The 57,671-nt window shown below is 64.0% G+C and carries 50 protein-coding genes, 1 tRNA gene and 1 pseudogene; 19 read left to right on the top strand and 33 right to left on the bottom strand.

Going from position 1 to position 57,671, the window contains the following annotated elements; genetic code table 11:
* Positions 1-299: 299 nt before the first annotated feature.
* The 3 genes from OXU42_14435 to OXU42_14445 all read right to left on the bottom strand — a co-directional run bounded on the left by OXU42_14435 (position 300) and on the right by OXU42_14445 (position 3,019).
* Positions 300-1,712, bottom strand: a complete 1,413-nt coding sequence (locus tag OXU42_14435) for a putative DNA binding domain-containing protein (GenBank protein ID MDE0030589.1) — start codon at positions 1,710-1,712, stop codon at positions 300-302.
* Positions 1,713-1,952: 240 nt separating this feature from the next.
* On the bottom strand, positions 1,953-2,735 hold the full coding sequence (locus tag OXU42_14440) for a serine protease (GenBank protein MDE0030590.1): 783 nt from the start codon (positions 2,733-2,735) through the stop codon (positions 1,953-1,955).
* A gap of 152 nt (positions 2,736-2,887) precedes the next feature.
* Positions 2,888-3,019 (bottom strand): hypothetical protein, encoded by a 132-nt coding sequence (locus OXU42_14445; GenBank protein ID MDE0030591.1) that lies wholly within the window; start codon positions 3,017-3,019, stop codon positions 2,888-2,890.
* Between the two features lie 162 nt (positions 3,020-3,181).
* Between OXU42_14445 and OXU42_14450 the strand changes: the two genes are divergently transcribed.
* The 4 genes from OXU42_14450 (at position 3,182) to OXU42_14465 (ending at position 6,069) form a co-directional block, all read left to right on the top strand.
* The gene (locus tag OXU42_14450) at positions 3,182-4,486 is read left to right on the top strand and encodes a Rieske 2Fe-2S domain-containing protein (protein MDE0030592.1); all 1,305 of its coding nucleotides are present in this window, start codon (positions 3,182-3,184) and stop codon (positions 4,484-4,486) included.
* A 68-nt stretch (positions 4,487-4,554) separates the two neighbouring features.
* Positions 4,555-4,827, top strand: a complete 273-nt coding sequence (locus OXU42_14455; GenBank protein MDE0030593.1) for a hypothetical protein — start codon at positions 4,555-4,557, stop codon at positions 4,825-4,827.
* Complete coding sequence (locus OXU42_14460; protein ID MDE0030594.1) at positions 4,824-5,282, top strand: heme-binding protein; 459 nt, start codon at positions 4,824-4,826, stop codon at positions 5,280-5,282. Before OXU42_14455 ends, OXU42_14460 begins: the two co-directional genes overlap by 4 nt.
* A 7-nt stretch (positions 5,283-5,289) precedes the next feature.
* Positions 5,290-6,069, top strand: coding sequence for an SDR family NAD(P)-dependent oxidoreductase (locus OXU42_14465; GenBank protein ID MDE0030595.1), 780 nt, complete (start codon positions 5,290-5,292; stop codon positions 6,067-6,069).
* A gap of 17 nt (positions 6,070-6,086) precedes the next feature.
* On the opposite strand, the gene OXU42_14470 is transcribed toward OXU42_14465, so the two are convergent.
* The 4 genes from OXU42_14470 to OXU42_14485 all read right to left on the bottom strand — a co-directional run bounded on the left by OXU42_14470 (position 6,087) and on the right by OXU42_14485 (position 9,531).
* Positions 6,087-6,437, bottom strand: a complete 351-nt coding sequence (locus OXU42_14470; protein MDE0030596.1) for a hypothetical protein — start codon at positions 6,435-6,437, stop codon at positions 6,087-6,089.
* 161 nt (positions 6,438-6,598) lie between these two features.
* Complete coding sequence (locus OXU42_14475) at positions 6,599-7,591, bottom strand: tripartite tricarboxylate transporter substrate binding protein (protein MDE0030597.1); 993 nt, start codon at positions 7,589-7,591, stop codon at positions 6,599-6,601.
* Positions 7,592-7,797: 206 nt separating this feature from the next.
* Positions 7,798-8,421 carry an L-threonylcarbamoyladenylate synthase gene (locus OXU42_14480; protein MDE0030598.1) on the bottom strand — a complete coding sequence of 208 codons (624 nt, stop codon included), beginning with the start codon at positions 8,419-8,421 and terminating at the stop codon, positions 7,798-7,800.
* A gap of 30 nt (positions 8,422-8,451) precedes the next feature.
* The gene (locus tag OXU42_14485; protein ID MDE0030599.1) at positions 8,452-9,531 is read right to left on the bottom strand and encodes an ornithine cyclodeaminase family protein; all 1,080 of its coding nucleotides are present in this window, start codon (positions 9,529-9,531) and stop codon (positions 8,452-8,454) included.
* Positions 9,532-9,847: 316 nt separating this feature from the next.
* Between OXU42_14485 and OXU42_14490 the strand changes: the two genes are divergently transcribed.
* Genes OXU42_14490 through OXU42_14500 form a run of 3 tightly spaced genes read left to right on the top strand, consistent with a single transcriptional unit; the run spans position 9,848 to position 14,719 of the window.
* A complete protein-coding gene (locus tag OXU42_14490) occupies positions 9,848-11,632 on the top strand; it encodes an ABC transporter substrate-binding protein (GenBank protein MDE0030600.1) in 1,785 nt (594 codons plus the stop codon).
* A gap of 55 nt (positions 11,633-11,687) precedes the next feature.
* The gene (locus OXU42_14495; GenBank protein ID MDE0030601.1) at positions 11,688-13,556 is read left to right on the top strand and encodes an ABC transporter permease subunit; all 1,869 of its coding nucleotides are present in this window, start codon (positions 11,688-11,690) and stop codon (positions 13,554-13,556) included.
* Between the two features lie 5 nt (positions 13,557-13,561).
* Complete coding sequence (locus OXU42_14500; GenBank protein MDE0030602.1) at positions 13,562-14,719, top strand: ABC transporter permease; 1,158 nt, start codon at positions 13,562-13,564, stop codon at positions 14,717-14,719.
* Positions 14,720-14,806: 87 nt separating this feature from the next.
* Here OXU42_14500 and OXU42_14505 read toward each other — a convergent pair whose 3' ends face one another.
* The 9 genes from OXU42_14505 to OXU42_14545 form a co-directional block, all read right to left on the bottom strand.
* Entirely contained in the window at positions 14,807-16,174 is a 1,368-nt protein-coding gene (locus OXU42_14505; GenBank protein ID MDE0030603.1) for a DUF1329 domain-containing protein, read from the bottom strand.
* Positions 16,175-16,193: 19 nt separating this feature from the next.
* Complete coding sequence (locus OXU42_14510) at positions 16,194-18,074, bottom strand: DUF1302 domain-containing protein (protein ID MDE0030604.1); 1,881 nt, start codon at positions 18,072-18,074, stop codon at positions 16,194-16,196.
* Positions 18,075-18,094: 20 nt separating this feature from the next.
* Entirely contained in the window at positions 18,095-18,406 is a 312-nt protein-coding gene (locus OXU42_14515; GenBank protein ID MDE0030605.1) for a hypothetical protein, read from the bottom strand.
* Entirely contained in the window at positions 18,390-19,823 is a 1,434-nt protein-coding gene (locus OXU42_14520; protein ID MDE0030606.1) for a UbiD family decarboxylase, read from the bottom strand. The genes OXU42_14515 and OXU42_14520 overlap by 17 nt, the downstream gene beginning before the upstream one ends.
* A gap of 107 nt (positions 19,824-19,930) precedes the next feature.
* Positions 19,931-21,064 carry a hypothetical protein gene (locus OXU42_14525; protein MDE0030607.1) on the bottom strand — a complete coding sequence of 378 codons (1,134 nt, stop codon included), beginning with the start codon at positions 21,062-21,064 and terminating at the stop codon, positions 19,931-19,933.
* A 74-nt stretch (positions 21,065-21,138) separates the two neighbouring features.
* Positions 21,139-22,479 (bottom strand): AMP-binding protein, encoded by a 1,341-nt coding sequence (locus OXU42_14530; protein MDE0030608.1) that lies wholly within the window; start codon positions 22,477-22,479, stop codon positions 21,139-21,141.
* Between the two features lie 39 nt (positions 22,480-22,518).
* Complete coding sequence (locus OXU42_14535) at positions 22,519-22,815, bottom strand: hypothetical protein (protein MDE0030609.1); 297 nt, start codon at positions 22,813-22,815, stop codon at positions 22,519-22,521.
* A 54-nt stretch (positions 22,816-22,869) separates the two neighbouring features.
* Positions 22,870-23,217, bottom strand: a complete 348-nt coding sequence (locus OXU42_14540; protein ID MDE0030610.1) for an STAS domain-containing protein — start codon at positions 23,215-23,217, stop codon at positions 22,870-22,872.
* Positions 23,218-23,340: 123 nt separating this feature from the next.
* Positions 23,341-23,907, bottom strand: coding sequence for a hypothetical protein (locus tag OXU42_14545; protein ID MDE0030611.1), 567 nt, complete (start codon positions 23,905-23,907; stop codon positions 23,341-23,343).
* A gap of 294 nt (positions 23,908-24,201) precedes the next feature.
* On the opposite strand from OXU42_14545, the gene OXU42_14550 reads away from it, so the two are divergent.
* On the top strand, positions 24,202-25,317 hold the full coding sequence (locus OXU42_14550) for an ornithine cyclodeaminase family protein (GenBank protein ID MDE0030612.1): 1,116 nt from the start codon (positions 24,202-24,204) through the stop codon (positions 25,315-25,317).
* 33 nt (positions 25,318-25,350) lie between these two features.
* Here OXU42_14550 and OXU42_14555 read toward each other — a convergent pair whose 3' ends face one another.
* The 10 genes and pseudogenes from OXU42_14555 to OXU42_14600 form a co-directional block, all read right to left on the bottom strand.
* Positions 25,351-27,045: an FAD-binding protein gene (locus tag OXU42_14555; protein MDE0030613.1), complete on the bottom strand. Its 1,695-nt coding sequence runs from the start codon at positions 27,043-27,045 to the stop codon at positions 25,351-25,353.
* A 75-nt stretch (positions 27,046-27,120) separates the two neighbouring features.
* Positions 27,121-27,339, bottom strand: a complete 219-nt coding sequence (locus tag OXU42_14560) for a 4Fe-4S dicluster domain-containing protein (protein MDE0030614.1) — start codon at positions 27,337-27,339, stop codon at positions 27,121-27,123.
* Between the two features lie 45 nt (positions 27,340-27,384).
* Positions 27,385-28,359, bottom strand: coding sequence for an amidohydrolase family protein (locus tag OXU42_14565; protein ID MDE0030615.1), 975 nt, complete (start codon positions 28,357-28,359; stop codon positions 27,385-27,387).
* 99 nt (positions 28,360-28,458) lie between these two features.
* The gene (locus tag OXU42_14570; protein MDE0030616.1) at positions 28,459-29,547 is read right to left on the bottom strand and encodes an ornithine cyclodeaminase family protein; all 1,089 of its coding nucleotides are present in this window, start codon (positions 29,545-29,547) and stop codon (positions 28,459-28,461) included.
* Positions 29,548-29,766: 219 nt separating this feature from the next.
* On the bottom strand, positions 29,767-30,687 hold the full coding sequence (locus OXU42_14575) for a flippase-like domain-containing protein (protein MDE0030617.1): 921 nt from the start codon (positions 30,685-30,687) through the stop codon (positions 29,767-29,769).
* A gap of 82 nt (positions 30,688-30,769) precedes the next feature.
* A complete protein-coding gene (locus tag OXU42_14580) occupies positions 30,770-31,861 on the bottom strand; it encodes a hypothetical protein (protein MDE0030618.1) in 1,092 nt (363 codons plus the stop codon).
* Positions 31,843-32,625 (bottom strand): glycosyltransferase, encoded by a 783-nt coding sequence (locus OXU42_14585; protein MDE0030619.1) that lies wholly within the window; start codon positions 32,623-32,625, stop codon positions 31,843-31,845. Before OXU42_14585 ends, OXU42_14580 begins: the two co-directional genes overlap by 19 nt.
* Positions 32,618-33,575, bottom strand: a pseudogene (locus OXU42_14590) (NAD-dependent epimerase/dehydratase family protein). The gene OXU42_14585 and the pseudogene OXU42_14590 overlap by 8 nt, the downstream one beginning before the upstream one ends.
* Positions 33,576-33,763: 188 nt before the next feature.
* Positions 33,764-35,455 (bottom strand): glycosyltransferase family 39 protein, encoded by a 1,692-nt coding sequence (locus OXU42_14595; GenBank protein MDE0030620.1) that lies wholly within the window; start codon positions 35,453-35,455, stop codon positions 33,764-33,766.
* A 142-nt stretch (positions 35,456-35,597) separates the two neighbouring features.
* Positions 35,598-37,388: a hypothetical protein gene (locus tag OXU42_14600; protein MDE0030621.1), complete on the bottom strand. Its 1,791-nt coding sequence runs from the start codon at positions 37,386-37,388 to the stop codon at positions 35,598-35,600.
* A 242-nt stretch (positions 37,389-37,630) separates the two neighbouring features.
* On the opposite strand from OXU42_14600, the gene OXU42_14605 reads away from it, so the two are divergent.
* Together OXU42_14605 and OXU42_14610 are read left to right on the top strand one after the other, a co-directional pair.
* A tRNA-Lys gene (locus tag OXU42_14605) sits at positions 37,631-37,706 on the top strand.
* A 205-nt stretch (positions 37,707-37,911) separates the two neighbouring features.
* Positions 37,912-38,370 (top strand): hypothetical protein, encoded by a 459-nt coding sequence (locus tag OXU42_14610; protein MDE0030622.1) that lies wholly within the window; start codon positions 37,912-37,914, stop codon positions 38,368-38,370.
* Between the two features lie 1,459 nt (positions 38,371-39,829).
* Here OXU42_14610 and OXU42_14615 read toward each other — a convergent pair.
* The 6 genes from OXU42_14615 to OXU42_14640 form a co-directional block, all read right to left on the bottom strand.
* Positions 39,830-40,261 carry a hypothetical protein gene (locus OXU42_14615; protein ID MDE0030623.1) on the bottom strand — a complete coding sequence of 144 codons (432 nt, stop codon included), beginning with the start codon at positions 40,259-40,261 and terminating at the stop codon, positions 39,830-39,832.
* Positions 40,249-41,115: an HK97 family phage prohead protease gene (locus OXU42_14620; GenBank protein ID MDE0030624.1), complete on the bottom strand. Its 867-nt coding sequence runs from the start codon at positions 41,113-41,115 to the stop codon at positions 40,249-40,251. Before OXU42_14620 ends, OXU42_14615 begins: the two co-directional genes overlap by 13 nt.
* Positions 41,115-42,326 carry a hypothetical protein gene (locus tag OXU42_14625; protein ID MDE0030625.1) on the bottom strand — a complete coding sequence of 404 codons (1,212 nt, stop codon included), beginning with the start codon at positions 42,324-42,326 and terminating at the stop codon, positions 41,115-41,117. Before OXU42_14625 ends, OXU42_14620 begins: the two co-directional genes overlap by 1 nt.
* Before the next feature lie 2,384 nt (positions 42,327-44,710).
* Positions 44,711-44,875: a hypothetical protein gene (locus tag OXU42_14630; protein ID MDE0030626.1), complete on the bottom strand. Its 165-nt coding sequence runs from the start codon at positions 44,873-44,875 to the stop codon at positions 44,711-44,713.
* A gap of 425 nt (positions 44,876-45,300) precedes the next feature.
* A complete protein-coding gene (locus OXU42_14635; GenBank protein ID MDE0030627.1) occupies positions 45,301-45,531 on the bottom strand; it encodes a hypothetical protein in 231 nt (76 codons plus the stop codon).
* 376 nt (positions 45,532-45,907) lie between these two features.
* A complete protein-coding gene (locus OXU42_14640) occupies positions 45,908-47,053 on the bottom strand; it encodes a tyrosine-type recombinase/integrase (protein MDE0030628.1) in 1,146 nt (381 codons plus the stop codon).
* A 318-nt stretch (positions 47,054-47,371) separates the two neighbouring features.
* Here OXU42_14640 and OXU42_14645 point away from each other — a divergent pair, with 318 nt between their 5' ends.
* On the top strand, positions 47,372-48,535 hold the full coding sequence (locus tag OXU42_14645; protein ID MDE0030629.1) for an ATP-binding protein: 1,164 nt from the start codon (positions 47,372-47,374) through the stop codon (positions 48,533-48,535).
* A gap of 188 nt (positions 48,536-48,723) precedes the next feature.
* Here the strand turns inward: OXU42_14645 and OXU42_14650 are convergent, their stop codons facing one another.
* Positions 48,724-49,161, bottom strand: coding sequence for a cupin domain-containing protein (locus tag OXU42_14650; GenBank protein MDE0030630.1), 438 nt, complete (start codon positions 49,159-49,161; stop codon positions 48,724-48,726).
* Positions 49,162-49,271: 110 nt separating this feature from the next.
* On the opposite strand from OXU42_14650, the gene OXU42_14655 reads away from it, so the two are divergent.
* The 8 genes from OXU42_14655 to OXU42_14690 all read left to right on the top strand — a co-directional run bounded on the left by OXU42_14655 (position 49,272) and on the right by OXU42_14690 (position 57,640).
* On the top strand, positions 49,272-49,913 hold the full coding sequence (locus tag OXU42_14655; protein ID MDE0030631.1) for a histidine phosphatase family protein: 642 nt from the start codon (positions 49,272-49,274) through the stop codon (positions 49,911-49,913).
* Between the two features lie 32 nt (positions 49,914-49,945).
* Entirely contained in the window at positions 49,946-50,827 is an 882-nt protein-coding gene (gene prpB / locus OXU42_14660) for a methylisocitrate lyase (protein MDE0030632.1), read from the top strand.
* Positions 50,828-50,855: 28 nt separating this feature from the next.
* On the top strand, positions 50,856-52,310 hold the full coding sequence (locus OXU42_14665) for a bifunctional 2-methylcitrate dehydratase/aconitate hydratase (protein MDE0030633.1): 1,455 nt from the start codon (positions 50,856-50,858) through the stop codon (positions 52,308-52,310).
* Between the two features lie 14 nt (positions 52,311-52,324).
* A complete protein-coding gene (locus OXU42_14670; protein ID MDE0030634.1) occupies positions 52,325-53,125 on the top strand; it encodes a fumarylacetoacetate hydrolase family protein in 801 nt (266 codons plus the stop codon).
* Between the two features lie 18 nt (positions 53,126-53,143).
* Positions 53,144-53,857, top strand: coding sequence for a sulfite exporter TauE/SafE family protein (locus OXU42_14675; protein ID MDE0030635.1), 714 nt, complete (start codon positions 53,144-53,146; stop codon positions 53,855-53,857).
* A 42-nt stretch (positions 53,858-53,899) separates the two neighbouring features.
* Positions 53,900-55,288, top strand: coding sequence for an asparagine--tRNA ligase (asnS, locus tag OXU42_14680; GenBank protein MDE0030636.1), 1,389 nt, complete (start codon positions 53,900-53,902; stop codon positions 55,286-55,288).
* Positions 55,289-55,366: 78 nt separating this feature from the next.
* A complete protein-coding gene (locus OXU42_14685) occupies positions 55,367-56,500 on the top strand; it encodes a Xaa-Pro peptidase family protein (protein MDE0030637.1) in 1,134 nt (377 codons plus the stop codon).
* Between the two features lie 153 nt (positions 56,501-56,653).
* The gene (locus tag OXU42_14690) at positions 56,654-57,640 is read left to right on the top strand and encodes an ornithine cyclodeaminase family protein (GenBank protein MDE0030638.1); all 987 of its coding nucleotides are present in this window, start codon (positions 56,654-56,656) and stop codon (positions 57,638-57,640) included.
* The last annotated feature ends 31 nt before the right edge of the window (positions 57,641-57,671 follow it).

Below are 57,671 nucleotides of genomic sequence, written 5' to 3' on the forward strand. Positions count from 1 at the left end.
TCTATCCCAAAGGCGTCGCCCGTTGATCCCGTTCCACACGAAAGCCGGAAGCGCCCGGATTTCTCCAAACACGTACAACCTGTTGGTTTATATGTGTTTTCTTCAGATAATCTCAGGCTGTCGTCGTCACCGTAAGCGAATCGCAAGCGGATTGAATACAACAACGGCGTCAATCAGCGCGTGCCCGTCTGCCCGCCAAAGTAGAGCCCCCGTCGAGTGAACGAACGAACCTGCCCCTAATAAGACCCCTATTGGACCCTTATTGGACCCCCATTAGACCCCAATCGCAGCAAGGAGCCCTACTGGCTTTCTCCCGACCGGATTCGTCTCCATCGGGCGGCTGGTCCATGACCAGTTGACTCCGCCAAACCACGATCACGCAACCCCGCTAAGGCTCGCTTGATCTGCCGTTCGCTGGCATCAGATACCAAACCAGCGGCGATTTCGCGCAACGCCATGCCATCCTCCGTGTCTTCCAGCAGCGCCAGAATCGCCTCCTGCCGCTTGATAAGTTCGTTCCCGCCGCGCCTCGACGGCACGGAGCGGGAACGCCGGAAGCGTACCGTCACGCAGTCGCCGCGTTCCTCGATCTCGGGTCGGGGCAAACCGGCGGCCGTAGCCAACTCAGCCATCCTGAGCGTACCGCGGCCCCATTCCTCGATGATGCCACGCCGATAGAACGTGCGTGCGATGAGCGGATTCCAGGGCCTCGACTCGTGCGGCCCGAACAGATCATCCGGAGTCAACCCGAAGTGCAGCGAGCCCGGCGACGTCACCTCCAGGCGGTCGTCGTACACTGCCAGTCCAATGGAGCCGCCGCCCATCGCGTAGTCGCGATGACATAGCGCGTTCGCGAGCGCTTCCCGTGTAGCCAAGGGCGGGTAAAGAGGTTCGTCGATGCGCTGGATGCGGCCCGACTCGAACCGGCTGGCGATGGGAAGGGTATCACGCAGGAAGCGTTCCGCACTTGCCAAGAGCGTGAAGGCGTTGCCATTGAATTGGCGATTGTCCAGGAACTCGGATCGATCGAGCCCTCGGAAGCGAGCCACACGGAGCAGGCACTGCGGGATCTCGCTTTCCAGCCGCTCGGCATTCCCAAAGAGCGCTACTGCTGCCCGAAAGAGGACGCCTTCGCGAATCAGACCCAAACCGCGCAGCAGCTCCTCCGGCTCCCGACTGCCAGGTTCGTTCAACCGACCAATCCGCACTCCCTCCGCCACAGTATTGCGGATTTCCACCGTGTCCAAATCGTCGACAGTCCATCCGGTGGCGGGCTGGTTTTCCCAGCGCTGCTCGTTGTGCATGCGCTCGAAGAGCATCCGGTTGTATTCGTCGACCGACATGGTCCGTGTCGTGTTCCCCACGCGCCGATAGGAGGCTCCCCGGTATTGATACGGCGGCGAGGCACCCCGACTCACGCGAATCGCGACCACCTCCAAGTCCCCGGATACTCGGACTCTCTCGATCTCTGGAAACGTCGGCGGATCTATTCGTTGTATCTCGGCGCTTACCTCCTCCAGCGTCCGTTCGCTCACCTGCTGACCCACGATGCTGCCTTCCGGCGTGACGCCGAACAAAACGTACCCGCCGCGCCGATTGAGCATGGCGCACACGGTCGCTGCAGCCTCGCGTCGCGTTCTCGTCGTGGCCTTCAACTCCAGCGTCTCGGATTCGCCGGATGCAACGAGCGCCGAAATCTGTTCAGGAGTCATGCGTGCATCTCCGCCACCAGCCGTCGAACCTTCACTCTTGACCCTGGTCGTCGTCGACTAGGCCGAGTTCCCTTAGCGGGACGTTGAAGAAAGACTCCCTTGCCCGTGCCCGGCGACATCTTCAAACGAGCCCTTCTGACCACTTCGCGAGAAACAGGGCCTGATACCTCGGTTCAGGGTAAAAGCAGCACCGCCGCGAAGAATCTTGCCAGCGGAGCGCCCCTAGACAAAACCAGGGAGTCATTCGTAATTCTCAATCGGCAGTTGAATGCCTAAGTCAAGGTCCGCCACGGCCTTGACAACCACCTGGGCTGGGATTCCGGCATAGTGCGGAGAGAACGCATCGTTCTGTTGATACTGACCCGTAGCATCCACAATAGAGAGGCCCGCGATGTACCCGTCGTCGGACATGACGGGGCCGCCACTGTTCCCCGGTCTAGAGACTGCGGAATAAAGGAACAAGCTGTCCCCGTTCAATGAAGTGACCGACTGGTTCGTCACCGCTCCTTGCTGCATCGTCACGGACGCTTCCCTGAGCCCTGGGAGCTTCGGATATCCAAGCGTATAAACGGTCTGTGCCACGACTGGAGCTTGAAAGATCGCTCCCTTTAACGGAGACAATGGCGGCCCATTCACTCGCATCACTGCCACGTCAACCTTGGGATGCGCATGGACAGATTCGTTGTTGACCGTGTACGCTTGGCCCTGAAACGTCTGCTGCTCGTCAACTTCCTTCATGTCGGAAAGCACGTGCCGGCAGGTAAGTACGAAGCATGGGTGGACGACGAGCCCTGTCCCAGCAACCGCAGCGCCATCCCGGTTGGTCCCGGTGATGTGGAAGTCGTGTCCGGTGAGCGGTTCCGCATTTCCCCCGTTCGGCTGCTCCTTGCCAAGGGCCTTGTGGTTGGACGCTGGGTTCGTAGCACTGAAGAAACTGCAAGCCAACAGCACGAGCTTCAGTCTGGACGCCAATCCCCACGGCGCATTCATGGTGTCTTTGCCAAATAACTGATTCGGTTCCATCGGCGTCGATGCCTACCAGGTCCTCTTTAGCCAGCATTGTACGGCCCCAAGCAAGGCGAATCAATTATGGGCATTACATTGGAGTCACATGAGCCTCAACTGGAGATCGTTTTGCTGTTCAGCCTCGCCATGGTCCGCTTCCCTTCACTGCTCTACTCCTGCAGGATGTTCGCCCCGATGCTCTCCGCCACCCTGGCCGTCGACTCCTGCACGGAGTCTCGCGCCAAATAAGCGTACCGTGCCGTCGTCCGCACCTTCTGGTGCCCCAGGACCTCTCCGATCATGGATAGACCCTCTCCCAGCACGTCCTCTCAGCGAAGCCCCAGGACCGCTCGTGGTGCTTCTCCACCTTGTAGCCGCGAACAAACTGGCAGGGGTTTGACACAAGCGGAATGCCGGTTGTAGTTCTTTAGGCTCCGCGCACGAGACTGCCATCGAGGACGAGCATGCTGACCAGGGAAGACAACGACATCTTGACACAGGTAGGCCCGGGCACTCCCATGGGCACGCTGATGCGGCGCTACTGGGTGCCGGTGGTCCTTTCGAGCGAGCTGGAGGCGGGGGGCCGGACCAAGCGGGTACGCATCCTGGGCGAGAGCATGGTGGCGTTTCGCACCAGTCGGGGCGAGGCCGGCCTGCTGGGCGAACTGTGCTCGCACCGGCGCGTGTCGCTCTACTACGGACGCGTGGAGCCGGACGGGCTGCGCTGCTGTTACCACGGCTGGAAGTACGGACTCGACGGACGTTGCCTGGAGATGCCCAACGAGTCACCGGAGACGGACTTCAAGCACGCGGTGCGGCATCCCGCCTACCCCTGCCGCGAGCGCGGCGGGGTGGTGTGGGCGTTCATGGGTGATCCCGCGCATGTGACCGACCTGCCGGACTTCGAGTGGCTGGGGCTGGCGGACAACCAGCGCTTCATCTCCAAGTACTACCAGAGCAACAACTACTTTCAGGCCTTGGAGGGCGGCATCGACTCCAGCCACATCTCGTTCCTGCACGCGCCGCTGGACACCACGGACCGGAGATCGCTGGAGAGCCTGGAGAAAGCCGGCTTCGGCGTGGACACCGCGGTGGGGACCACGGACCGGAGCCCGCGCTTCGAGGTGGTGGACACGGACTACGGCGTCATGATCGGAGCCCGGCGCAATGCCGCTGACGACCAGTACTACTGGCGCATCACGCAATTCCTCATGCCCTTCTACACCATGCCGCCGCCCCAGGACGAGGATCCGATCCTGCACTCGCACGCGTGGGTGCCGGCGGACGACGAGCACCTCATCAACTGGACCATCACATGGCACCCCACGCGCCCGTTGCGGGAAGAAGAGCTGGCTTCCCTGGCGGACGGCTTCAGTTCCCACATCACGCGGTTCGGGCCGCCCGTCAACGGCCCCTACGGCGATGTCCGCCCCGAGGCGACTCCGGACAACGACTACGGCATGGACTGGGAGGCGCACCGCACGCGCATGTTCTGCGGCATTCCCGGTTTCGGCATGCAGGACCGCGCCATGACCGAAAGCCAGGGCCCCATCTTCGACCGCACACTGGAGCGCCTGGGCACCAGCGACACCGCCATCATCAAGGTACGCAAGTGCCTCATCGACTCCGCCAGGATGCTGCGGCAGGGACAGGCGGACCCGCCGGGGCTGAACCCGAAGCTGCACCATGTCCGCGCCACCTCGGTGCGGCTGCCCAGGGACGCGGTGTGGGTGGAGGCGGTGCAGGACCGCGTGAACATTGCCTCGTAGGCCGCGGCATTCGTTGCCAACACGTACGCGGGGTCCAGTCGGCAGCCGGGAATCAGTGACGTTCGACCGTGACGTTTGAAGAGTACATGGCCGTGCCCTACGTGCTGCGCGTGGCGGCGGTCCGCGGGCCCGACGGCCGGTGGCTGCGGCGCGCCGAGTATCCGGAGTTCCCGGGTTGCTTCGGCGAGGGGCTCTCACCGGAAGAAGCCCTGGACGACCTCGACCGCAACCGCGAACGCATGGTGCGCGAGCTTCTCGCGGCGGGCGCGGACATCCCGGTGCCGCGCCCGCCGCTGGAACGGCTCATGAGGACCGGGAAACAGAGAGGAGACTTGCATTGAGCTTTGGAATGAAACAGGCGCGGGCGCTGGTGGATGCAGGCATTCGCGCGGCCGAGGAGAAGGGTTACCTGGTGACGGTGACCGTGGTGGACGCCGGCGGCAACTTCATGTGGGCCGGGCGCATGGACGGGACCAAGTTCGTGGCGCCGGACATCGCCCGCGGGAAGGCTTTCGCTGCCGCGGCCTTCCGGCAGAGCACCGGGGGTCTGGAGGAGAAGGCCAACCCCAAACCGGTGTTCTACGCCGGCGTCCAGATCATACACGACGGCCGCATGGCCATCGGCCAGGGCGGCTTGCCCATCTGGATGGACGGCGAGGTGGTGGGCGGCATCGGCGTGAGCGGCGCCGCGCCACACGAAGACGAGGAAGTGGCCGCCGCGGCCCTCGAGGTCGAGGGCTTCGCGTTCCCGGAGGCCGACGTGGCCATGCGCGCGGCCCTGGGCCACTCACGGTAGCCGGCGCGTGGATCGCCTCCAGAACAAGGCCGCGTTCATCACCGGCGGCGGAGGGGGCATCGGCGGCGCCACCGCCATGCTGTTCGCCGAGGAAGGCGCCGGGCTGGCCGTCGTCGACCGTGACGGCGCCGCGGTCGAGGCCACGGCCGCGGATATACGCGCGCGGGTGCCTTCCGCGGATGTCCTTCCCCTCGCGGCGGACCTGAGCGACGAAGCCGAGGCGCGCCGGACCATGGCCGCAGCGGGCGCGCACTTCGGCGGACTGGACATCCTCGTCAATGTCGCCGGCATCCGGGTCTACGGGGCCTTGGCCGATGCCGAAAAGGACACTTGGGAGTCCATCCTGTCCGTCAACCTGATGGCAACGGTCCATTGCTGCAAGGCAGCCGTGCCCCTGCTGCGCGCCCGGAGCGGCGGCAGCATCGTCAACGTCTCTTCGGTGTTCGGGGTGACCGGGCGTGGGGGAATGGGACAGTACGACGTCACCAAGGCCGCGGTGGTGAGCCTCAGCCGCACCTTGGCAATCGAGGAAGTGGGGCACGGCATTCGTGTAAACACCGTGTGCCCCGGCCCCACCATCACGCCCTTTCACATCGCGCGCGCGGAGGCTCGCGGCGTCAGCGAGGAGGAACTGCGCCGAACCGGCGCGCAGCACACGTTGATGAAGCGCTGGGGCGAGCCGCGGGAAGTGGCCAGCACCATCCTGTTCCTGGCCTCGGACGAATCGTCATTCGTCACCGGCACCACCCTGGTGGTGGACGGCGGCGCCTCCGCCGCCAGCGCGTAGAACCGGACGACGGGCCGTCAGTCCGCCAGGGGCACCACCGCGAACACGTGGGGGTCATCGCCGATGACGCGGCTCCGATGCCCACGACCGGTCAGGTCATCCGCGAGCATGATGTCCCCGGCCTGGAAGCGCCGCACCTCTCCGCCGCCACACTCGATATCCCAAGCACCCGAAAGGGTGAACAGGTACTGTCGCCGCGGCGCCGGATGCCAGTCCAGCAGCACGCCCGGCGGCACGCGACGCACGTTGACGCTCTTGGCGGCCCCAAGGGCCGTGCTCTCCATCTGGCGATCGGGTTCGAACTTGAGGTCGATGTCCTCGAAATGGGATTCGCCGTCATCCCCGGTGTAGAGTCTCACTGCCTGCATGTTACCCCCCGCCTTGTTCTCGAAAGAGGCCCCTTTTCGCCGGCCCGATTCTTTCCGGAACACCAAGCCGAAACGTGCCACCGGCCGGGCCGCGCGCATGGAAGCCATGCGCCAGCGCGTCCCGGCCGGTGGAGTGTTCACGGTGACTCGGGAAAGCTCTGCTACTTCTTCTTCAGGGCCTCTTCGAAGATATCCGAGTACTGGTTGATCAAGCCGTAGAAGCCGTCGAGCATTTGGTTCCAGTCGTCGCCCACGACCGCGGTTATCGTGGCCTTCATCCTCTTGAACCTTTCAAGGACCTCCGGATCCTTCAGCGCCGTTTCGAACGCCTTCTGCAGGATCTCCTGCCGGTCCTTGGGCATGCCCGGCGGTGCCGTCACCACGCGGTGAGAGGCGAGGACCCTGAGCTGCGGGAAGCCCAACTCCCCCACCGTCGGGACATCCGGGTACCTGGGATCGCGCTCGTCCAGGTAGACCCACATGGCCCTCATGTCGCCGTCCTCCACGAAACGCATCTGGCCCGGGGAATCCAGGCCCAGGGCCCTGGCGTGACCCTCCCCCTGAACGATGCCCTGGTTGGCCGCCGGAGCGCCCGGATAGCCCAGGATGAACCTCGGATTGAAGCCCATGACCTTGGCGGTCAGGAGGTTCGTGATCCATCCGGTGGCGCCTACTCCCGTACCGGTGAGAAGCACCTCCTTGGCGTCCTGGAAGTCCTTGAGATTCTGGAAATGAGTCTTGGCGCCCACCGCCCATACGTAGGGGCCCGAGGAGATCCGTCCGAGCCAGGAGAACTCCTTCAACTTGTAGACCGGCTTGGGACTCGCGAACAACTCGGAGACGATGGCGCCGGGTATGTTGACGGTCCCGATGGTGTAGCCGTCGGGCTTGGATTTCCAGAGGATGTTCCAGGCGATGCTTCCGCCGGCGCCCGGCCGGTTCCTGAGAATGACATTGACGCCGAGGGCCTTCTTCAAGCCGACGCTCACGGCCCGGCTATGGAGATCGAACCCGCCCGCCGGGGCGTAGGGGATCAACCACGTGATGGTCTTGCCCTTTTCCGGCCATGTCCCTTGAGCTGATGCATCCTGTGCCGGTACGGTCATCGCAAGGACGACCAACAAAAAGCCCACGCCCATCAGGTTACGCCACATCGGAAACCTCCTTGCCGGTTTGCTGCCTGTGCTCCCTTATGTCCGGATGGTCCGTTCTCTTCCGCCATTTCCGTCGCACCCGTATGCCACACGCTCGACGCAACTGTCAACGAAAACACATGTGAATACACACGTCGGGAAGACGACTTCGGGCAAGCTGACACAGCCACAAGGCGTTGCCCGGTGCAACCGCTGAACGGTCGCAGTCAGGCGAGGCCCTTGAAGTAGCTCAGATCCCCCTGGCCTTCGCGCAGGATCGTGACGGTGTCGTCGACGAGCGAGATGACGCTGGACGCCAGCACCGGAAGCGTGCCGCACTCCATGATGAGGTCCACCCGATGTCCGAAGATGGTCTCGAGGTCGGCGGGGTTGGTCACCACCTCCTCGTTGCTCTCGTTGGCGCTGGTGCTGACCACGGGGTTGCCGAGCTGCTCCACCAGCGCCAGCGGCACCGGGTGGTCGGGAATGCGGATGCCCACGGTCTTCTGCTTGGACTGGAGCACCTTGGGGGTCTCCTTGGTGGCGGTGAGCACGAAGGTATAGGGCCCCGGAAGGAACCGTTTGAGGACGCGGTGCACGAAGTTGGACACGTGGCCGTAGCGGCTCACCTGCACCAGGTCGGAACACACGAACGACATGGGCTTGTCGGCGTCGCGCCCCTTGATGCGACGGATGCGCTCCACCCCGGCCTTGCTGGTGACGTCGCAGCCCAGGCCGTAGATGGTGTCCGTCGGGTAAACGATGACGCCGTCGCGCTTGAGCACCTCGACGGCTCGGTCCACGTGCCGTCCCTTGAGGTGCTGGGGGTCGATGCTGAGAGTCGTCGCCATTGGAGTCTCCGGTTGGGTTGCCGTCCGGGTTCAGGGAGAGGACACGTCGGTCCGCCGCGTCATGAACAGGTCCGCCGGCAAGCGCGTGCCGAGGTCGCGCTTCTTCGCCTCTTCCAGCACCAGGTGGCCGATGGCGGCGAACTGGATGCCCATGCCGCAGTTGTTGTTGTGGTGGGTGATCTCCGAGGCGGTGGTGCGGCCGGCGATGTTGCCGATGACCAGGTCGCCCAGCTCGTGGATCTGCTCCCAACCGATGATGCCCTTCCTTATCGGCGACATCAGCTCGGGCTGCTCGTCGATCTCCACCTGCTCCTTGGAGTTCACCACGATGAGGTCGCAGTTCTCGATGGCGGCGTCGTCCAGCTCCCGGCGCTTGTCGAACCAGTCCGGGCCGATCATGGACACCAGATGCGTGCCCGGCTCCAGCAGGTCGCCGTCGAACACGGGATCGCCGGAGTTGGTGGCGGTGACGACGATGTCCGAGTCATGCACCACGTCCTCGGGGCGCCGCACCGCCCGCGCCTTCACGCCGTAGCGCTCGGTCACTTCCCGGGCGAAGCGCTTACGGTTTTCCTCGTGCAGGGAGAACACCTTGACCTCCTGGATGTCCCGCACCGCGCACAGGGCGTCCACCTGTCCGTGGGCCTGGGTGCCGCTGCCGAAGATTCCCAGCACCGACGCGTCGGGCCGCGCCAGGTACTTGGCCGCCACGCCGCTGGTGGCACCCACGCGCAGCGCCGACAGGTAGTGGTCGTGGACGATGCCCTTGAGAGCGCGTTCCTTGATGCTGAAGAGCAGGACGAAGCCCGAGAAGTCGCCGGGGAACTCCATGCGGCTGCCGCCGCCGACGTTGCGGAAGCGTATCTGCGACGAATCGAGACGGACCGCGGCCGTATCGAACGCCGGCACCGCGCCGGGGATGACGTTCAGCCAGTACCAGGTGCGTTCCTCCCCCTCCAAGGGCATGTGCAGCCGGCGCCGCGGCATCCCCTCCGCGATCTTCCGGCCCAGCTCGACGTAGGCCGTTTCCACGGCCTCGACGATCTCCTCCATGTCGAGGAGGCCCTCCATGTCGTCGTTGGTCAGAACCCTTACGTCGTCGTCAGGCATGCTGCGGTTCCCCACGGACAGCCCCTCGGCCGTCCCTCGATTCGCTTCTTCCATCGCGCGGTCCGCCCCCGCTTGCAACGGCCGCGCGCCATGGTGCTCAACGTAGACCGACCGGCGGCGGACCGTCAACCGACGCCGGGGATTCCAACCAGCGCTGGCGTGGTGTCCGGTGATTTCGCCAGTACATCGGCATGAATGCGCAAAAAATTGATGATAGAGTCACAAGTTGTGGCGCATTTGAAACACGGCCGACACTCCGGCTCGATCATGGCCTGAAAGGACACGACCCTTGAAGAACACAGGTTTCCGGGCAACGATGGCGGTCCTTGTTTGGGCTCTCGGCACCGTTTTCATCCCGGCCGTTCATGCGGTTGCCCAGCAAACGGCCCCGCGGGACACCGGCCTGATCGCGCGACTCAAGGAGAACGCGGCCCGGTTCGAGTACTCCACCGGCAAGCCGGGCGGAACCTTGACCCTGTCGACGATCTCCGGACCCAAGACGTTCAACCTCGCCATCTCGACCGAAACGTCCTCCACTCAGATTCTCGACTACGTGTTCGAGGGCTTGGTCGACACCTCCTGGCTTACCGCCGAGGTGGAGCCGAGCCTGGCCGAACGCTGGGAATCATCGGAGGACGGTCTCGTCTGGACGTTTTTCCTGCGCAAGGACGTGGAATGGGCCGACGGGGCTCCCTTTTCGGCCGACGACGTCGTTTTCACATTCTCCAAGATCATCTACAACGACGCCGTCCCGGCATCGGCCCGGCCGGGCCTCACCATCCGCTACCGCGATGACGCCACCCAGACGTGGAGAAAAGGCCAGGCCAAGGTCGAGAAAGTCGACGCGCACACGGTCAGGTTCACCCTGCCGGCGCCCTTCGCGCCTTTCCTGCGGGCTATGGGTACGCCCATCTATCCCGCACATATCCTGGAGAAGCACGTGGACGACGGGACCTTCACGTCCACGTGGGATGTCGGCACGAAGCCGGGTGACATCATCGGCACCGGACCCTTCGTCATCCAGCGCTACGACGCGGGGGAGCGCATCGTCCTCAAGCGGAACCCGCGGTACTGGCAACGGGACGCGGCCGGAAACCCCCTGCCGTACCTGGACCGCGTCGTCTACCTGGTGGTGCCCAACCTGGCCACCGCGCTGTTGAAATTTCAGGCGGGTGAAACCGACCTCCTGGAAGTGTCGGGCGAGCACTATCCGATCCTGAAACCGCAGGAAGCGGCGAAGAACTTCACCCTGTACAAGCGGGGACCGAACTTCGGCACCACCTTCCTCGCCCTGAACATGAACGCCGGAAAGAACCCCAACAACGACGCTCCGTTCGTCGATCCCGTCAAGCTGAAGTGGTTCCGGGCACTGGACTTCAGGAAGGCGCTGGCGCACAGCATCGACAAGGACAGCATCATCGACAACGTCATGAACGGACTCGGCTATCCGCAGTGGGCGGCGGTGAGCCCCGCGGCCGGCGACTTTCACAATCCGAACGTGACCCGGTACCCGTACGACATACGCAAGGCCAATGCGCTGCTCGACGGCCTGGGCTGGTTCGACGTCGACGGCGACGGCATCCGGGAAGACGCCGAAGGCAACAGCCTCGTCTTCAACCTCGCCACCAACTCCGGAAATACCGTGCGGGAACGTGTATGCACGCTCATGAAGCAGGACCTGGAGAGGATCGGCATCCGCGTCAACCTCAGGTTCCTGGAGTTCAACAAGCTCGTATCCCAGCTCACCAGCACCTACGATTGGGAGGCCATCGTCATAGGCTTCACGGGGGGCGTGGAGCCTCACCACGGCATCAATTTCTGGCATTCCAGCGAACGGCTTCACTTGTGGTTCCCAAACCAGGAAGAACCGGCCACGGAGTGGGAGAAACGGATCGACGAGCTCTTCGTCCGCGGAAGCCGCGAGCTGGAGCACCGAAAGCGGGTCGCGCTCTACCGGGAGTTCCAGCAGATCGCTTCCGATCACGTCCCGGTGGTCTATACCGCGCTCGCCGAGCGTATCACGGCGCTCCGAAACCGCTTCGGCAATGCGACGCCGACCCTGTTCGACCTGTTCGACCCACGCAGACTTCACTTGAAGTGACCGGCATTGCGGCGCCGGTCCGGGCACGGGTCACGGAGAACCGGACGATCCGAACATGACCGCATACATCGCACGGCGGCTGCTGATCACGATTCCGTCGCTCTTCGCCCTGACCTTCGTGATCTTCATGATCATCCAGATCGCTCCCGGCGATTTCTTCCACCAGTGGGCTCTCCAGCCCGACCTCGATCAGCGGCAACTGCGCCAGTGGAAACGCGAGTTCGGCGCGGACAAGGGCTGGGGCACCCAGTACCTGCGATGGCTGCGCGGCGTGTTGTTCGACATTCGTTTCTCGAGCGAGCGCGTGCGCATCGCCGACTTCGAGTACAGGGATCTCGCGACCAACCGGAGCGCCTACGCAATCTCCGGCAGCGCCACGCCCATCCTGGTCCCGCTGCCCGAGGACGGCACCTTCGGCCTCGGCTTCAACTTCGACGCGCCCGGAGAGACCGGCGTGCTGGGCAGGACGGACAACCCCAACACGGCCAGTCGACGGCCCGGCAATCACTGGTCCGGCGATGACTTCCAGTCCATCGAGATGGAACTCCGCAACGACCGGGTGAGGGGCGCCGACGTTTTCCTGCGCATCCAGGACGGCAACGGCAAAGCCTTCCAGGAGCGGCGCTCCATCGATACGGACGAACCCGCATCCGTCGCGCTGACCGACGCGGACTACGCCCGTTTCGGCGTGGACCGGAACAACCTCAAGGGGCTGTTCCTGTTCGCGCGGCAGCGCGGCGGCCGGCCCGCGGTGCTGGAAGTCTCCTGCGGGACGGGGGATACGGTGGCGGGCGCCGTGCATCATGCGCTGGACCCCCTGCGCCGTCTGGCCCTGGTCCGCAATGCCCTCCCGCCGGAACTCGGAGAGTTGAGCCGCTGTGACCGCGTCGCCTTCAGGATCATCCCGGCGCCGGCGCCGCCCATGACGGCGACCGTGACGTTCCGGGACATGGACGCCAACACCTACGCGACGGACGTACGCCTGCGCCCCGGGGTCACCACCTCCCTCTCCGTCGACTTCGCGGAATTTCACGCCGCGGGTCTGGATACCACGCGCATGGGGCCCATCTCGTTCCGCGGCGACGTTCCGGGGTCGCTCTTCGTGGATGAGATCCGCCTCGAGAAGGCCGGCACCGGCTTCCACGTGGGCGCGCCGGACTTCGGCAAGTCCATCGCCAACCGCCAGCCCGTCTGGACCACCATGTGGCCCTTCCTCAAGAACACCATGCTGTTGAACGTGCTGGCCATTCTCTTCACCTGGCTGCTGTCGCTGCCCATCGGCATCTACTCCGCCACCCATCCCTACTCCTGGAGCGACAAGGCCTTCGGCTTCATGGCCTACATGGGCATGGCCCTGCCCTCGTTCTTCCTGGCGCTGCTGCTGCTCTACGGCGCGTCCCTGACCTACGATCTGGACCCGGCCAATCCGTTCTACGAACTTCTTCCCATCGGAGGACTCACGTCCGCGAACTACCACGACCTCGGCACGTGGGGACGGATGACGGACCTGGCGCGTCACTTGGTTCTGCCGGTGCTGGTGCTGGGAACCGGCTCCATGGCGGCGCTGGTGCGGGTGCTGCGGGCGGAGTTCCTCGACAAGAGCCACATGCAGTTCGTAGTCACGGCGCGGGCCAAGGGCCTGTCCAATGCCATGGTGAACTACAAGCACATCCTGAGGAACGCCGTGACCCCGTTCGTGGCGGGCTTCGGCTCGCTCCTGCCCACCCTCATCGGCGGTTCGGCCCTGGTGGAGATCGTTTTCGGCTACCCCGGGATCGGGCAACTGATGCTGACCGCCGTACGCTCCTACGACATCTACGTGGTCATGGCCAGCTCGCTGGCGGGAGGACTGCTGCTGATCATCGGCAACCTCCTTGCCGATATCCTGCTGGCATGGGTGGACCCGCGCATCAGCTACAGGTAGCGCCCATGCCGCCCGAACCCGACAACGCCATCCGCGAACGGCGCGGCGCACCCGGTTCCCGCTCTCCGCTCCGCCGCGCGGTTTCGCGTCTGAGGCGCAACCGCCTGGCCATGCTGGGATTCTGGCTCCTCGTGTTTCTCTACGGCACGGCCCTGTTCGCGGATTTCCTCTCGCCCCATCACTATGCCGCCAGCGCCCGCAAGAAGGCCTATCATCCGCCGATGATTACCTGGATCCACATCTCCGACGAGAACGGCCTCACGTGGCCGTACGTGCGCAACAGCGTTTTCGAGTTCGACAAGAACCAGCGCAAGGTCTATCGGGAGGTGCCGGGCACCGCCTACCCCATCGGAATCTTCGTCACCGGAGACCCCTACCGTTTCCTGGGACTGGTGGAGACGCGGACCCACCTGTTCGGCCTGCGCGGCGTGGAGAACTATTCCCACACCGACCCCGACCGGCCCATGCTGTTCCTGCTCGGCTCGGACAACTTCGGCCGCGACGTCCTTTCCCGCCTGCTGCACGGCGGGCGTGTCTCACTGTCCGTGGGGCTGGTGGGAGTGGCCATCACGTTCGTGCTGGGAATGCTCATCGGCGGCGCCTCCGGCTATTTCGGCGGCCGCACCGACATGCTGATTCAGCGGCTGTGCGAAATGCTGATGATGGTGCCGGGCTTCTATCTGCTGCTGGCCCTGCGCGCGGCGATTCCCGCGGACTGGACGTCGTTCCAGACCTACCTGGCCATCGTCGTCATCCTGAGCTTCATCGGTTGGGCCAGCCTTGCGCGCATCATTCGCGGCCTCGTGCTGTCCATCAAGGAAATGGAATACGTCACCAGCGCCCGGGCCATGGGCCTTCCCCACGGGCGCATCATCGTCCGCCACGTGCTCCCCAACACGTTCTCGTACGCCATCGTCGCCGCCACCATGTCCATCCCGGGCTACATCCTCGGGGAATCGGGCCTGAGCCTCATCGGCCTGGGCATCCAGGACCCGGAGGCATCCTGGGGCAACATGCTGGCCCTGGCCATGGACATCGCGCAGATCCGCTTCCACCCGTGGGTGCTGATCCCCGGCGTCCTGATCTTCGTCACGGTAATGGCGTTCAACTACATTGGCGACGGTCTTCGCGACGCGCTCGACCCGCACGGCGTCCGGGAATGAGACGCTAGCGGCCTGTGGCGCGGAAAGAGGCGCCGGCGGCGACGCAGTCCTGGGGTCTGTCGGGATGGGTTCGGCGCGACCGTTCCGTCAACGCCGGCCCCGGCGCCGAAGCGCCCGGGGCGTAAACTGGTTCCGGTTCAGCTCCAGATCGAAACGCGCCGGCTCGTACTCGTTGCTCAGCCCCCTGACCAGATAGCGTCCGTTCTGGAGGTCGTAGATCGACATGCCCATGCTCCACAGCACCGGCACCTGGTAGTGGTTGACGATATAGGCCTGGCTCACCCGCCATATCTCGCCGCGGGCATCGTACTGGTCCACCACCGCGATCTGCCAACTGTCCTCGTCGAGGTAGAAGGTGCGCCGCGGGAAGATATGCCGGGTTCCTTGCTTCAACCGCGCCTCCACCACCCAGACCCGGTGGAGCTCATAGCGGGTCAGGTCGGGGTTGATGTGGCCCGGCTTCAGGATCTCGTCGAAGCGAGAGCGGTCGCTCGCGAACTCGTAGCTGTTGTACGGGATATAGATCTCCCGTTTCCCCAACAGCGTCCAGTCGTAGCGGTCCGGCGCGCCGTTGTACATGTCGGCCTGGTCGTTGGTGCGCTGGCCGTCGGAGCCCGTACCGGGATTGTCATAGCCGACGTTGGCCGCGCGCCGGACGCGGCGCTGGCCGGGGTTGTAGACCCACGTCTTGCGCGGTTCCGCCGCCTGGTTCAGGGTCTCGTGGACAAGGATCAGCGCGCCCGCCAACCTCGGCGGGGACAGCACCTCCTGGAGGAAGTAGGCGAGCTTGTTGTCGATGCTCTCCGTGGTCGCCCCGGGTTGCTGATAACCCCACAACACCTGCTCGCGGATCTGCACCACCACGTAGGCGCCGTCGGCGGTGGGCGCGGCCTGGCCGCTGGTGACGCGCACGGATTTCCCGCGGTAGCGCAGCAGGTGGTTCCAGATGGCCTCGAGCCCGTTCTTGGGAATCGGAAACGGGATGCCCTCGGCGGCGTGCACCACGCCGTTGCCGTCGTCGGTGAGCGCCGCCGTGGCGGCGTTGGCGATGGTGCGCTCGTAGATGCGCGGCGGCAGCGACGCCGTGCGCCTGGTCTGGTAGACAGGCATCCGGTAGGTTTCGGGATAGCGTTGGAGCACCGCGATCTGGCCCGGAGTGAGATTCGCCTCGTAGCGCTTGTAGTTTTCCGCGGTGATGGTGAAGAGCGGCTTGTCGTCCGGAAACGGATCAACCAGGCGCCCTCCGGGCCGGTAGCCGGCCGGCGGTTCGGTGATGCCGCCCTCCCATGCGGGAATGGCGCCGGACGCGTTGCCCGCCTTTTCCGCGCCCAAAGGCGTCAGATCCGCTCCCAGCCGGGCGGCTTCGCCCGCCGTCACCTTCGCCCCCGCCGGCGCCGACGCCGCCATAAGCGCCCATGCCAACACGATCGCCGAAATCGTCCGTCGCACAGTCATGTGATCCTGTCCCCGTCGGTCAGAAGGAATAGCTCACCGTAAACGAAACAAAGTCGCGATCGCCCAGCATGTTGTGCTGGCCGGCGCCGAAGAAGAGGGTGTAAGCGAGCTGCGCCCGCCACGACAGCAGGTAGTCCGCGCCCACCGACAGCGTTACCGTCTTGCGCCCCTCCACGAAGTTGGCGATGGGTCTCGGCGCGGTGCCGTTGACGTCGTGCGCGAAAGCGACCTGCGGCGCCAGGTTCACCGCTCCCAGGGCGTTGCTGTAGCCGCCCCGCAGCACCGCCCGGTAGCCCCAGGAGAACGGGTCGGCGAAGCCGGTCTTCTGGGTCCCGGGTTGGATCCCGTTCGCTTCGAAGATCGGATTGCCGCTCATCGACGTGCCCGGGCCGTCGTAACGGAGCTCGGACTTGCCCTCCATGTCCCGGATCTGGGTGAAGCCGGCCTCGGCCAGGACGATCCATCCGTCGGAGCCGAGCATGGGGGCCAACGCCTTGGACACCGCCATGGTGCCCTGCACCACGTCCTTGCGGCGAAAGCCCTGAATCTCCTGGCCCGGGGCCGCCGGACCGGTCTGGCTCCTGCTGAACAAGCGCCCGGCGTTCGCCAGAGCCGGCACGTTCCGAAGCGGACTGAGCGCGGAGAAGAACAGCTCCGCGTTGTCGATCTGGAGCGGCTGGTCCCGGCGATAGGCGACCTCCGCCTGGACGGTGAAGCCGCTGGAACCCAGCTCGCCGTTGAAGCTGACGCCCATGAGGTCGATGTCCTCGGGAAATTCCCTGAAGTACCGGATCGAGCCGGCGAAGCCGCCGGGAGCCCTCAGTTGCCTCGGGTCGCCCGCGTAGAGGGATACCAACGACAGACGGCTGTGGATGCGCGCGTAGTAAAATCCGAACTCGGAATCGTTCAGGGCCGCCGCGAAGTAGCGCAGGGCCACGCCGAACTGCCCGTCATGGCCGGCGTCGCGGTCGGCGGCGCGCGGCACCCGGGAGCAAAGCCCCGCGGGATTCCTTCGGCTGGGGCAGGCCGGATCGGGTGCGTTGGGACTGTCGTCTCCCCTTCCCGGACGGCCGAGGCCGAGGTGGACGGTATCCCCCCCGGGCCCCACGATGTCGCTGGTGGAGAAGAACGTGCCTTGCGCTTCGATCTCGGTGTGGTCCCAGCGGAACTGGTAGAAGCCTTCCAGGGAGAAGCTGTCGCCGATGCCCACCTTCACGTTGGCCGCGGGGACCGGCACCAGCACGTCCCGCAACTCCGCTCCGGCCACCCGCAACCTGGAGACGTCGGCCGGGTTGATGGAGTTGATGCCGCCCCGGAGGAAGACACTCTCGCCCCAGCTCATGACCTGGTTGCCCAATCGAACCGAGACCGGTACGGCACCCGCGTCGAAGTCGCCGGCCACGTAGGCGTCCAGCAGCGTGAAGTCACGCCCGGCGTGCCGCCTGGCGGCCTTGGACAAGGGCGTGCGCTCGGTGTCGCCGTCGGCCACCACGTGATCGTAGAAGTACAGCACCCGCCCGAACAGGCTCAACTCCGCGCCCGGGTTCTCCAGGTTGAGCTGCAGCTCATGGTTCACCTTGGTGTTGAGGGAAACGAGATCGCCGCGGTCGAAGTTGAGGTTGCCGTCGTCGGTGTTGAAAGAGAAGGCCGTGCCGCCGCTGGCGCGGCTGAACAGCAGGTCGTCCCGTCCGGACACCCGCATGGCCGCGCCCATGGAAACGGTGGTGTCGAAGTACCCGGTGATGCCGCTGTCATTGGCGGGCAACGGCAACGCGGCGGCGGACCGAGGGGCAGCGGCACCGGCCGCCGTCAGCAAGCCCGCGAGCACCCACGCCGCCCAAGTCCGCGTCCGAACGCCGTGGTTGCGGGAACCCATGAAAGACGCCAATGCCGGTCTCATCCAGCCATCTCCTCTGCTCACTACTGCTCCGCCGCCTGCTGCAGCGCCGCATAGAAGTCCCGGTACGGGGTCCCGGCGATTTCCTGGGGCAAGTCACGCAAGATCTCCACGGTATAGGCCACGGGCAGCGCGACGCCCACCACCGTACGAACCAGGAGCTTGTCGCCCAGGCCGCCGTCCTCATGAACGACGCCCACCACGTGTCTGAGCCCGTATTTGCCCCGGCCCGGTCTCAAGTCCCTCAGCACCATCGGCGCCTCCACGCCGCACCGGACATCGCCCGGCCGCCGCACGAAGGTGTCCCAGACCGGCGGCTCACTGCTTGAAGCCATACTCGCTCCAGTTCTTCAGCACCTTCTCCCGCACCTCTTCGGAGAAGATCGAGTCCAAGGTCGCCTTCACCGGCGTCTCCCACTCCCGCGACCACTCCCCGGGCCAGGTGCAGTCGTACAGCACCGTGGCGCCCTTCTGCGCCGCGCGCTCCGCCTGGCTGTAGCAGGGAGTGAGCGTGTTGGCCCGGCCCTCGTACTCGATCACGTGGATACCGTTGGCCGGGTGGCACTTGGTGGAGAAGGCGTGCAGCACCTTGCCCATGTCGAACACGTCGGTGTCGGTGTCCACCAGGAAAAGCTTCGAGAGCAGCGCGCGGCGCGAGGTCAGCACCTGCAGCACCTTGCGGGCCACCTCCTGGCCGCCGTAGTCCACGCTCATGACCGCCAAGTGCACGGCGCCCTCCGGCGGCACGTACACGTCCCGGACCGGCACGCCGTGGCGCGCGAGCCGGCGCTTGATGGCCAGGGCCCCGGACAGCGCGGTCACCGTGGAGCTGTCGTCCTTGTAACCGGTGGCGTCCACGGTGAGCACGGGGTTTTTCCGATGGGTGATGGCGGTGGCGCGGAACAGGATGCCGTTGCCCATCTCACCGGTACGGTAGCCCGGGTACTCGCCGTAGGGACCCTCCAGCCCCACCCGATCGGGCAGCACCTCCCCCTCGATGACGATCTCGGAGTGGGCCGGCACCAGCAGGTCGCTGGTCTCGCAGCGGATCATCTCCACCGGACGGCCCCGCAGTCCGCCGGCCAGACTGGCCTCGTCGCCCCCCAGGGCGTAAGTGGCGGCCGCGGCGAAGTGCGACAAAGGGTCGGTGCCGATGGCGATGGCCAGGGGCATGGGCCTCCCCTTGGCGACGTAGTGGTCCTGAAAGACCTTGCCCAAGTGGCTCGTGGGACGCGGGAAGCCGGTCAAGTGGTGCGCGTCGTACACCATGAACCGGTACATGCCCCAGTTGACCCAATCGCTGTCCGCGTCCCTGGAGATGACCAGATCCCAGGTGCCCAGGTAGCGTCCGCCGTCGCCCTCGTGGAGCATGGGCGTGGGCAAGTCGAAGAGGTTGGCGTCCGCTCCCTTGCGGATCACCTGCTTGCACGGCGCCTCCGTGACCTCCACCGGATCGATGGGGTTGGCCTCGCCCTTCTCGTAGGCGTCGTATATCTCCCGTACCGTCGCGGTGGGAGGGAGACCGAGCGCGATGGCGATGCGCCGCCAGGTGGCCACCGGGTTGACGAAGACGGAAACCTCGTCCACGTAGTCCGTCACGCGCTTGAACCACACCGCCGGGCCGTCCTTCTCGCAGGCCAAGCGGCTGATGGCGCCCAGCTCCAGGTCCCAGCTCACCTCCTTCTCCACCTCCACCAGGTCGCCGGACTGCCGCAGCGCTTCCACGAAGGCGCGGTTGTCGTCGAAGATCATCCGCTCAAACGTAAGTGGCCGGAGTGATGATTGCAAGTGAATGAAACGTCCTTACAAGTGAATTGACGCCCCCACGGACTTCAGCGGGCGCGCCCGCCCGCTTCATGCTAACGACGGCCTTCCTCGAGCGCGATCAGGGTGAAGACCTTCTTCATCTCCTGCTTCTTGAACTTGCCGGAGAGGCGGCGCATGACCTCGCCCTTGTCCTCGGACAGCTTGATGCCCACCTGCCGGTATTCGTCCAGCACCCGGCTCTTGAACTCCATCTCTTCACACACAGCGGCGATGCACTCGTCGATGCAGGTCCTGAAGGCTTTGATCTCGTCGTCCGCGTATTCTTCCGCCAGCAGCGGATAGAGGGTCTCCCAGGTCAGCACGTCCTGACTCTCGAACAGGTTCCAGCAGGTGGCGATGACCGCGGCCTTGTTGATGCCGCCGACCCAGTGCACCTCTTCCACGGACTCGGGCTTGCACTTGAACAGGACGGTGGCGCCGTCCCGCGTGCGCACGTACCACACGGCGCCCTCGACCCCGGCGATCTTGCCGTCGTCCACGGCGCGATTCTCGCGCTCCAGCCGCTCGCGGATCGCGCCGTACTCCGCCACCGGGTCCCTGCCCGCCGCCAGCGTGCCGTAAAGAGTTGCCACCGGCACGCCCCGGCCGTCCAGCCCGGAAGGCGACCGGGGGCTGCCGTCCCCGGTGACGCCGAAGAGCAGGACGCAGTCCAGGGGCTCGTCGTACAGGATGAGATGCGTGTTGCGCCGGCCGTAAAGCTCGAAGCTCAGGGAGCATCCGTTGATGTCCGCCAACTCGGGAATGACCGGATAGCGCGCCAGCATCTCCCGCCACAGGTCCAGGAAATCGCCGAAACGGCCGTTCCTCAGGACCGGAGACAGCCGCAGCTTGTAGGTGAGCCGACGGCGCCCTTGCGCGTCGCGATAGACGTAGGCGAGCACATTGGTGCCGTCGTACTTCTCGAAGACCTCGATCTCCCGCACCGGCGGGAAGTTGAACTTGCCCTGGCGGTCGAAGGGGTAGTGCAGCTTGGGTGTGGCGAAGACCACCTGCGGTGCGGGCGCTTGGTTCACGTGCGTGACGGCCAGCGCCCCGTAGCGGTGATCCGGCCTGCGGGAAAGGAAGCCGCGCAGGGCCACGTCGTTAAAGGGATCGACGACGTCGAACTCCTGGAGCCACTTGGCGTCCAGGGACAAGGTTTGGGCGGCGGCTTCGATGTCTTCCATGGCTGGAACGGTACCCATAGATAGAACCGTACCGGAAAAGCTCGGCCCCGCAACACCCCGCGCCCGCACCCATGTCACGCGGGCCGTTTGTCCCGAATGCGCCGCACCTTGATCCGGTTCTCGACTCCGAGAGAGCGGCCCAACTCGCCGGGCGAGAGCAGCACGGCCTCCATGGTGAGGTTGGTCGCGACCTTCAGCTCCCGCTCTAGTTGCCGCTTGATCCCGTCGCCGGCCTCGGCGCCGGGACGCATCTCCACTTCCACCGTCAGCGTGTCCTGCTGTCCCACCCGGTCCACGGTGACCCGGTACTCGCGGGTGAGCTGCGGCAGCCGCTCCAGGGCGGTCTCCACCGAGGTGGGGTAGAACGGGATGCCGCTCACCTTGACCATGTCGCTCAGGCGGCCCCGGAGCTTGGAGATGCGCCGGAAGGTGCGGCCACAACTGCATTCACCCTCGATGAACGTGCACAAGTCCTCGATGTTGTAGCGTATCACCGGCGCCGCCTCCTTGAAGAGGCAGGTGACGACGAGCACGCCCTCCTGTCCCGGCGGCACCGGCTCGTGGGTGGCCGGGTCGAGCACCTCGAAGATATAGGCGTCCTCGTTCACGTGGTAGCCGTTTCGTTCCTCGCACTCGAAGGTCGGGGAGCCGGTCTCCACGCTGCCGAAGTTGTCGTACGCGGATACGCCCCAGCGAGCTTCGATGGCCCGCCGCGCGGCCTCGGTCATGGTCTCGGAGGTATGGATCGTGCGCCGCAGGCGGAAGTCCTTCCGGAGGTCGAAACCCTGCGCCTCGGCCACGTCCGCCAGATGGAGCACGTAGGACGGTGTCCCCGCCAGCACGGTCACGCCCCAGTCCCGGGCGATCTTCACCTGCCGCTCGCTCGGAGTGACGCTGCCGCTGCCCGTGGGCACCACGAGCGCACCCAGGCGCATGGCGCCCTCGGAAGCCGTGAACCCGACGATGAAGAGCGTATAGGCGAAGACGACCTGAAGGATGTCTCCTTCCCTCACCCCCTGGGCATGGAAACGCCGGCTCCACAGCCGGGCGATTATGTCCCAGTCGTTGCGCGTGAAAAAGAACGGCTTGGGGTTGCCCGAGGTTCCCGAGCTGGCCTGGACCCGCACCGCCGGGAAGTCGCCCTGGTAGTCGCCGAAAGGCGGATGGAGCCTGAGGCTGTCCTCGAAGTCGCTCTTACGGATGACCGGGAGCTTCAGGATGTCGTCGGCGGTGCGGATGTCGCCGGGCGCGATGCCTGATGCCTTCCAGCGGTGGCGGTAGAAGGGAATGCGGTCCCAGGACCGCCGCACCAGGGCCGCCAGGCGCTCACCCTGGAGTTGCCGGATGACGTCGGGCGGCGCGGTCTCGATCTCCCGGCTCTCCGGCGCGCCGGGATAGCGTACGGCCGCGGCCATCACCAACGGCCTTGTCGAAACGAAGACCCGAACGGCACGCTACTTCCGCTGCGATACAACATCGTTCAACGTCGCCTCGGCCGCATTGAACATGTCCGCAAGAACCTGCTGCCGCCGCGCCCTCAACTGTTCAACCCGCTGCCACAGCACCTCCGTAATCTCGGCAAGAGCTCGCTCGCGTGTCTCGGCGGAAAGGGTCGTGCCGTTCCTGAACTCGTACTTCTCCACCGTGAACTCGGCGATGTCGACGATGTTGTCACCGGCAACGTTGAAATCCGCGGAGTTTCGAATCTTGCTGAACTTGGTTTCCATTTTCTTTGCGGCGTCAGCCATCATTTCCTCCCCTGAGAGTTGCCTCCGCTTCTTGGGCTGCTCCATCGGACGAACGGACTAGCCGCTCTCCAAGGCCTCCACCGCCGAAACCTGCGAATCGTAGACCTGTATGACCTTGTCAAAGCCGCTCACTTCGACAATCCCGCGAACTCCCTCCTGCAGCGCGCAAATGGCAAACTTCTTCCCCGGTCCGGTGAACTTCCTGGCGATGGTCAAAGCGACTCTCAGGCCGGCGCTGCTGAGAAACGTCACATGCTCGAAGTCCAGGATCAGGGCGTCGTCGGACGAGTCGACGCCGTTTTCCAACAGGTGCTCGAAGAGGGACGCGTTGGCGCTGCTGAAGCGACCGGCCAGCATGGCGATGACGATCTCGCCCTTCCTGCCCCATTTGACATCAACGTCCATGCGTTCCAACTCCTTTCGGCTCGGACGGAGACCCGGCCTACACACGCGCGTGGATCAGTCCCACGTCCGCTTCGGCCGCCGGCGCGTCCGGCGGCCGGGAGTTCTGGATTCGGAAGGAAACCGTTACGACTGCGGCTCGATGAGCGACACCTCGCCGGTCTCCAGGTTGTAGCGCCGGCGCAGAATCCGGGTAAGGTCCGCGCTGAGGAACCGGAAGACCACGGCGGGCGGTTGCGCCACCTTCGTCGAGTGGATCTGGCCCGTCAGGTACGGATAGACGACGCCGGGCCCCAGCCTGTGGACCTCCTTGATGCGCAGATCGGCCCTGTCGGCGTTCCTGCCGTCATCGGTGCGCTCGTAGAGCGGTATTTCAGTGAGTCCCGTGTAGGCGCCGTAGACGACCCAGCAAGGCCCGTGGTCGTGGGGCGTGTTGCCGTGTCCTTCCGGATGGACGTGACCCATCTGGACGAACCCGTAGTCCGGATCCCGGTAGAGCTCTCGCGACGGGTCGGCGTCTCGGATGATCTCCGCTATCCAGGGATCATCCGGACTTGTGGACGCGATCATCCGCTCCATCGCCGCCTTCACCTTGAAGGGAAGATTCGCGTCGTTGCTGTCCTTCCAAAGCGCTCGGAGTTCCTCGATGTAACGGTCGAACGTGCTGCTGGTGGTTGCCGGATCGAGTGCCATTTTATACCTCCTCGTGTGAGTGCCTGCGACACCTGTTGCCAGCCGCAACGGCAAGGCGGACCGATTATACATAAACGTACCGGAGAATCATAGAGTCATCGCGAGCCAACTCGCAATCACAAATATCGACGCCATTATGTGTCATTGCCTTTTGGGCATTATTAGAAACGCCATCAGGAACAAGAAACCCGTGGCCACACCACCACCTTGACAACTCGAAACCATTCCAGGATCATCGGCGCTTCCGCGGCCCGGGTCCAGCGTGCCGGGAAATCGTTTTCAGAAGGAGTGCGAATGATACTGGCCATCGACAACACCGAAGCACAGGGACTACTGGATATGCGCACCACGTTGGACGCTCTCGATGAGGTCTATCGCGACCTCGGCACGGGAGCGGTCATCACCAGCCCGCGCATCGACCTCCTCACTCCCGATTCCTACGCGGACGACGACGGTAACACCCTACCGGGCGCCCATAACCTGAAGACCATGTCCGCGTCCACACAGAAGTACGCCATGATCCGTTTCCTTACGGACAAGCTGTTCTGGGAGGAGCGCCATGGCAACTATCGCCGGAACCGGACCCCCGGCACGCAACGGGCCCACAGCGTGACGCGCGGATTGCTGTTTCTGTTCAGCGTGGAGACGGGCGACCTCCTGGCCCTCGTCAGCGAGGGACACATACGCAACCTGCGGGTGGGCGCGGCCGCGGGGCTGGCGGCAAGGTATCTGGCGAAGCCCGGCGCCTCCAGCGTCGCCGTGCTGGGCACCGGCTTCATGGCGGGCGCCCATGTGGACGCCATGCTGAACGCGGTTGACGGCATCAAGTCGATTCGTGTCTTCAGTCCCAACCCCGAGCATCGAGAACGTTTCGTCGAGGACCCTCGGTGGGAGAACTGCCCCGACGTGGCCGCGGCGGACAGCGCCGAGGAGGCCGTACGCGGCAGCGATATCGTCGTCATTGCCACCAATGCCCTGACGCCCGTCATCCAGACCGGCTGGCTGGAGCCCGGCATGTACGTCTGTACCGTGCGGCACTGCGAGCTCGCGCCGGAGACCTTCGGCCGCTTCGACGTCCTCGCCGTCAACTCCAAGGAGAACCTGAGGCCGACGGCCTTTATCGCCAAGAATGCCAGCGGCCCGCTGCCGCAACAGGTCATGCTGGATATCGATACCGGGTATCCTCCCGGCAACGCGACGGAGATCGACTGGGGGCGGCTTCCGGACGTGCCTGACCTTCTGCTCGGGCGTCACCCGGGGCGAACGAGCCCCGATCAGATCACCTGCTTCAACAACAGCGTCGGCTTCGGGCTGCAGTTCGCCGCCCTTGCGGGCAAGGTCTATGAGGCGGCCGTGAGCGCGGGAGTGGGACGGGAGATCCCGGAGGAGATGTTTCCCGACCTGTTCTAGAGGTCGTTGAGCCGGTCTTTACGGGAGATCCCGTTACTCCCCTTGGGCACCGGCCGGAAAGTTCCAAGGAGCCGGCGGCGGCACTAGCGGCGTCTCGATGGGCTCGGTCCACAGATGCGGCCGGTCTGCCCCTTTCTCGATCAGGATCCACTTGAGCCAAGTCTCGTCGTCACGGTCGGGGTAGTCCTCGCGCAAGTGGCTCATGCGGCTCTCGCGCCGCAGCAGGGACGCTTCCAGCATGAGCCGGGCGGTTTCCACCATGCAGCGGGTCTCGCGCAGGCGCACGAAGCCGTGGACGTGGGCCGCGCGGCTTTGCACGCCGCGCTCGGCGATGGCGTCCAGTTCTTCCAGAGCCCGCCGCATGCGGGTTTCGTGCTTCAGGATGGAGACCTCGTAGGGGAAGATGAGGGACTGGAGCGCGCGCAGCAGGTCGTCGTCGCTCTTCTCGTCACCGCCGCTCCATTCCGCGGAGACTTCCGCCTTGACCGAACGCGCCTGCCCTTCGGATACCCGCGGCCCGTCGACCCGCCTGGCGTCGTCCGCGGCGCTCTTGCCGGCGATCCAGCCGGTGCCGTTGCACGCGCCGATGTGAAAGCCGGCGAAGTGGCTCGCGCAGCTTGCCTGCGCCAAGCCCGCGGCCAGGAGGCCCGGGACCGACGAGCGGCAGGCCGCGTCGGTCTTGATCCCCAGCTTGGTCATCTGGAACAGCGGGTAGTACTCGGTCCTGCCGAACATGTCGATGCGTGCCCGGTCGCCGAGCTTGCGGAAGAAGTAGTCCATCCACGCCACCGAACTTTGGAGGTATTGCCCGCGCTCTTCTTCCGGGATGAGGGACATGTCCAGGTAGAGAGGCGTTCTCCCCTCCTTCTTCTCCTGCACCATGGCCTTGCTCAGCGCCTGCACGTCGGCCCGGTCCGCCCAGTCGGGCTCGTAGTGTTCCATGAACGGCTCGCCCTGGGCGTTGACGAACCGGGCGCCGTCCTGGATGGCGAAGGTGATGCCCTCGAAGTAGAACTTGGGTGTCCCCGGCCGGAGATAGCCGAACTCGGCGTTGGTGAGCACCGCGCCCGCGTCGTAGGCCAGGTGGGTGCCGGTACCGGTGAGGTCCCGGACGAAGCCGGCGCGGAACGTGACGCTGTTGGTGGCCAGCACGGTGGCCCCGGCGCGCACGATGACGAACTCGCCGGTGCGGCCGTCCACGCCGAAGGCGCCGGTCACGCGCCCGCCGTCATCACGGGCGAGATCGGTGACGAAGACCCGCTCCAGCAGGCCCACGCCCTCGGCCTCCAGAGCCTTGCGCAGGCGCCAGCAGTACTCAAGACCGCCGCCGTCGGGCTTGAGCACCTTGGTGATCTTGAGGCCGCGCGTGGGCCGGCGGATGAACTGGCCCTCCTCCTTGGGGAACACGAGCCCCATCTTCTCCATCTCCAGCAACTGGAAGTGGGAGACCGACAGCACGTCGCGGATCAGTTCCTGCTCGGCGATCCACTCGTTCCCTTCCACGATGTCGCGTACGCAGGCGTCGAGGTCATCCTCGGGGGTCACCACCACCATCCAGGCGTTGGAGAAGGCGGTGTGCCCGGTGCGTCCCACCATGTGGGCGTCGAGCAGGATGACGCGCCCTTGCGGAAGGTGCCGCTTGGCGCTCAGCGCGGCCCAGAGCCCGCCGGCGCCCGCGCCCACGACGAGCACGTCCGTGTCGATGATTCTGCCGATGGTGTCAAGCATCTTCGGGTGGGGGAGAGAAGAAGCGCATCGCCGTGGCGGCTCTCGGGTTGGTCGGGCCGGCGTCGTGCGTCGCGGTTACCAGGGAAGCGGCCGGCGCCGCACGATGGGATGGACGTCGATGCACTGCACTGGGCAGAAGATCTCGCAGTTGAAGCAGGTGACGCAGTGCTCCACGTGCTTGAGCACCGGCACGAGCCGGCCGCCCTGCTCTTCCATGTGGATGATGTCCGCGGGGCACACCGGATCGCAGTCCCCGCAACTCGTGCACTTCTCGAGATCGATGTCGACGATCATTGTTTCGCCCGTGCGTCTGTGCGCCGGAACGCGGCCGCCCCGCGGTTACGAATCCAGCTTCAACAGCTTCGCCGCCGTGCCGCCCATGATCGCGTCCTTCTCGGCGTCGGTCAACGGCAACCCGCGGATGGCGTCGATGTAGTCCCTGAGCGCCGTCATGCCCTTGCCCGTGTCCGTGCTGACGCCGGTGAAGTCCTGGGGGTAGTCGGTGGCGAACACCATGCGGTCGGAGCGGATTCCCTGAAGGGCGCAGCCCAGGGCCACGGTGCCCCCTTCGAAGCCCGCCATGTCGAAGTAGAGCATGTCGAAGTAGTGCTCGAAGGGCTTGTCCAGGGTTCCGAAGCGGTAGGCCTTGGCCACCAGCCGGTCCTTCACGCCGGCGATGCCGCCGCCGAAGTGGCCGATGACGAACTTGAGCTTGGGGAAGCGCTCCAGCACGCCGCCGGCGACGATGCGGGTGGCGGCCACGGCCAAGTCCACCTCGCGGCCCAGGATGCGCGCCAGGTCGTAGTCCAGCAGCAGCCCGTAGCCTTCCGGCACCATGGCGGGATGGACGAAGATGGGCACGTCCAGCGCGCTGACCTTTTCGTAGAACGGGAAGAGCTGCTCGGAGTCCAGCGGCAGGCCGCGGAACTGGGAGGTGGTGGCGACGCCGTGAAGGCCCAGGTCCCGGATGGCCCGGTCGAACTCGGCCATGGCGGGCGGCCCGCCCAGGAGCGGGGCCTGCGCCAAGCCGACGAAACGCCCGGGATAGCGGTGCTGCAGCTCCGCCAGGCTGTCGTTGATGGCGCGGTTGTCCTCCAGAGTGGCGTCCCAGCCCAGCAGGCACGACAGCACCGACACGTCCACCCCGGCCTCGTCCATGTCCCGGAGCTGCATCTCGGCGTCGTAGAGCCGCGCGTGCATGGTCAGGCGCGGCACGCCGGTGTCGAGCTTGGCGAAGGACGGCGTCTCGGAATAGAGCCCGTGCTTCTGGGCGATCTCCCTGGGCACGTAGTGATGTTGGAAGTCGACGATCATGGGAATCCTCGCGTTGTTGGAATATCCCGTTGCCTGTTGTGGATGGTCCGCACCGTGGCTTGCGGCGGGAGCAACCATCAAAGGAGTCGCGAGTCCCGCCTACGGCGACGGCGAGTACCCCTTGTCCAGCCACTCGCCCAGGTCGGCACCGAACCACTCGGTGGGCAGCTCGCGACCGAGCCCTCTCTTCTTGCACTCCTGGTAGATCACCGCGCCGGCGGCGGCGAACTGAATGCCCACCCCGGTGTTGCTCTTGTAGTAGATGATGTCGTCCGCGCTCTTGCGGCCCGGGTTCTCGCCGATGAGAACCTGCCCCAGTTCGCAGATCTTGTCCCAGCCGATCTGGCCCTCGTCGATGAGGTCCAGCATCTCGCGCTGCTGGTTGTGCAGCGACGTCTCCTTGTTGTTGAGCACGATCAGGTCCGCCCGCGTGAAGGTGGCGGAGTCCGCCTCGGTGCGGCGGTGCACGCCGTCGGTGTTGACGATGGTGGTGACGAGCTGGCCGGGCACGAGCCAGTCGCCGTCGAACACCGGCGTGCTGGCGTTGGTGGCGCACATGACGATGTCCGCCCCCTCCACCACCGCCCGGGCGTTGTCCACCGGGCGCACCTGGATGTCGAGCGTGCCGGTCATCTCCATGGCGAACCGTTCCCGGTGTTCCTTGGTGACGCTGTACACGCGCACCTCTCTCACGTCCCGCACCGCGCAGATGGCCGCCAGGTTCTGCACCGCCTCGTTGCCCGAGCCGAAGAGCCCCACCACCCGGCTGTCCTCCCGCGACAGCGCACGCGTCGCGACGCCGGTGGTGGCGCCCACCCTTATCGCGGACAGGCTGAAGTCGTGAATGATGGCAAGGGGTTCCGCGTCCTCCAGGTTGAACAGCAGCACGAAGCCCCAACTCCGCCGCGCCGGATACGGATAGTCCATGCGCTTGAGCCCCTCCACCATCCGCTCCCGCACCACCATGGAGTCATAGCGCAACGCCGCCACCCCGGAACTCGGCACCGCGCCCGGAATGATGTTGGCCATGTAGCCGTCGGAGTCCCGGTCCGGCGGCACCTTGTAGCGCGTGCGCGGCTTGTTGACCGCGATCCCACGCGCCTCCTCGGCGAAGGCCCGCTCCATGTCGTCGATGATATCCTCCACGCGAAGCACCTGCTTCACGTCGGGATCGGTGATCAGCAGCATTGGCGTCTCTCCTTCCGACTCGGCGGGCTGTTTGCCGGAAGCGCACTTTCGATCCGGCGTTCCCCTCGTTGCAGCGAATCCCTTGCGGCGAATCGTTCTTCTCTATCAGAACCCGGCCCGCGTGACGAGGACGCTTCAGGCGGCCCTTTTCGACCGGAAGGGATTTCGGACACGGCGCTCGTGCAAGGGGAAGGGGAGCCGGACTTCGATTCCTGATCGTCACGCACCGGAGCCCATGCCGCGGCGGGACAGGTACAGGAAGAACGGCAGTCCCAGCGCCGCGGAGTACCAGAGCGTGCTCACGCGCATGATGCCGACCATCGCCATGGCGTGCGCGGTCGAATTGCCGGCGACGCCGGCAATAAACAGGGTCATGGTGAGTTCCTGACTGCCGATGCCCCCGGGGAGGAAAGTGATCGCTCCGGCGACGTTGCCGACGCCGAGGGCGGCGAGCGCCGCCCGTAGCGGCAGCTCTCCCCCGATCGCCGGCATGAGCACGTGCAAGGCGATGGCTTCCAGACTCCATGCAAGCAGGCTCAACGACAGGAGCTTGACGAGGTGGGCCGGCTCGAGCAGCAGCGCGACGTTGCGGCATACGGACAGCAGCAGCGCGAAGAGACGCGGTCTTCGGCGGTTGGTTGCCGCCCAGACGGCCTTGGTCGCGCGGCGGGCCCAGCCGGGCAGCGCCATGAGCGTCACCAGCACCGCGGCTGCAACCAGACACGGTGTCGCCAGCCAGGCGACACCCGGCCCTGCGCTGCCGAGACCCAGCCCCGCGCTGCCGAGAAGCAGGAGGGCGCAGAGATCGAGCAACCGATCACAGATCAGCAGCGGCAGCGTGCGGCGGTATCTCAAGCGCCACACGTGCCAAAGGACCCAACTACGCCACAGCTCTCCGATGCGTCCCGGCGTCAGATTCATCAGAAAGCCGCCGACGTAGACCGTCGCGAGGCCGGCGTTCCGGACACCGAGGCCCGCCGCGCGCGCCAGCAACAGCCACCGCGCGACCCGTACCGCAAAACCGACGGACGCAAAGGCCATGAAGGCCGGAACCACCCACCAAGGGGTCGCGGCAAGGATGAGACGCAGATCGACCCTGAATGCGAGCAGGGCCAGAGCCACCAGCCCATAGACACCCAACAGTACTCCCAGCCATCGACCTGCGCGCGACCGGAAGGCGTCTCCGGCGCCACGACTGCCAACGTCCATCTTCGGATGTACCTCAGTGCCAGACGGGAAGCTCGGCCCAGATGCGATAGCCCGAGAAGAAGGCGGCCAGCGCACTCCACCCGGTGGATTGGACCTGGCGAGCCGACGGCTCGAGCTGATCGCAAATCTCCAGAGCGCATGAGGCGAAATTGTCGCCCCGGAGCGCCACGTCGGCCAGCTCCTCGGTCAGTGAGTCCACGAGGCCCATGCCGAGACGCTCCAGGTCGAAGTCGCGCAAAAGATCATGCTCGTTGCGCTCCTGCCTGACCAACGGCCGCCCGAAAGATACGCCCCAGCCGAGGTGGTCCGCGATACGCTTGACCATGAAGCTCGCGAAGATGTCGTCGTACCGTCCCACGTTCGGCGACAGGAAGTACGCGGGAAGCACGGCGCGTGCCAGAATCGTGTTCTGCGAGTTGAAGGGACTCCGCGCGCCGGGAGCGAGGAAGAAGTTGTGGTCGAGGCGGTAGCGGATGACCTCGACGGGATGCGCGAGGCGGGTGGCGGCGTCGACGTCGGGATCGCCGAGCCAGAACCCCGCAGCGACGGCCACGGGAAGCGACATCGGCGCGCCGGCCACGGGCGCCGAGCCGTCGTCAAGGTCGGCTCGGGCAGCCATTCCGTACCCGCGCGGCACGAACTGGTAGTTGTTGGCCGTCGTGAGAAACCGGCAGACGTTGAACCACTCGCCGGCTTTCCCGTACGCCGGCAAGGTCAGACGCGCGCCGGCGGCCGCGCAGCGGGCGAAATAGTCCTGTTCGGCGATGAAGTTGTCGTCGTCGATGGTGACCACGGCATCCGCCCCGTCGCGCGCGGCCTTGAGGACGGCCACGTTGCGTCGCTGTATGCAGTTCCAGGGCAGATGATCACGGAGCGCCGGCCAAGGGGAAAGGAAAGCCTCCTGGGCGGCGGGGCCCAGGTACTCGCACTCGATGCCCGTGTCTCGGGCGAGTCGCGCGCAGTAGTCCGGCGTCGCCGCGCTCGTCGCCCGATCTCCGGCGACGTAGATCTTCACCGCTCGACCATGCGCGCGGGCGTCACGCGCATATCCGAGCAACGCTTCGGGGACATGGATGGTGGTCGTGATCAGTGCCGTCGCGGACAACGGCCGCTCCCTTCATCTGGCGCAACCATCAGACTGCGCGCGGGCCTTGCGCGGGTGGACAGGCCGATCCGGAAGTAGCGCAGGTACTCCGTGGCCGGCATGTGGGTCGTTCCCTCCCGGCGCCTGCGCCAGTGTGTCCGGACCTCGGCCACGCGCGCGCCGCATCGCAGCGGCGTGACCAGCGCCTCGAAGAAGAATGCATGGCCTGTCTCGCACCAAGCGTAGCGACCCAGTTCCGGGGCTCGGTAGAGCCTGTAACCGAAGGTCATGTCGGTCAGCCTGACACCGTAGAGAGCCGAGAACATCCGCTGAAAAAGCCAGTTGCAGATCCGCTTCAACGGCGAGTAGTCGCCGAAGCGGCCACCGCCGAGCCAGCGGGACGTGGCGACGATGTCCACGTCACCGTCGCCCGCGCGTTCGATCATCTCCGCCGCCGTTCCAGGGTCCGTCTCGAGATCGGCCGCCATGAGCAGTATCCACGGCGAATGCATCAGCGGGAAGCATTCTCGATTGGCGCCGCCCGCTCCGGGAAGCGTCCTCTGTTCGTGATGGCGAACGATGCCGGGATGCGCGGATTCCAGTTCGGCGACCACCGCCCGGCAAGCCGGAGTGGTACGCGGCGCGATGCCGATCATGATCTCGTGGATGGCGTCGGCGTTTTCGCGCAGCAGGGTGTCGACGGTTTCGCGCAGGGACCAGGTTTCATCGATGGCGGTGATGATGACGCCCACGTCGGGAAGATCGCGAGGCGGAGACTCAGCCATTTCGAATCATCGACTGGATCCAGCGATAGGTGGGAACGAGACCGTCCTTGAGCAGGGTGGAGGGCTCCCAACCGAGCACCTCGCGCAACAGAGTATTGTCCGAGTTGCGGCCGCGCACCCCCTGCGGACCGTCCACGTGATCGAGGGCGACGTCTCTCTTGCCGCTGATGTCGATGATGAGACTGGCGAGGCCGTTGATGGTGATCATCTCATCGGAGCCCAGGTTGAGCGGACCGGAGTAGTCGGACTGCATCACGCGCTGCAGGCCCTCGATGCAATCGTCGATGTAGCAGAAGCTTCGTGTCTGCAGACCGTCGCCCCAGATCTCGATGCTGCCGCCGTTGCGGGCCATGGCGACCTTGCGGCACAGCGCCGCGGGCGCCTTCTCCCTGCCTCCATCGAAGGTCCCGAGGGGTCCATAGATGTTGTGGAAGCGGACGATGCGGGTTTCGATATCGAAATCCGCCGAGAAGTACTCGAGCGCGCGTTCCGTGATGAGCTTCTCCCATCCGTAAGCGTCCTGCGGCGCCGCCGGATAGGCGTCCACCTCTCTCAGTGGCGCCAGGTCTGTCCGGGTCTGCATCGAATCCGGGTAAACGCAGGCGGACGAACTGAAGAGGTACCGGCGGACACCGTTGGTCCGCGCCGCATCCAGCGTATGGAGGTTGATGAGCGCATTGTTCCGCAGAACGCGGGCGTGGTTGGACGACAGGTACCCCATTCCGCCCATGTCCGCTGCCAGGAGCATAGACCGCGTCGACGTCTCTCGTGGCCCGAAGGCAGTTCTCCCAACGCCGCAGATCGAGCAGCTCGAATTCGTCGGCGTCGGAAACGGTGAACTCCGGTCGTTTGATGTCCACGCCTCGGACCCAGTACCCGAGCCCCTTGAGGTGCGTGACGAGGTGGTGGCCGATAAAGCCGCCGGCGCCGGTCACGAGAAATCTGTTCATATCAGTTGCTTCTCGGCTCAGGGTCGGGGAAAACGCTGACGCAACAGGGCCTCCGTTCGCCGATCGCCAGGCAGGGGGCAGCGCAAAGGGATGCAGCCTCTACAATGAGTCGGCACCATGCCAAACTCTTGCTCCGAAAACAAGCGACTGCGTCGGCGACCCGTACGCATGCCCCTCGCAAGCGACTACTATTCTTTCCGGCGCAGGATGAACACGCCTCGCTTCACGGGCAAGGGCGCAAAGGCGTGCCAATTCACCTCGGGCCGCTGCGTCGGATAAGGATGGACATCCAGCTCCGCGGCCACGTCATAGCCCGCTCTGACCCGTTCCCAATAGTCGTTTCGCAGCCTTCCGAAACCGACGATCCAGTCGGGAAGGCGCGCTCCGAGCCGGAGGTAGGGCGCATTCAGCGCCTCGATCCTGGCCCGCGGCAGGGGCGAATTCTCATCCAGCATACAGCAGAACAGCACACGGTGACCGGTGGTGAAGATCAATGCCTCTCGATCGGCAAAGCCCGGCACGTGCACCAGGTCGTCTTGCTCGGCGTGAGCCAGCAGATAATCGGAAACCGCCCGTATGGAATCCCGGTACGGCCGATGGACTTCGCGGACAAGCTGAAAAAGATGAAACCCGAGCGTGCGTTCGCCGGTGAACAGGTTGGTGACGTTGAACGGCCAGGCCCCGGCGCTGCTGAACAGCAGAACGGCGGCCACGGCCGCGCCCGCGAGCGCGGACTTGCGCCATAGCCACTCGGCGAAGAGCCCTTTCATCGCCAGCAGCAACGGCAACGCCCCCACGTAGTAGCGCAGATCGGCGACCGGGTTCAGCCAGATGGGCTGCACCGACAGCATCGCCGAACACAGCGCAAACAGCGCGCCGAACAGGACGATTCTTCCCGTCGCCGCCAGCGGAAAGTCGTCTCCAGACATCCCCCTGGAAACGGATGCGTCATCGTCCGCCCGCCGCCGGGACGCCCCGACCGCCTGCTTCCGTCGCGCTTGCCAGGCGAGCAGGACCGCGCCCGCAAACCACAGGAACACCGGCCACGAGATCCAGTCGGCGGTGAACAGCTCGCGGACGTATATCCAGATTCGTTCGAAAAAGATGACCAGAGCGGGGCTGTCTCCCAGATAGGGCTCCGGCGCCTGGCCGGCAAACCCCATGAAGCCGCTGCGCTCGCCGCCGACGGCCCCCAGCCAGTAGAGGTAGGCGGCGCCCGCCGCCACCACCGCGGCGCCGCCGAAAGCGAACAGCGCCCACTCCCGGCGAGTGGTCTCGCGGGCGCGAAAGAGCGCGTGATACGCCGCAAGCGATAGCATCGCCGCCGCGCCGCCCGCGTAGTGGTTGAAGAACGACAGCGCGGCCACGACCGTGACGGCCGCCAGGTACGCCGGATGCCGGCTCCGCCAGTAACGCTCGTACAGGTAGAAGACGAGCACCAAGGTGAGCACCATCACCGAGTAGTAACGGGACTGGCGAAAGTACAGCAGCAACTGGGGCGACAAGGCGACGAACGCGAAGACGAGGAGCCTCGGTCGCGGGTGGTTGGGCAGATGCTGGCGCAACAACAGGAAGAACACGCCGAGGGCGACGATTCCCATCAAGGCGTGGACCACGCGCGCGCCCGTCTCGTTGATGCCGAACATCGCGAATCCGGCCGCGTTCAGCACGTACATCAGGGGAGGCAATACGTCGCGCAGCTCTTCGTTCAGCATCCGGCCGTTCGTGCCGCCGACCAGGTTGCGTCCGTCCCAGCCGACGGTGCTCCCCTGTTGCAGCAGGGTCTTGCCGAAAAAGGCGGCGGGCGCCTCGTCGTGCCACAGCGCGGCGTAATCCAGATTGACCAGACACAGGTACGCGGCGACCAGCAGCAGGGCCATGCACGCTGCGTCATGGGGCGCGGCGCGCAGCGGCGTTGCCGGGTCCGGCGGGCTCGCCCCCACGATCTCGCGTTTCAGGGCGGCCCGGCCACGACCGAGGGAGAGGAGGAGCAACTCCTGGAGCCGTTTTCCAAACACGACGCTACCAGCCGGTAGACGGTGACAGGGAGGAACGGTTGAGTTCGGCCGCCGTCAACTTCTCCATGTTCTTGCGAAGATAGGCAAGAGTATCGGGATCGTGTTTTGCGTAACACAGCAGGGGCAATCGCAGCTCACCGGAGATCGGCGGCCATTTGATGTGTGCAGTGGGCGGCCTTTGCAAGTTGACCGTCAAGAGCGCCCGGAGGCGATCGGCAGCGAGCAGGTTTTCACTTTGAGTCACGAGACGCAGCCGCTCGTAGTAGCGGTTGAGCCGCTCGTCGGCAAGGCGCGCTTCACCGGCGGCGATGCTCTCCAGGTAGCCGTCCGGCAGGCGGCGAATGATGTGGGCGGGACGCGTGTTGAGTCCTCCCGGCAGTCGTGCCTGGAGCACATCGCTGTACCCGTAGATGTCGATCAGCCTTTGATCCGTGCGCGCAAAGAAGGGAGCCATTCCCATGTCGCACAAGTGAATGACTCGCGCCCGGGAACGGGCGACAATCTTGCCCAGCCTCGCACTGGGATGGTCGGGATAAATGTCGACCGCACCGCGCCGGAAAGCGATGTAATTCGCCACACTGGTCCCGCGATGATACGCCGCTCTCTCGTCGGCAATGCCACCGGCCTCGACCGGGTCCGCCTTGTGGTAAGAAGGAGGCGATGTGAGCGGCGTATGCGGCAGTCCGACCATCCATATGACGGCAAATACGGCGGGGCCGAACGGACTCTGCCACCAGGCGAGCGGCGGCGGGGAGGGAGATGCCTCGCCCCGTGGCCTTGGACCCACTCCGCGGGATGGCCGCGCGCTTGCGCGCCCGGCGAGCCGTGACCGTATTGCCGTCGTGATCTCCTCCCACCGATCGACGATGACGATAACCGCCAGCAGGTATGGATAGGTGAAGAACCGCCCACCCATGTAGTCGGCGCCCGTGTACAGCGTGTAGAGCAGGTGCAGGATCGCACCCGAGGCGAGCGCGCGCGAAGCACCGTTGCGGGAAGCCAGCCAGACCAGTGCCGCGAAGACAATCGGCAGGACCGGCGCGTCGTTGCTCAAGGTGAAGAGATAGTAGTGAAGGCCGTTTTGCAGCGCCGCTGCCTGGGAGAGCCCGCCGCCAAGCTTGTTGTACGCCGTCATCGGCAACGGAAAGCCGAAATACAGCAGCGAAAACGCCGTCCAGGCCGCCAGGGGCAGCAACAGCAACAACATCGCCCGGGCCGGAACCGTCCAAGGACACGACCGCCGCGTCACCCATAGCGCGTAAAGCAGTGGCGGCCAGACGATCAGGGAGAAGTCGTGGCGGACTATCGGTGCGAGACCGGCCAGGGCGGCCAGTGCAAGCAACGCCTTGCCCGGCGAGTCTCCCTTCTCCCCCTGGAACTGCTTCCAGAAAATCAGAAACCCGATCAGCACCGCGTGACCAAGGGGATTGTGAAGCCCCGACCAGGTAAAATCCATGTACGAGTTGGACGCGGTCAGAAGCAGCACCGCGGCCGTCCATTTTAACGGTGTTTCGAGCAGCCGTGCCGACAGCGCGAGCACGGCGCCGTTCAGGACAATCGCCTGCACGGCGAAATTGACGAAGTAGTCCGCGGTTAACAGCCGTCCGAATCCGGTCAGGAAGAAACCCGCGACACTGGTGAAGAGCTGAATCCGTTCATGCGGATTCCAGCGCAGGCCATTGCCTGCGAACAATTGCTCGACCTGCCGGGCGGTGATCCAGGCGTCGTCGGACAACCAGGCGTTCTTGAAGAATACGAAGGCGAACAGCACCCCGGCGCAGGCCGCGGCCACCATGACCCATCGGGATGATGTCCGCGGGGCATACCGGATCGCAGTCGCCGCAGCTCGTGGACTTCTCAAGGTCGATGTCGATGATGGTGATGATGGTGAAGCCAACAGTCCCATTGTCTATCAAATCCATGGCGGCGTGACGAACCACACGCCGCAACGCGTCTTGCCGCCTGCCGCGCCCCTCTGGTACACTCCAAACCGTGACGCGATCGGCGCCCGACCGTCACGCCCGCATGGCCAACCACGAGCCGTTAGCTCAGCAGGTAGAGCATCTGCCTTTTAAGCAGAGGGTCGCCGGTTCGATCCCGGCACGGCTCACCAATAATTTCAGTAAGTTAGACGGTTTGGGAGTAAGGCGAAGAGAGAATAGTAAGCATTAAGTAAGCAAGAGAGCCTTAACGATATCGTCTAGGGTGGTTCCCATTACCGCCGCGATGAGCAAACACTCCCTGTTGTGGGAAGCCTTGCAATCGCAGACCACATGTAGTATGTGCAAGGAGGTGTACGGAGGAGGAGGGTTTTCCTTATGAGTTTTCGTGAAGTGCGAGAAGACTACACCAGGATCAACAAGTCTATGGATCCAATCGAGTCCAAGTTAAAGGACATTGAGATTGCCGTCTTGCGGGCCAAGGTCGCTGAACTGGAAGGCGAGCTAGAAAAGGCGGTAGAATCGCAGCCGGTTCCATCCTTCCAGCCGTTCCAAGCTCCGAAACTGCCGAACTACTCGGCCGCGCTGGCCGGGACGTCGCCGAAGCTGCCGCCCGCTCTCTCTCAGTTGGCCAAGTCGTTCAAGCCATTCGATGATTTGGCCAAGGAATTCTCCAAGTCGTTCAAGCCATTCGATGATTTGGCCAGGGAATTCTCCAAGTCGTTCAAGCCATTCGATGATTTGGCCAAGGAATTCTCCAAGTCGTTCAAGCCATTCGATGATTTGGCCAGGGAACTCTCCAAGCCGTTCAAGCCATCGCCGGGTGTTTCCGCCTAGTCTTCCGGTTCGAATAGACCTGCCAACCCCGCCGCTTTGGTAACGTCCATTCCGCCGCCCACTAGGGATTGAAACGCCCTGGCCCTTCCTTGCACGTCCGATGCATGGAGCCCGGACAGGTCCAGGGTGACGGATTGCTCTAGCTTCTCTGACAGTTCCGCCGCTACCAGTCGCGCCACGGGATCAACGCTCCCATGTAGGAACCGCCGCCATGCTTCGCGGCTTGCCGTGCCTTCACCCTTGCTCACCAGTTCCACGGGAACCCCGCAAGCGGAGAGAATCGACAACGCCGCGTCACTCCGTAAGGTGACTTCCGACAATGGCGGATCGGCCCCTAAGCGCCGGGGTTGCCAGTCGGTAGCAGGGCTTGCCGTTATCCCTTTTCCCGCCCAATCCTGGACCGTGCTAGGGACTAGGGCTAGCTGGCCCGCAAGATTCCGTAGGCGAGCTTCTAGCCCGGTTCCTTCCCCGGATTCTGTAGGGGTCGGAATTACCGATCCGTGAACCCCGCTAGCTTCCTCGGAAAGCCGCTTCTCTAGGTAGCTCAACAGTTCGGCGGAGATGCTCGCCTTAGAGACTGGACTACGGCCCCGCCACGGTTCGGCTGGATCACAAGCATAGCGGAAGTGTAGGACGCTATCCGCCCGGAGCTTCCGCGTGAAGGATTGAGACGGCCCGCTAATGTGCGCTTCATACTCCCAACCTTCCGGCCCTCCGGTAACAGTCCAGGACGCAGCGGGCAACAGCACCACGGCCCCGCCCACTACCTTGATTTGAAACAAGCACTCACCACGGCGGATCAATTGCCGTCCGATCATTTCCAGCACTGCCGGGGTTACGCTTGCCGTCTCTCTCGTGTCCGGGTTCACCACGGCGCTAGCGAAGGCACGGCCCCAAAGCCCGCTGGCAGTCTCTACAGCCGCCACGGCTTGAATGTCCGCCACGCCGCCGGCAGCTCGCGCAACTATCGTGTCAACGGCTAGGTCCGTTGCGCTGGTGCGCGTCTCTAGTCCTGATTCTTCTCGCTTCCAAAATTTCCAACTCATCAAAAGCCCTCTACGGCGCGTGTAGCCGCTCGCACTCGATAACCCACCAACGGTTGCGCCCTTCCTCGACTAAGCCACGCAAAAACCACGATTCGCCATCCTCGCCTATTAGGTGGATGGCGTCATGGCTGTACTTGTCCGCGAATTCCCTTAACCCTACGCGCACGGTTGAGGCAGGGTCTAGAGGGTCCGTTACTTCCACCACGGGCCGGGGTCTGATTACGTAATCCCGCCGTGCTACCTGGACAAACTCAAGGATTCCCCGGTTTGTCGTTTCCCGCTCTTGCAGGGTGTCGCTTCGCCTATGCGCCCATAGCGTCTTTTCCCCGGCAATCTCTGGCCCGGTCCCTTCGCCAAACTCGTTTAGCCCTTGTCTGTGAAGGCGTAGGGTTATCCGCCGGTCCATGAGCACCCTAGACACCCTCCAAGGTGTCAAGGCGGCTCCTAAGCGCCACCAGTTCGCCCTGGACAGCCGCTAGGGTGTCGGCTTGCTGTTGCAGGGCCGTCAGGATTGCGTCCGTTCCGCCGGTTGGTGTGGTGGTTTTCCCGGCAGTAATCACGGACGCGCCCCTAACGATCCACGGGCCGACTAGTGCAGCCGCCCCGCTGTTTCTCCATGCCGCGCTGTAGCGGGTTCCATGCGGGCTTTCCGGTTGATCGAACAGGTACGCCACAACTCTAATCACGGCTTCGGTTCTCACGGCTTCGGGAGCTTCCGAAGCGTACAGGTCCACCAGGGCAGACCCCACGGCCATAAGGCGCGTTAGTTGTGTCTCTAGTTCGGTTGACAACGGCGCGTCTAAGCGCAACGCCGCCGCCACGGTTTCAGTGGTTAAAGTATCCATCGGTAAAACTCCAAATCTTCGGCCCCCGGATCATCCCGCCGTATGTCAACGGCTAGGTTGTTCGCCACAAGGCTTTCGGCTTCGTTCTGCGCGTCCTCTAGCGTCAAGCCATCGGCTGTCAGTTCATCAACAATTTCGTCAAACGTCTGTCGGTTCTTGGCGCGTAGGCGCGAAGCCTTATCGTCAAGCTTGCGGAGCCTTGTCAAGAAATCCTTGCCGAACAGTTCTTCAAGCTTCAAGAGAATGCCCGCCCCGCCGAACATGGTTAGGCGAGTATGAAGGCGGCTCTTTTGCGTCCAGACGGCGGTTTTGTACGCAGCCCGGTTGACCAGGCTTAGCTCGTATAGAATCGCGTCTTTGATCCGTCTGATTTGCACTCCCGGATTTCCTGGCTCCGGGAACAGCGTTTCCGCTTCGGGAACCGTTAGCTTTGGCGGAATCCGAAAGCCCGGAGACACCCCGCCTATGAGCTTGTTCTTGAACAGCCGCAAGACTTCGCGCTGTAGCTCCGTTTGGGTTTCCGGGGTCGGTAGTCGTGCCTCGAACAACAAGCCTTCCTTTGTGTCTTGCAGGTCCAGGGTTCCGGCAAGCTTAGAAGCCAAAGGGTCTTGGAACCGATGCCCATAGAGTAGGGTGATTTCCCGCTCTGGATCATTCACGGCAAAGCTAAACGCCTTCGGGCCGAATTCCTCTTTACGGATCGGCCCCCGGTCGGCAATCGTGGTCCTCGATTCATAGGGAAAGAACCCGCGTATGAACTGCGTCAATCCTTCCCGCCGGGTTTCCAGGTAGTCAGCGGGCAACACTACGGAGCCCGCCGCTACGTCGAAATCTCGTGTTTCCAGGGTTTCCATTACGCCAGTTTGAAAGCGTGCCTTACATAGCCATCGGCCCGGATCACTTTGAAGTTCATCAACATGACGGCGGTTAAGACGATTTCACCCGTGCTCGCTTTGGTCACGTTGTCGTAAATGATCTCGATTCCATCCCATATCGGGCTTACCGCGTGGCGATGCTCTAGGCCCCTCGCAATTACAGCTTGCTGCACATTGCTTGCCGGATCGGGAACATGGGCAGACACCCGAACCCCGCCGCTAATCCTCATGACGCTATCAAGCGCCGAATCATCGGCATTGTTGCCCCGGTAAAGCCCTGACATATGCCCGTAGGTTTTCGGCCCCACTAGGAGCTTGACCCCGCTGGCGTCCATTGCATAGACGCCATCAACCGCGTCAAAAATCGTCTTGCGGTAGCTGCCGAAGGTTTCCGTTGACCCCGCCGTTGGATCGTTTCCGAAATCGGTTAGGCCAGCGGCCATTTTTGCCACGATGTACTTGTCAAGCCCGGAGCTAAGCGCGTCGCTAAGGTTCATCCGTAGCGCCGAATCCATGCCCGCGAATAGGGCCGCATCTTCACGGCGGTAAAAGAAACTCGCTTGAATCCTTCGCGGCTTCAACACGTCCGAAGTGAAGGAACCTGTTGTCTCCGTCACGCTGGCCCCGGCGTCAACGTCTCCCGCCGCGTCATCATTGGTCAGCACAGGGTAAACCGCTTCGCCTACGCCTACAGTCGGCATGTCCACGCCGCACCACGCCGCCGCCGAATTCGGGAACACTGCCGGAATGATCGGGCTTTGGTTCGCGCCTACGTCTGACGGCGCTGGCGTATAAGCCCGCTGGATCAGCGCCAGCGGAACCCGGTTTCCCGATAGCCCGAAGTGCTGTTGTAGCTCCCTTGTGGCCCCGTCTGTCTGGCCCTGGCTAATCACTGCGTCGAAGATTTCCCCGACACTGGCCCTTGTAATCAGCCCGTCCAGTTCCCGCGATTCTGGATCACTCCGGGTTTCAATCCCGGTAGCGTCCGGCTCCGCGACAATCGCGGCCCGTAGCTCGCCCTCTAGGTTCGCCGCCCTCGTGGTGAGCTTCTTTAGTTCATCCCGATCCGCGTCCGTCTTTTCGTCCTTGTCCAGAATGCCGTTAATGCTTCGCGGATTTCGGAGTGTTCCAGTTCGAGTTTTTGCTTTCGTGTCATCGTTCGTATTACCTTTCTTACGTTCGTAATTCATTGACTAGTTTTCGCCATGCGTCACGTCTAGGCTTTGGGTTGTTCCTGGCATGACGCGCCCTGTTTTCGTCCGCTGTCTTGTTTATGTGGCAACCTGGACAAAGGCTTTGCAGGTTGTCCAGGTCCCAAGGTTCCCCGCCCAAGTGCAAAGGCTTGATGTGGTCTACCTCGAACCGGCCCGCCGCCCTCTTGCACTTGCAACAGCGCCAGCCGTCACGGTCCAGCACGGCCCGCCGCACCAGCCGCCAGCGGCTAGGCGAATCCTTCCGGGGTATGCCGGTTATCCTCATGTAGTTGCCCACTAAGCGGCCCTCACAATCCGTATTTGCGGCTCCGCTGGTTTCGGCATTGCCAACCGCCGCGCACCTTCGGCCACGGCAAGGATTCCCGCCGCCGCCGCATCATCCTTTGCCCGTTCCCGCCGTCCGCCCTGTGTGGCTTTGGCTAGCTTCTCGTTTCCGGCTGGATCGGCCACCGTCCGGGCTTCACTCATGGCGCTTCGCAGTAGCAGGGATTTAACCGGCGTCACCTTGCCCTTGAGAACGGCCCGTCTGAACCTGTCCACATCTTCAGCCCCGTCCTTGAAGCCCTGGCCCCGGAGGATCAATTCGGCCCGTGGGAAACTCACACTAGCTAGATGCTCCCGTAGCCGATCTTCCGCGTACCGATCCGCGACTATCACGCGGGGTCTGCCCCAACGCTCTAAGCAAGTGTCCAGGAATCGCGGAACGTCCGGGGTATGGGTTCCTAGCTGGATCAACTCGCCCCGCTTGAACATCTGGACGTAGGCGTTTCCTACGCCGTCACGTAAGCCCCGCTGTTCAAGGGAAGGTTCGCTAGGAAAGCACGCTAGGGCTTCCAGACGGCCCGTGGACGGCCAGAACGCGGCCCCGGCTGTCATGGCACTAGCGCCGCCCAAGTCTACGCCGAGCACGTAATCCTCGGCCCGCTCCGCGTCACCCTCGCAGCTTTCCCAAACCCCGGAATCGAGTAACAGGTTTTCCACCACGTCACTTGTTCCCAGGTTCAGCCGTAGCGCGTCGAATTGAGCTAGCAAGCTAGGGTCTGTCTTGGCGTCGCGGGCTTCCTGTCTAATGCGTTCCTCTAGGGTCGGCATCCACGGCAGAGAAGGATTAGCCCGAAGCCAAGTCTTGTGTTGAAACTTGGGGTCTGTATCCCTGGCGGAGTGACATTGCGAGTATTCGGCCCCGCCGTCTAGGAGCTTTTGAAACCAGTGTGTTTGATCCTTCGGCGGGTTCCAAGGGCTATCAACCGACAACCCGGAATCTTGCCCATTGCGGTTCTAAGGGCGGAATAGATTGCGTCCCTTTGGCTTGCCTTCCACTGTGCGGGTTCATCCGCCAGCACGAGAAGCGGAGCCAGCCCGTGAAGTGTGTTGGCGTCAGCACCACGGCAGACTAGCTTAGCTCCCGTAGGCTTGTGCTCAATCACGGCCCGTTGGGCAGTATCCCATACGCGCCATGTTCGCTTGTCCTGTAGCTGTTCGCCTAGAAAGGCTTTGGCGTGGTCAAAGATGATTCGGGATTGATCGAAGCTTGCCCCGACACAGACAACATCCGCCCTTCGCTTCCGCAACGGTCCAGCTACACCCGCCGCCGCGATTCCGCCGACTAGCGTTGACTTGCCGTTACCCCTCGAAACGGAAAGGGCCGCGTCTCCCTTGACGGAGAAAGCGCCACGGAGAAAGCGAGCTTCCCAGGGCAACACCCGGAACGCGGAGCCCGCCCCTTCGCCTTGCGTGATTTCAAGCCCGCCGATGTATTCTATTAGTTCCTTCAATCATACTCACTAGCCCCTCCGGTTCGTTGTATGTAGTTCGAGACCCTACCCCTTCGCTTCCCGCCCCTTCCATCAATTTTCCGTCCAGGGGGTCCCCAAAATGAGCACTTTCCCGATGATTTTTCATGCTATTTCATAGCCCCTTTTTCGGCCATTTCATGCCGGTTTTCTGGCATTTTCCCGGTATTCTTCATGCTTTTTTCCGCCGTCGCGAGTCCGGCTTTCATACCCATGCGCCAAGCGTTAGCACAATCTGAACAACGCTTGAGCTTCCGATCCGCAACGGGCCGAAATTCGCATGATACGCAGTCCATTAGTACCCTGGCCCTCCGACTGTCTTTGTTTTTCCTCGCGGAATGTCCGGCGCGACAAATCCCCGAGTTGCGCCTTGCACTAAACTCCGGCCCCGCCCGTACTCAACCGGCGTACAAGCGCCCTCATGAAACCTCTTACGTATCACCTTATCGCCTTCCCCGAACCGCCGCCCGCATGTCCAGCACCTTTGTTCCCGCTGGCGCTGGCGGAAGTCTCTTAGCTCTTGCTGCAAGCCCTGGCGCTGGCGTTTCTCTGTATCGGTCGTCATTGCTAGTTCTTCAACCCCAACTTACCCCGAATCTCCCCCCTCAGGTCGCGCCCCTTCTGCTGCTGCTTCTTGTACCAGCTACGGGAGTATTCCAGACGTTTCTCATAAAGCTCGTAAACCCGGTATAGCTCCCTTAATTCTTCAGCGTCTACTTCAACCATTGCCATTGTATTCTCCTATTACCTGCGTGTTTTCCCCGCAATAAATGAGCTTATCGACCCATTGCCATTGTTTAGGCGTAAGTGAATGTCTCCGCCTGTACGTATCAATCAAACCTTGCGCGAAGTCCTTACCTCGAACGTGAGGCAACAACTGAGTTAGTCGCTTGATTCGATAGCTGCGATTCGCCTTGATCTTCCTTGTATCCACCCTGCCATCACCCACCGATGTATCATCACTCTCAATACGCAGTTGAGAAGTCTCCATATCTCTTTCTCAACACTTAAAACTTACAATAACATAGAACGATAGGTAATTTCCGCTACCCGCAAGTCTGCCTAAATCTTAGGCAATTGCCGATTTGTCGGGCAAAACAAAGGGCCGCACTCCGAAGAATGCGACCCCTACCTAGCACGCCACGCATTGAACCCACTTACTTCACTTTAGCAATGGTGGTCCAGATGTCGCTGGTGTCCCAACCCGAATCAGTTCTTACCAATGTGACTTTCGTCGTATTGGCGGGCACCTGGATTGCCACCACTTCATATTGGCCACGGAAGGCGTCCGCCGCCGCTTCCGCCACTGCCTTCGTCGGGAGAATCAGGGTTTTGTTTACCTTGTCCCGCGCGTTCTCTGCTACAACTACGTATGAGTTCGTTTCCATCTAACCTCCTATTGTGAAGGGGAACCGCGAAGGCTCCCCGGACCCCTTGTCTTTCCGCTTAGTCTCCTACCCCTCGAACGCAGAACGGCCCCGGCAGGTTCAACCCACCAGGGCCGCGCCTTGCTCACTCTATTCCTTCTCGATTGTGTCTCCGGCTACCTCCGTAGCTGTCTTTCAGTTTCTCCGGAGTATAACAAAGAAATCTGTTCAAGTCAATAGTTTTGGCTTGTGTTGGCCCTCAGAGTATGATAAGGCCCGCCGCCCGCCAGATACAAGAAGGGCCGCGTTCCCGAAGAAACCGGCCCTCTTGCGGAGACAAGAAATGAAATGAAGTATCCCTATTGTACCCGATCACTCCCGGAATTTCCCGCCCCGCTCACTTGCCGGTCAATGCGTCGGATACCTCTTGCGCCGCGTCGGCTAAGTCGCTCGCCGCTAGATGAACATAGCGCATTGTCGTCTGTTGGTTCTTGTGGTCGCCTAGTGCGCTTACGATATGCGCCGGGAATCGCTTAGCCGCTTCGGTCAAGTAGGTGCGCTTCAAGTCATGGAGATTGACGCCTTCAATCCCCGCCGCCGCGCAAGCCTTCGCGAACACCAACCTTGCCGTCTTGTACTGGACGCGGCTTCCAGCGGTTGCCCCACGGAATACGTAAGGGTTGCCCTCGTGGCGTGGAAGGCTGGCAAGAAGGTTGTACGCTTCGCTCGCCAGCGGCAACACCCTTTGCCCGGTCTTAGTGTCCAGGTTGGCTATCCTCTGTTCAAGGTCGATGTTTTCCCAACGCAACGAAAGGCACTCCCGGTCAATCCGTAGCCCGGTCCACAGGGCTAGGCGAATCGCGGGAACGGCGTAACTGTTCTCAAACTCCAAATCATCAAGCGCCGCATGTAGCGCCGTCCGTTCACTAGGAGCCAGCACCCTAGTCCGTGCTCGCTCTCGCGCCTTCTCGATACCCTTGCAAGGGTTCGGCCCTTCCCGCCATTCCCACCGCTCCATTTCAGAGAACAGACGAGAAATGAACTGTTGAACCCGGTTCCGTTGCGCTACTCCCGGAATCGTGGCTAGGGCTTGTTCAACATCCCGCCGCTTCACCCGTCCCACCTTCATTGACCCCAACAATGGCGAGACATGCCGCTTAGCTTGGCTCCGGTAGTTCTCAACCGTCTTAGGCGAGAACCGGCCCGCTTCCACCTTTGCCGGTACAGTCTCCGCGAAGAACCGCTCTAGCGCGTCCTTGACGGTCGGCATGTCCTTAGCGTCCTGTCTCCGTTCCTTCGGGCCAGCTTCGCCATTGCGGATTCCGGTCAACTCCGCTCCTGCCCGCTTCCTAGCGTCCAGCAGGGCCATTTCTCCCGGTCTGCCAATAGTCACCCGATGCTGCTTGCCGTCCGCCCGGTAGAACAGGACAAACGCCTTGCGTCCGGTCGGGTAGATGGCACAACCTAGCCCCTTCACCCTGTCATCCCATAGAAAAGTGAGCTTCGGTTTCGGGCTTGCGTCTCGTATCTGTTTCTCCGTCATGGCCCCCCCTTTCAGACTGCTTACTGTAGCAAGTAAGCAATAAGTAAGCAATGAGCCAAAAGCAGAAATAAGCAGAGGGTTCCCCAAAAAATCCTTGGATTTCTTATAACATGCTGAATTTTCTATGGAAATTGTCTAGGAAAAAGCCGCGATAATCGCAGGATTTCCATTAAGCAGAGACTCCCTTTTTCAGCTTTTAAGCAGAGGGTCGCCGGTTCGACCCCGGCACGGCTCACCAACTCATCACCCCCAGACGCCAAGCGAGATCGGGATCTATCACTTAGTTGACAGATTGTAAATATGATTTACAATCTGCCTATGCAGATCGAGAGGGAAGCCCACCAGATCGTCGTCGCCGACCTGAAACAGTTCCCGGCGGTGGCCATCCTTGGACCTAGACAATCCGGCAAGACCACTCTGGCGAAGGCCGTGACCTCGTCACGACTGGACACCCTCTACCTGGACCTGGAACGCCCATCCCACCTATCCCGTCTACAGGACCCGGAGACCTTTCTCTCCTTGCACCGCGACAAGCTCGTGTGCATCGACGAGGTGCAACTGCGGCCCGACCTGTTCCCGCTGCTGCGTTCGCTGATCGACGAGGACCATCGCGCCGGGCGGTTCCTGATCCTGGGTTCGTCGTCTCCCGAGCTTCTCCGGCAGTCTTCCGAGACCCTCGCCGGTCGGTTGTCCTACGTGTACATCACCCCGTTCCACCAGAAGGAACTGCAACGGGCGGAGAAGGCACCCACGGACTGGCGGAGGCTTTTGTGGCGTGGCGGGTTCCCGCCCAGCTATCTGGCAACCACAGACACTCGCAGCTTTCGCTGGCGCGAAAGCTACATCCAGACGTTCGTGGAGCGGGACTTGCGGCAGTTCGGGGTCGACCTGACGCCGCAATACATGCGGCGGCTTTGGCTCATGTGCTGCCACCTGCACGGCCAGATCGTGAACTACTCGGCCCTCGGGCAATCCCTGGACCGAACGCACCCCACCCTGAAGCGGCACATCGACATCCTTGAAGCCACGTTCATGCTGCGCCGGCTGCCGCCCTTCGCCGTCAACATGAAGAAACGGCTGGTGAAGTCACCCAAGCTCTATGTCCGGGATTCCGGGCTGCTTGCCTGCCTGCTGGAACTGGACGGTTTCGGCAAGTTGTACGGCCATCCGGTCTACGGTGCGTGCTGGGAAGGGTTTGCCATCGAAAACGTCCTGTCTCTGCTCCAGCCGCGCGGGATGTACGGCTTTTTCAGGACGCGCACCGGGGAAGAGATCGATTTGGTTGTGGAGCGCGGCGGGAAACGGATCGGGTTCGAGTTCAAGACTTCATCGAGCCCCAGTCTCACCAAGGGCAACCGGGCGGCTGTCGATCTGTTGGGGCTGGACAGGCTGTTTGTGGTCGTGCCGCAGGGAAGCGCCTACCCCATCGACACGAACCGCATCTGGGTGACGCCGCTGGATGAGATCGAAAATCACGTTTGATGCGCATAGCAGGCTGCGTTCGGACTTCCGCTCGGGCACGAAATGGCAACGACGCCCCTCTCCACCCCTGGATTCCCGCTTTCGCGGGAATGACGGAGAATGCGGCGTCGTTGCTCAAGAGTTTCAATACACGTTGACGCGCCGGCATAAAGCCCGCGCCGGCACCTGTTCGGTCGCCCCGGCTCGGTTCACCCCAGCGTCCACTCCTGCCCTTCGACGACTTCGCCGTCGACGCACACGTAGTCCATCTCGTCCTCGGTCCGGGGGTTCTCCCCCGTAGCGTCGACTCGCCGGATGTCTTTTCGATCGGGCTTGTAGGCGGCGAAGCGCAGCAACGCTAGAGCCGTGTCGCCGGTGCTCTCGAACTGGTAGTAGACCCCTTCCGGGAGCAGGATGCCGTCGCCCTTCCCCAGCACCGTGGCCTTCTGGTCCTTGTCGAAGAAGGTCGCCTCGCCGTCCAGCACGACGAACATGTGGTCCTCGCCGGGGTGGGTGTGGAGCTTGTTCTTGCGGCCGGGGGCGTAGTAGTTGAGGCCGCTCATCAGGACATCGGTCCGCACCAGCGGCATGTGGCTTCGCCCGCCGGTGATGCAGGGGGTCTTTACCGAAAAGGTCTGGGCTTCCATGGTTCTCCTCCTTGGGAATGTCCGGTGATCTGGCGCCGCGACGGGCTCCATTAGTGGCCTATCCCCCATTCCGATAGAAATTTCAAGGTCCATTGGCTAGGATGTCCCGCATGGACGCGACCTACGTCATGGTGGTGCGGCACGGCGAGACCGAGTGGAACACCGAGGGCCGGCGCCAGGGCCATCTCGACAGCACGCTCACGGCCAAGGGGCGCGCCCAGGCGGAAGCGCTGGCGCAGCGCTTCACCCCGGAGAGTTGCAACGCCATCTACAGCAGCGACCTGGGCCGGGCGTACGAGACCGCCAAGGTCATCGCGGAGAAGACCGGCCACGATGTGGTCCCCGACGCGCGCCTGCGCGAGCGCAACCTCGGCATCTTCCAGGGGCTCGACGGCGACGAGATCCGCGCGCGCTACCCGACGGAGTACGAGGAGCACCGCAACGGCGGCGCCGATCACGCCGTGCCCGAGGGAGAGAGCTTCCGGCAACAAACCCGACGTAACATGGTCTGCCTGGAGGAGTTGGCGAAGCGCCACGCCGGAGAGATCATCATGGTGGTCACCCACGGCGGTGTCCTGAGCGCCCTGTTCCGGCATACGCTGGACATCTCCCTGGACGCGCCGCGGCGCTTCTCGTTCAAGAACGCCAGCGTCAACCTCTTCAAGTTCCAGGACGGCATCTGGGGGCTGGAGACCTGGGGCGACATCACCCACCTGCAGCGGGTGGGCGCCCTGGACCTGTCCTATTTCTGAACCGCGCGGAGACAACCGGGGACAAGGACGACATGGAACACGAGAGATCACCGGGAGCCAGGTTCCGGCGCGCCGTGCAGGAAGAACGCCCGCTGCAGGTGGTGGGCGCCATCAACGCCTACTGCGCGCTGCTGGCCGAGCGCCAGGGGTTCCGCGCGCTCTACCTTTCCGGCGCGGGAGTGGCCAACGCTTCCTTCGCCCAGCCCGACCTGGGCATCACCACCCTGAATGACGTGCTCGAGGACGTGCGCCGGATCACCGGGGCCAGCCCGCTGCCGCTGCTGGTGGACATCGACACGGGCTGGGGCACTGCCTTCAACATCTCCCGCACCATCCGCGAGATGGTCCGGGCGCAGGCCGCGGCCGTGCACATGGAAGACCAGGTCGCGGCCAAGCGCTGCGGCCACCGGCCCAACAAGCAGATCGTTCCGACGGACGAGATGGTGGACCGCATCAAGGCGGCGGCCGACGGCCGCACCGACGACCAATTCGTGATCATGGCGCGCACCGATGCCTTCGCCAGCGAGGGGCTGGACGCGGCGCTGGAGCGGGTGCGGCGCTACGTGGAGGCCGGCGCGGACATGATCTTCCCGGAGGCCGTGTACACGCTGGAACATTACCGCGCCTTCTGCGACAACGTGGACGTGCCGGTGCTGGCCAACCTGACGGAGTTCGGCAAGACGCCGCTGTTCGGCGTGGATGAGTTGCGCGAGGCCGGCGTGGGGCTCGTGCTCTATCCGCTTTCCGCGTTCCGCGCCATGAGCCAGACCGCCATGGAGGTCTACCGCACGATCCGCGAGGACGGCACCCAGAGCGGCTTGACGGAGCGGATGCAGACCCGGGAGCAGCTCTACGACGTGCTCGGCTACCATGCCTACGAGCAGAAGCTGGACGCCCTGTTCAGCAAGGAATAGCCCCAGCAACCCCAAACCCTTTTTCGCCATGACCGACGTTTCCGTGCGTGACGCCCAACGGCCCCGGCCCGATGCGGTCCTCTCCGACATGGCCGCCTATGCCCTCTCCGAAGGGCCGTTCTCCGAAGAGGCGCGGGAGACCGCGCGCCTATGTCTCATGGACAGCCTGGGCTGCGCCCTAGCGGCGCTGGAGTTCCCGGCGTGCACCAAGCTGCTGGGGCCGGTGGTGCCCGGCGCCGTCATGCCCGGAGGCGCGCGCGTGCCCGGCACCGCGTGGGAGCTGGACCCCGTGCAGGCCGCCTTCAACATCGGCGCCATGATCCGCTGGCTCGACTTCAACGACACCTTCCTGGCGGCGGAATGGGGCCACCCCTCCGACAACCTGGGCGCGATCCTGGCGGTGGCGGACTACCTCGACCGCCGCGCGGGCGACGGCGCCGGCGGCGTCACCATGGGCGACGTGCTCACGGCCATGATCAAGGCCCACGAGATCCAGGGCGTCGTGGCGCTGGAGAACAGCTTCAACCGCGTCGGGCTGGACCACGTGCTGCTGGTGCGCGTGGCCAGCACCGCGGTGGCGGCGGCCATGCTCGGCGGCGACGAGGAGCAGGTGGTAAACGCCCTCTCCAACGCCTGGATCGACGGCGGCGCGCTGCGCACCTACCGCCACGCGCCCAACACCGGCTCGCGCAAGAGCTGGGCCGCGGGCGACGCCGCCGGCCGCGCGGTGCGGCTGGCGCTCATGGCGCTCCAGGGGGAGATGGGCTATCCGTCGGCGCTCTCGGCCAAGGGCTGGGGCTACTATGACGTGCTCTTCAAAAGCCGGCCCTTCTCGTTCAGCCAGCCCTACGGCAGCTACGTCATGGAGAACGTGCTGTTCAAGATCTCCTTTCCCGCGGAGTTCCACGCCCAGACCGCGGTGGAGGCGGCGCTGGAGCTGCACGGCGCGGTGAAGGATCGGCTCGACGACATCGAGCGCGTCGTCATCGAGACCCAGGAGGCGGGCTCACGCATCATCGACAAGACCGGACCGCTGGATAACCCCGCGGACCGGGACCACTGCCTGCAGTACATGGTGGCGATCCCGCTGATCCACGGCGAACTGACCGCGCGGCACTACGAGGACGAGGTAGCCGTGGACCCACGCATCGACGCGCTGCGCGACAAGATGGAGGTGCGGGAGAACCCGCAATTCACCGTCGACTACATGGACCCGGACAAGCGCGCCATCGGCAACGCGGTGCAGGTGTTCTTCAAGGACGGCAGCGCCACGGCGCGGGTGGAAGTGGCCTACCCCATCGGCCACCGCAGGCGCCGGAGCGAGGGCGTGCCGCTCCTGGAAGAGAAGTTCGAGCGCCACCTCGCGGCGCGCCTTTCCGCGGCCAAGTGCGACGCGATACTCCAGGCGTGCGCCTCCCGGGATGTCCTGGAAGCGATGCGGGTGCGGGATTTCATGGATCATTGGGTGGTGGCAGACCGATAGAAGGAGACGTTCGAATGAGGTGGTGCAGGTTCCGAAGCGACAACAAGACGGCCTTCGGGTTCATCGACGACGCGGACAGCGTCAGCGTCATCGGCGGCAGCCCCTTCGAGAACTACACCGTCACCGGCGAGACCCACGCCCTGGCGGACGTCAAGCTGCTGGCGCCGGTCGTGCCGCCGACCTTCTACGCCGCGGGGGTCAACTACCGGGAGCACGTTACGTTCGCCGCACAGGTTCGCGGCGAGGAGCCCGTGTTCCCACCCAAGCCCGACGTGGGGTACCGGGCGGTCAACGCGCTGGCGGCTGACGGAGACGCCATCGTCATTCCCCATGACGCCTCCGAGAAGGTGCAGTACGAGGGCGAGCTGGTGGCGGTCATCGGCCGCACCTGCCGCAACGTGCCCGAGGACGAAGCGCTGGACTACGTGTTCGGCTACACAATCGGCAACGACGTGAGCGAGCGTACGTGGCAGCGCTCCGACCGCACCCTGTGGCGCGCCAAGAACACCGACACCTTCAAGCCCATGGGCCCGTGGATCATCACCGATCTCGACCCGGACGACCTGCACGTGACCATCACCTTGAACGACCGGGTGGTGGGCGAATACGACGTGAAGGACGCCATCTTCGGCGTGGCCCGCTACATCAGCGCCATGAGCCGCTACCTGACCCTGGTGCCGGGCGATGTGCTCTGGATGGGCACGGACGGCGCCACCGAGAACATGAAGGACGGCGACGTGGTGGCGGTGGAAATCAATCACATCGGCACGCTGTGCAATCCCGTGGTGCGGGAACAGGATCCGGCGGGTCCCTGAACCCGAGCCGGAACCACGGTGTCCGAACTCTTCCTCATCCTGGTGACCTTCGTCGCCTCCACCACTGCCGCGGTCGTGGGCCTCGGCGGCGGCATCTTGCTGATCTCGGTCATGCCCGGGCTCATCCCCACGTTCGCCATCATCCCGGTGCACGGGATGGTCCAGATCTTCAGCAACCTCACCCGCACGCTGTTCGGCCTGCGCTACGTGGTGTGGTCGTTCTTCGCGCCCTTCGTAGTCGGGGCGGTGTTGGGCGCCGCCCTGGGCTCGATGCTGGTGGTGGACCTCCGCTCCGACTACCTGCCGTTGATCATCGGCTGTTTCATCCTTCTCATCACCTGGGCTCCGGCCATCCGAAGCGTGCCTCAAATTCCCGGCAAGTTCGGCATCATCGGCGCGGTGCAGACCTTCCTTTCGCTCTTCGTCGGCGTTGTGGGCCCCCTGAACATGCCGTTCCTGATACGCGAGGGCCTGTCCCGCGATCGCGTGGTGATCACGCACTCCACGCAGATGACCGCGGTGCACGTCATCAAGGTGTCCACTTTCTTCTTGCTTGGATTCACCTTTGCACCGTACCTTTACCTGATAGCCGGCATGGTCCTGAGTGCGACCCTGGGCTCCTGGGTGGGCACCCGCTGGCGCTCACGGGTGCCGGAGGCCCTGTTCCGAACGATTCTCAAGTGGGTCGTCACGCTGCTGGCGCTACGGATGATCCTGGGCGTGGGACTCTAGCGCGGCCAACGCCCGCGCATGACGAAACGGAGGCGGTGAGCCATGGCAAAGGAACGTATCAAGGACCTGCTCGACCGCGGCTCGGCGGGTACGGACGTGACCGTGGAGGGGTGGCTGCGCACCGTGCGCCACAGCAAGAACGTCTCGTTCCTCGACATCTCGGACGGCTCGTGCATGGCCGGCATCCAGGCCGTGGCCGCGCCGGAGCTGGACAACTACGAGCCCGAGATCAACAAGCTAACCACCGGCTGCTGCGTGCGCGTGGCCGGACGGCTGGTGGAGTCGCCGGGCAAGGGGCAGCGCTACGAGATCCAGGCGGCGCGGGTCGAGGTGGTGGGCCACGCGGACGACGACTACCCGCTCCAGAAGAAACGCCACAGCTTTGAGTTCCTGCGCACCCTGGGCCACCTGCGCATGCGCACCAACACCTTCGGCGCGGTGATGCGCGTGCGCAACGCCGCCGCCCAGGCCATCCACAAGTTCTTTCAGGGACGCGGCTTCATCCACCTCCACGCCCCCATCATCACGCTGTCCGACTGCGAGGGCGCCGGCGAGATGTTTCGGGTCTCCGCCCTCGACCCCGACGCCGCGCCCCGCACCGAAGGCGGCCGCGTGGACTACTCCCAGGACTTTTTCGGCAAGGAAGCCCGCCTCACCGTGTCCGGGCAGCTCGAGGCGGAGATCGCCGCCCTGGCCCTGACCAACGTCTACACCTTCGGGCCGACCTTCCGCTCGGAGAACTCCAACACGAGCCGGCACCTGGCGGAGTTCTGGATGGTGGAGCCCGAGATGGCCTTCTGCGACATCCAGGGCAACATGGACCTGGCCGAGGCATTCCTGAAGGACGTGACCCGGGACGTGCTGGATGACTGCGACGACGACATGGCCTTCTTCAACCAGCGCATCGACCAGACCGTGCTCGAAACCCTCACGAACATCGTGGAGCAGCGGTTCGAGCGCATGACCTACAGCGAGGCGGTGGACATCCTCCAGCGCTCCGGGCGCGACTTCGAGTATCCCATATCGTGGGGTGTGAACCTGCAGAGCGAGCACGAACGCTACATCGTCGAGGAGCACGTGGGCCGGCCCGTGATCGTCATCGACTACCCCAAGGAGATCAAGGCGTTCTACATGTACCTCAACGACGACGAGCGCACCGTGGCGGCCATGGACGTGCTCGTGCCCAAGATCGGCGAGATCATCGGCGGCTCCCAGCGCGAGCATCGCCTGGCACAGCTCCGCGGACGCATCCAGGAATGCGGCCTTCCCGAGGACGAGTACTGGTGGTACCTGGAGCTGCGGCGCTACGGCAGCGCCCCTCACGCGGGCTTCGGCCTGGGCTTCGAACGCCTGGTCCAGTTCATGACCGGCATGGGCAACATCCGCGACGTCATCCCCTTCCCGCGCGTCCCGGGCTTCGCCGAGTTCTGAACGGTCTGATTTGCAGCCCCAAGCGCCCCTTGATATGTTCCAGCCGTCCGATCACAAAACCCACCCGGAGGCTCTTGCATGATCGAAGCACCGTTCCCCCAGGAAGAGTACGAAGCGCGTCACAAGGAGCTGCAGCAGCGCATGGAGCGCGACGAGCTGGACCTCATCGTGGCCTCGGCGCGTGACAACTTCTGGTACTTTACCGGGCTCGTCAGCTACCAGTTCGACCACCTGATGCGCCCCGAGATCTGCTTCATCCCCAGGGAAGGCAAGCCGTTCGCGCTGGTGTACGGCAACAACAAGGGCAAGGCGGAGGAGCTGCCCTGGTTCGGCGAGGTGCGGAGCTACGTGGACGTGCCCTTTCCGCGCGAGATGATCAGCGACTTCCTGAGCGACATGGGCTACGGCTCCGCCAGGCTGGGTTTCGAGCTCGACGACGACCAGCGGCTGGGCTTTCCGGTGAACTACCTGACGCGGCTCACCGAGGCGCTGCCCAAGGCCAAGATCGAGGACGGCTCCCGAGCGCTCACGGAGCAGCGGCTCTACAAGAGCCCGCGGGAGATGGAGAACATGCGCAAGGCGTGCGACATCTCCCAGAGGGCCTACGACCGCATGCTGCCCGAACTGAAGGCGGGGGTCACGCGCCGGGAAGTGGCCGAGCGCCTCTACATCGCCATGATCGAGGAAGGCGCCCACCCGCGCCATCCCGGCTTTCTCATGCTCAACGCCTCCACCAAGTACGACGAGCGGCGCTACGAGAAGGGCGACCGCATGATCGCGGACTTCGGCGCTTGCTACGAGGGCTACTACGGCGACATCACCCGCCAGGCGATCTTCGGCGCGCCGAGCGCGGATCAAACCAAGGAGCACGCGCTGGCGCTGCACCTGATCCAGCAATGCAAGAAGGTGATGAAGCCCGGGAACTCTATCGCCGAGATTCCGCGAGTGGCCAACGCCGAGTTGAAAAGGAACGGCTACCCCGAGGTGGAGAGCCCCAAGCGCATCGGACACGGCATCGGCATGGCCCGGGCCGAACCCCCGTCCATCAGCGAAGCCGAGGTACGGAACGTGGAGGTGGGGATGGTGCTGGCCATCGAGCCCAAGGTGCGCATCCCCGGGGCCTCCATCCACCTGGAAGAGGACGTGTTCATTACGGCGGACGGGGCCGAGCCGCTGACCGCGGGAGCCGAACGGCTCGATATCATCGAATGATCATGCCGCTGCCGGGCGGCAACGGTCGGCGCAACGGGCCCTCGGATAGTCTGCGTCCTTCGACTTCGCTGCGCCTGTCCTGAGGAAATCGAACCGTTCGTCCTGAGCGTAGCGGAGCGAAGTCGAAGGACGCTACCTGACGGGAAGGACACCATGGCCAACGGAATCCTCTATCTGTCCAACGACGACGTCAAGCGCCTGCTCGACCTCGGCGAGTCCATCGACATCGTCAAGACCGCGCTGCAGGACCACAGCGCCGGACGCGTGGGCTGGTCCGTGCCTGAGGACCTGGCGGTGAAACCCGAGCAAGGCTGGCAGTACTGGGTCACGGGCTGCTCGCTGGAGGTTGCGGCCGGGTTCCGCTTCCGCGCCATCAAGGCCGCGGGCGGCAGCCGCGACCCGTCGCGGCCACCCCAAGGCCCCCGGCGCATCCTCATCCTGAGCGACCGGGAGGGCGGCGAGGTCACCGCCATCATGGACGAGGACTGGTGCCACTCCGTGAGGACCGGCGCCGCCGCCACCGTGGCCTGCCAGTCCCTTTCGCGCCAAGGCGCGTCGGTGATGGCCATGCTGGGCGTCGGCGACACCGCCCGGGCCACCGTGCCGGTCATGGCGCGGGCCTTCGACCTCACGGAGGTGCGGGTGCTGTCCCGCCGGCCCGAGACCCGGGAGGTCTTCGCCCGTGAGGTAGGCGAGGAGCTGGACCTGAACGTCGTCCCCTGCGACACCGCCCCCCAGGCGCTGGACGGCGCCGACCTGGTGGTCTCCGCCACCACCACCTCCGAGCCCTTCGTCAAGCAGGAATGGATCAGTCCCGGGGCCTTCGTCTATTCCATCGGCAAACACCAGGAGCTTGAGAACTCCGCCTACAAGGGCATGGGCAAGTTCGTGGTGGACAGCTGGGCGCAGTGCAAGAAGAAGTCGGACGTAGACAGGATGTTGAGGGAAGGCTTCCTCACGCGCGACGACGTCTACGCGGAGATACCTGACGTCCTGTCGGGGAAGGTCCCCGGCCGGGAAGACGACCAGGAACGGATTTTCATGCGCGCCATCGGCCTCGTGAACCAGGACATCTCGCTGGCCGCATGGCTCTACCAAAAGGCCCTGGAAGAAGGCATCGGAACCCGACTACCCTACTAACTTGCGAGGACTCCCCTCCGTTCGTCCTGAG

The sequence above is a fragment of the Deltaproteobacteria bacterium genome, from assembly GCA_028818775.1.
In the GTDB taxonomy this organism is placed as follows: Bacteria; Desulfobacterota; Binatia; order UBA9968; family JAJDTQ01; genus JAJDTQ01.

Coding starts and splice junctions, on each gene's coding strand:
- OXU42_14620 (MDE0030624.1), bottom strand. CDS start 41,115: ATGGAAACCCTGGAAACACGAGATTTCGACGTAGCGGCGGGCTCCGTA.
- OXU42_14510 (MDE0030604.1), bottom strand. CDS start 18,074: ATGAGACCGGCATTGGCGTCTTTCATGGGTTCCCGCAACCACGGCGTT.
- OXU42_14570 (MDE0030616.1), bottom strand. CDS start 29,547: ATGCTGCTGATCACCGATCCCGACGTGAAGCAGGTGCTTCGCGTGGAG.
- OXU42_14435 (MDE0030589.1), bottom strand. CDS start 1,712: ATGACTCCTGAACAGATTTCGGCGCTCGTTGCATCCGGCGAATCCGAG.
- OXU42_14500 (MDE0030602.1), top strand. CDS start 13,562: ATGCCGCCCGAACCCGACAACGCCATCCGCGAACGGCGCGGCGCACCC.
- OXU42_14645 (MDE0030629.1), top strand. CDS start 47,372: ATGCAGATCGAGAGGGAAGCCCACCAGATCGTCGTCGCCGACCTGAAA.
- OXU42_14515 (MDE0030605.1), bottom strand. CDS start 18,406: ATGGCTTCAAGCAGTGAGCCGCCGGTCTGGGACACCTTCGTGCGGCGG.
- OXU42_14550 (MDE0030612.1), top strand. CDS start 24,202: ATGATACTGGCCATCGACAACACCGAAGCACAGGGACTACTGGATATG.
- OXU42_14555 (MDE0030613.1), bottom strand. CDS start 27,045: ATGCTTGACACCATCGGCAGAATCATCGACACGGACGTGCTCGTCGTG.
- OXU42_14470 (MDE0030596.1), bottom strand. CDS start 6,437: ATGCAGGCAGTGAGACTCTACACCGGGGATGACGGCGAATCCCATTTC.
- OXU42_14625 (MDE0030625.1), bottom strand. CDS start 42,326: ATGAATTACGAACGTAAGAAAGGTAATACGAACGATGACACGAAAGCA.
- OXU42_14615 (MDE0030623.1), bottom strand. CDS start 40,261: ATGGATACTTTAACCACTGAAACCGTGGCGGCGGCGTTGCGCTTAGAC.
- OXU42_14440 (MDE0030590.1), bottom strand. CDS start 2,735: ATGGAACCGAATCAGTTATTTGGCAAAGACACCATGAATGCGCCGTGG.
- OXU42_14545 (MDE0030611.1), bottom strand. CDS start 23,907: ATGGCACTCGATCCGGCAACCACCAGCAGCACGTTCGACCGTTACATC.
- OXU42_14565 (MDE0030615.1), bottom strand. CDS start 28,359: ATGATCGTCGACTTCCAACATCACTACGTGCCCAGGGAGATCGCCCAG.
- OXU42_14445 (MDE0030591.1), bottom strand. CDS start 3,019: ATGATCGGAGAGGTCCTGGGGCACCAGAAGGTGCGGACGACGGCACGG.
- OXU42_14525 (MDE0030607.1), bottom strand. CDS start 21,064: ATGGAAGACATCGAAGCCGCCGCCCAAACCTTGTCCCTGGACGCCAAG.
- asnS (MDE0030636.1), top strand. CDS start 53,900: ATGGCAAAGGAACGTATCAAGGACCTGCTCGACCGCGGCTCGGCGGGT.
- OXU42_14595 (MDE0030620.1), bottom strand. CDS start 35,455: ATGGCCCTGCTGCTGGTCGCCGCGTACCTGTGTCTGGTCAATCTGGAT.
- prpB (MDE0030632.1), top strand. CDS start 49,946: ATGGAACACGAGAGATCACCGGGAGCCAGGTTCCGGCGCGCCGTGCAG.
- OXU42_14600 (MDE0030621.1), bottom strand. CDS start 37,388: ATGGTGGCCGCGGCCTGCGCCGGGGTGCTGTTCGCCTTCGTATTCTTC.
- OXU42_14655 (MDE0030631.1), top strand. CDS start 49,272: ATGGACGCGACCTACGTCATGGTGGTGCGGCACGGCGAGACCGAGTGG.
- OXU42_14485 (MDE0030599.1), bottom strand. CDS start 9,531: ATGCCTGACGACGACGTAAGGGTTCTGACCAACGACGACATGGAGGGC.
- OXU42_14650 (MDE0030630.1), bottom strand. CDS start 49,161: ATGGAAGCCCAGACCTTTTCGGTAAAGACCCCCTGCATCACCGGCGGG.
- OXU42_14495 (MDE0030601.1), top strand. CDS start 11,688: ATGACCGCATACATCGCACGGCGGCTGCTGATCACGATTCCGTCGCTC.
- OXU42_14665 (MDE0030633.1), top strand. CDS start 50,856: ATGACCGACGTTTCCGTGCGTGACGCCCAACGGCCCCGGCCCGATGCG.
- OXU42_14540 (MDE0030610.1), bottom strand. CDS start 23,217: ATGGACGTTGATGTCAAATGGGGCAGGAAGGGCGAGATCGTCATCGCC.
- OXU42_14530 (MDE0030608.1), bottom strand. CDS start 22,479: ATGGCCGCGGCCGTACGCTATCCCGGCGCGCCGGAGAGCCGGGAGATC.
- OXU42_14560 (MDE0030614.1), bottom strand. CDS start 27,339: ATGATCGTCGACATCGATCTCGAGAAGTGCACGAGTTGCGGGGACTGC.
- OXU42_14685 (MDE0030637.1), top strand. CDS start 55,367: ATGATCGAAGCACCGTTCCCCCAGGAAGAGTACGAAGCGCGTCACAAG.
- OXU42_14635 (MDE0030627.1), bottom strand. CDS start 45,531: ATGGAAACGAACTCATACGTAGTTGTAGCAGAGAACGCGCGGGACAAG.
- OXU42_14475 (MDE0030597.1), bottom strand. CDS start 7,591: ATGTGGCGTAACCTGATGGGCGTGGGCTTTTTGTTGGTCGTCCTTGCG.
- OXU42_14490 (MDE0030600.1), top strand. CDS start 9,848: ATGGCGGTCCTTGTTTGGGCTCTCGGCACCGTTTTCATCCCGGCCGTT.
- OXU42_14610 (MDE0030622.1), top strand. CDS start 37,912: ATGAGTTTTCGTGAAGTGCGAGAAGACTACACCAGGATCAACAAGTCT.
- OXU42_14535 (MDE0030609.1), bottom strand. CDS start 22,815: ATGATGGCTGACGCCGCAAAGAAAATGGAAACCAAGTTCAGCAAGATT.
- OXU42_14585 (MDE0030619.1), bottom strand. CDS start 32,625: ATGGCTGAGTCTCCGCCTCGCGATCTTCCCGACGTGGGCGTCATCATC.
- OXU42_14480 (MDE0030598.1), bottom strand. CDS start 8,421: ATGGCGACGACTCTCAGCATCGACCCCCAGCACCTCAAGGGACGGCAC.
- OXU42_14630 (MDE0030626.1), bottom strand. CDS start 44,875: ATGGCAATGGTTGAAGTAGACGCTGAAGAATTAAGGGAGCTATACCGG.
- OXU42_14640 (MDE0030628.1), bottom strand. CDS start 47,053: ATGACGGAGAAACAGATACGAGACGCAAGCCCGAAACCGAAGCTCACT.
- OXU42_14450 (MDE0030592.1), top strand. CDS start 3,182: ATGCTGACCAGGGAAGACAACGACATCTTGACACAGGTAGGCCCGGGC.
- OXU42_14520 (MDE0030606.1), bottom strand. CDS start 19,823: ATGATCTTCGACGACAACCGCGCCTTCGTGGAAGCGCTGCGGCAGTCC.
- OXU42_14690 (MDE0030638.1), top strand. CDS start 56,654: ATGGCCAACGGAATCCTCTATCTGTCCAACGACGACGTCAAGCGCCTG.
- OXU42_14505 (MDE0030603.1), bottom strand. CDS start 16,174: ATGACTGTGCGACGGACGATTTCGGCGATCGTGTTGGCATGGGCGCTT.
- OXU42_14670 (MDE0030634.1), top strand. CDS start 52,325: ATGAGGTGGTGCAGGTTCCGAAGCGACAACAAGACGGCCTTCGGGTTC.